54 protein-coding genes and 1 tRNA gene (2 of these 55 only partly in view) are annotated in these 57671 nt (G+C 60.0%); 22 read left to right on the plus strand and 33 right to left on the minus strand.

The features are described from left to right. On the plus strand, window positions 1–500 hold the 3' portion of the coding sequence (locus TG4357_RS03040; protein WP_058261396.1) for a DUF2239 family protein. Its footprint begins 91 nt before the window's first position; 500 of the gene's 591 nt are visible here — the last part of the coding sequence; its start codon lies off the left edge, out of view; the stop codon is at window positions 498–500. 66 nt (window positions 501–566) lie between these two features. On the opposite strand, the gene TG4357_RS03045 is transcribed toward TG4357_RS03040, so the two are convergent. Beyond that, window positions 567–1277 (minus strand): hypothetical protein, encoded by a 711-nt coding sequence (locus tag TG4357_RS03045; protein ID WP_058261397.1) that lies wholly within the window; start codon window positions 1275–1277, stop codon window positions 567–569. A 286-nt stretch (window positions 1278–1563) separates the two neighbouring features. Here TG4357_RS03045 and pnp point away from each other — a divergent pair, with 286 nt between their 5' ends. Continuing rightward, entirely contained in the window at window positions 1564–3699 is a 2136-nt protein-coding gene (gene pnp / locus TG4357_RS03050) for a polyribonucleotide nucleotidyltransferase (RefSeq protein ID WP_058261398.1), read from the plus strand. A 181-nt stretch (window positions 3700–3880) separates the two neighbouring features. Here pnp and TG4357_RS03055 read toward each other — a convergent pair whose 3' ends face one another. Beyond that, window positions 3881–4534, minus strand: a complete 654-nt coding sequence (locus TG4357_RS03055) for a peroxiredoxin (RefSeq protein ID WP_058261399.1) — start codon at window positions 4532–4534, stop codon at window positions 3881–3883. Window positions 4535–4806: 272 nt separating this feature from the next. Between TG4357_RS03055 and TG4357_RS03060 the strand changes: the two genes are divergently transcribed. Both TG4357_RS03060 and TG4357_RS03065 read left to right on the plus strand, forming a co-directional pair. Continuing rightward, window positions 4807–6261: an aldehyde dehydrogenase family protein gene (locus TG4357_RS03060; RefSeq protein WP_058261400.1), complete on the plus strand. Its 1455-nt coding sequence runs from the start codon at window positions 4807–4809 to the stop codon at window positions 6259–6261. A gap of 71 nt (window positions 6262–6332) precedes the next feature. Beyond that, window positions 6333–7367 carry a phosphotransferase gene (locus TG4357_RS03065; RefSeq protein WP_074646977.1) on the plus strand — a complete coding sequence of 345 codons (1035 nt, stop codon included), beginning with the start codon at window positions 6333–6335 and terminating at the stop codon, window positions 7365–7367. A 31-nt stretch (window positions 7368–7398) separates the two neighbouring features. Here TG4357_RS03065 and TG4357_RS03070 read toward each other — a convergent pair whose 3' ends face one another. After that, the gene (locus TG4357_RS03070) at window positions 7399–8052 is read right to left on the minus strand and encodes an RluA family pseudouridine synthase (RefSeq protein ID WP_058261402.1); all 654 of its coding nucleotides are present in this window, start codon (window positions 8050–8052) and stop codon (window positions 7399–7401) included. 101 nt (window positions 8053–8153) lie between these two features. Between TG4357_RS03070 and TG4357_RS03075 the strand changes: the two genes are divergently transcribed. After that, on the plus strand, window positions 8154–8564 hold the full coding sequence (locus TG4357_RS03075; RefSeq protein WP_058261403.1) for a nuclear transport factor 2 family protein: 411 nt from the start codon (window positions 8154–8156) through the stop codon (window positions 8562–8564). Between the two features lie 106 nt (window positions 8565–8670). On the opposite strand, the gene rarD is transcribed toward TG4357_RS03075, so the two are convergent. After that, complete coding sequence (gene rarD / locus TG4357_RS03080) at window positions 8671–9579, minus strand: EamA family transporter RarD (protein WP_058261537.1); 909 nt, start codon at window positions 9577–9579, stop codon at window positions 8671–8673. 424 nt (window positions 9580–10003) lie between these two features. Between rarD and TG4357_RS19635 the strand changes: the two genes are divergently transcribed. Continuing rightward, window positions 10004–10180: a hypothetical protein gene (locus TG4357_RS19635; RefSeq protein WP_058261404.1), complete on the plus strand. Its 177-nt coding sequence runs from the start codon at window positions 10004–10006 to the stop codon at window positions 10178–10180. A gap of 12 nt (window positions 10181–10192) precedes the next feature. On the opposite strand, the gene TG4357_RS03090 is transcribed toward TG4357_RS19635, so the two are convergent. Both TG4357_RS03090 and TG4357_RS03095 read right to left on the minus strand, forming a co-directional pair. Continuing rightward, window positions 10193–11233 (minus strand): alpha/beta hydrolase, encoded by a 1041-nt coding sequence (locus TG4357_RS03090; protein ID WP_058261405.1) that lies wholly within the window; start codon window positions 11231–11233, stop codon window positions 10193–10195. 111 nt (window positions 11234–11344) lie between these two features. Next, window positions 11345–12517, minus strand: coding sequence for a thiolase family protein (locus TG4357_RS03095; RefSeq protein ID WP_058261406.1), 1173 nt, complete (start codon window positions 12515–12517; stop codon window positions 11345–11347). Between the two features lie 92 nt (window positions 12518–12609). On the opposite strand from TG4357_RS03095, the gene TG4357_RS03100 reads away from it, so the two are divergent. From TG4357_RS03100 to TG4357_RS03110, 3 genes are all read left to right on the plus strand, one after another. After that, complete coding sequence (locus TG4357_RS03100; RefSeq protein ID WP_058261407.1) at window positions 12610–12948, plus strand: STAS domain-containing protein; 339 nt, start codon at window positions 12610–12612, stop codon at window positions 12946–12948. A gap of 29 nt (window positions 12949–12977) precedes the next feature. Next, on the plus strand, window positions 12978–13439 hold the full coding sequence (locus TG4357_RS03105; protein WP_058261408.1) for an ATP-binding protein: 462 nt from the start codon (window positions 12978–12980) through the stop codon (window positions 13437–13439). A gap of 225 nt (window positions 13440–13664) precedes the next feature. Beyond that, complete coding sequence (locus tag TG4357_RS03110) at window positions 13665–15242, plus strand: gamma-glutamyltransferase family protein (RefSeq protein ID WP_058261409.1); 1578 nt, start codon at window positions 13665–13667, stop codon at window positions 15240–15242. Window positions 15243–15306: 64 nt separating this feature from the next. On the opposite strand, the gene hspQ is transcribed toward TG4357_RS03110, so the two are convergent. Then, complete coding sequence (hspQ, locus tag TG4357_RS03115; protein WP_058261538.1) at window positions 15307–15633, minus strand: heat shock protein HspQ; 327 nt, start codon at window positions 15631–15633, stop codon at window positions 15307–15309. Between the two features lie 85 nt (window positions 15634–15718). Between hspQ and TG4357_RS03120 the strand changes: the two genes are divergently transcribed. Then, window positions 15719–16600: an AEC family transporter gene (locus TG4357_RS03120; protein WP_058261410.1), complete on the plus strand. Its 882-nt coding sequence runs from the start codon at window positions 15719–15721 to the stop codon at window positions 16598–16600. Between the two features lie 134 nt (window positions 16601–16734). Then, window positions 16735–17325 (plus strand): transglycosylase SLT domain-containing protein, encoded by a 591-nt coding sequence (locus TG4357_RS03125; RefSeq protein ID WP_058261411.1) that lies wholly within the window; start codon window positions 16735–16737, stop codon window positions 17323–17325. Here TG4357_RS03125 and TG4357_RS03130 read toward each other — a convergent pair whose 3' ends face one another. From TG4357_RS03130 to TG4357_RS03145, 4 genes are all read right to left on the minus strand, one after another. Then, window positions 17326–17934 (minus strand): LolA family protein, encoded by a 609-nt coding sequence (locus TG4357_RS03130; protein ID WP_058261412.1) that lies wholly within the window; start codon window positions 17932–17934, stop codon window positions 17326–17328. A 72-nt stretch (window positions 17935–18006) separates the two neighbouring features. Continuing rightward, the gene (locus TG4357_RS03135) at window positions 18007–20997 is read right to left on the minus strand and encodes a DNA translocase FtsK (RefSeq protein WP_058261413.1); all 2991 of its coding nucleotides are present in this window, start codon (window positions 20995–20997) and stop codon (window positions 18007–18009) included. Window positions 20998–21013: 16 nt separating this feature from the next. Next, window positions 21014–22192 (minus strand): aminotransferase class I/II-fold pyridoxal phosphate-dependent enzyme, encoded by a 1179-nt coding sequence (locus TG4357_RS03140; RefSeq protein WP_058261414.1) that lies wholly within the window; start codon window positions 22190–22192, stop codon window positions 21014–21016. 144 nt (window positions 22193–22336) lie between these two features. Beyond that, entirely contained in the window at window positions 22337–23671 is a 1335-nt protein-coding gene (locus tag TG4357_RS03145; RefSeq protein WP_058261415.1) for an amidase, read from the minus strand. Between the two features lie 44 nt (window positions 23672–23715). Between TG4357_RS03145 and TG4357_RS03150 the strand changes: the two genes are divergently transcribed. Then, window positions 23716–24969, plus strand: coding sequence for an FAD-dependent monooxygenase (locus TG4357_RS03150; protein ID WP_074646967.1), 1254 nt, complete (start codon window positions 23716–23718; stop codon window positions 24967–24969). A gap of 162 nt (window positions 24970–25131) precedes the next feature. Here the strand turns inward: TG4357_RS03150 and TG4357_RS03155 are convergent, their stop codons facing one another. From TG4357_RS03155 to petA, 3 genes are read right to left on the minus strand one after another with little or no spacing between them, the layout of a single operon-like run. Further along, window positions 25132–25923 carry a cytochrome c1 gene (locus tag TG4357_RS03155; RefSeq protein WP_058261416.1) on the minus strand — a complete coding sequence of 264 codons (792 nt, stop codon included), beginning with the start codon at window positions 25921–25923 and terminating at the stop codon, window positions 25132–25134. A gap of 15 nt (window positions 25924–25938) precedes the next feature. Next, window positions 25939–27252 carry a cytochrome b gene (petB, locus tag TG4357_RS03160; RefSeq protein ID WP_058261417.1) on the minus strand — a complete coding sequence of 438 codons (1314 nt, stop codon included), beginning with the start codon at window positions 27250–27252 and terminating at the stop codon, window positions 25939–25941. A gap of 12 nt (window positions 27253–27264) precedes the next feature. Continuing rightward, window positions 27265–27825, minus strand: a complete 561-nt coding sequence (petA, locus tag TG4357_RS03165) for a ubiquinol-cytochrome c reductase iron-sulfur subunit (RefSeq protein ID WP_058261418.1) — start codon at window positions 27823–27825, stop codon at window positions 27265–27267. Window positions 27826–28062: 237 nt separating this feature from the next. On the opposite strand from petA, the gene TG4357_RS03170 reads away from it, so the two are divergent. After that, window positions 28063–28722 (plus strand): outer membrane protein, encoded by a 660-nt coding sequence (locus TG4357_RS03170; RefSeq protein WP_058261419.1) that lies wholly within the window; start codon window positions 28063–28065, stop codon window positions 28720–28722. A gap of 62 nt (window positions 28723–28784) precedes the next feature. On the opposite strand, the gene TG4357_RS03175 is transcribed toward TG4357_RS03170, so the two are convergent. The 13 genes from TG4357_RS03175 to TG4357_RS03235 form a co-directional block, all read right to left on the minus strand. After that, window positions 28785–29522: an ABC transporter permease gene (locus TG4357_RS03175; protein WP_058261420.1), complete on the minus strand. Its 738-nt coding sequence runs from the start codon at window positions 29520–29522 to the stop codon at window positions 28785–28787. Then, the gene (locus TG4357_RS03180) at window positions 29519–30454 is read right to left on the minus strand and encodes an ABC transporter ATP-binding protein (protein WP_058261421.1); all 936 of its coding nucleotides are present in this window, start codon (window positions 30452–30454) and stop codon (window positions 29519–29521) included. Before TG4357_RS03180 ends, TG4357_RS03175 begins: the two co-directional genes overlap by 4 nt. Next, window positions 30451–31617 carry an ABC transporter permease gene (locus TG4357_RS03185; RefSeq protein WP_233487418.1) on the minus strand — a complete coding sequence of 389 codons (1167 nt, stop codon included), beginning with the start codon at window positions 31615–31617 and terminating at the stop codon, window positions 30451–30453. The genes TG4357_RS03180 and TG4357_RS03185 overlap by 4 nt, the downstream gene beginning before the upstream one ends. A gap of 17 nt (window positions 31618–31634) precedes the next feature. Beyond that, window positions 31635–32543, minus strand: a complete 909-nt coding sequence (gene osmF, locus TG4357_RS03190; protein ID WP_058261423.1) for a glycine betaine ABC transporter substrate-binding protein OsmF — start codon at window positions 32541–32543, stop codon at window positions 31635–31637. Between the two features lie 93 nt (window positions 32544–32636). Then, the gene (locus TG4357_RS03195) at window positions 32637–33020 is read right to left on the minus strand and encodes a nuclear transport factor 2 family protein (protein WP_058261424.1); all 384 of its coding nucleotides are present in this window, start codon (window positions 33018–33020) and stop codon (window positions 32637–32639) included. An 84-nt stretch (window positions 33021–33104) separates the two neighbouring features. Continuing rightward, a complete protein-coding gene (locus TG4357_RS03200) occupies window positions 33105–34550 on the minus strand; it encodes an aldehyde dehydrogenase (protein ID WP_058261425.1) in 1446 nt (481 codons plus the stop codon). Window positions 34551–34563: 13 nt separating this feature from the next. Further along, window positions 34564–35349, minus strand: a complete 786-nt coding sequence (locus tag TG4357_RS03205; RefSeq protein ID WP_058261426.1) for a coniferyl-alcohol dehydrogenase — start codon at window positions 35347–35349, stop codon at window positions 34564–34566. A gap of 22 nt (window positions 35350–35371) precedes the next feature. Next, window positions 35372–36367 (minus strand): branched-chain amino acid ABC transporter permease, encoded by a 996-nt coding sequence (locus tag TG4357_RS03210; protein WP_058261427.1) that lies wholly within the window; start codon window positions 36365–36367, stop codon window positions 35372–35374. Then, window positions 36364–37248 carry a branched-chain amino acid ABC transporter permease gene (locus TG4357_RS03215; protein ID WP_058261428.1) on the minus strand — a complete coding sequence of 295 codons (885 nt, stop codon included), beginning with the start codon at window positions 37246–37248 and terminating at the stop codon, window positions 36364–36366. Before TG4357_RS03215 ends, TG4357_RS03210 begins: the two co-directional genes overlap by 4 nt. Continuing rightward, window positions 37245–37961 carry an ABC transporter ATP-binding protein gene (locus TG4357_RS03220; protein WP_058261429.1) on the minus strand — a complete coding sequence of 239 codons (717 nt, stop codon included), beginning with the start codon at window positions 37959–37961 and terminating at the stop codon, window positions 37245–37247. The genes TG4357_RS03215 and TG4357_RS03220 overlap by 4 nt, the downstream gene beginning before the upstream one ends. Then, window positions 37958–38689 carry an ABC transporter ATP-binding protein gene (locus TG4357_RS03225; RefSeq protein WP_058261430.1) on the minus strand — a complete coding sequence of 244 codons (732 nt, stop codon included), beginning with the start codon at window positions 38687–38689 and terminating at the stop codon, window positions 37958–37960. Before TG4357_RS03225 ends, TG4357_RS03220 begins: the two co-directional genes overlap by 4 nt. A 9-nt stretch (window positions 38690–38698) precedes the next feature. Next, a complete protein-coding gene (locus tag TG4357_RS03230; RefSeq protein ID WP_058261431.1) occupies window positions 38699–39985 on the minus strand; it encodes an ABC transporter substrate-binding protein in 1287 nt (428 codons plus the stop codon). 27 nt (window positions 39986–40012) lie between these two features. After that, entirely contained in the window at window positions 40013–41434 is a 1422-nt protein-coding gene (locus tag TG4357_RS03235) for an aldehyde dehydrogenase family protein (protein WP_074646968.1), read from the minus strand. A 109-nt stretch (window positions 41435–41543) separates the two neighbouring features. On the opposite strand from TG4357_RS03235, the gene TG4357_RS03240 reads away from it, so the two are divergent. Continuing rightward, window positions 41544–42407, plus strand: coding sequence for an AraC family transcriptional regulator (locus tag TG4357_RS03240; RefSeq protein ID WP_058261432.1), 864 nt, complete (start codon window positions 41544–41546; stop codon window positions 42405–42407). Window positions 42408–42637: 230 nt separating this feature from the next. On the opposite strand, the gene TG4357_RS03245 is transcribed toward TG4357_RS03240, so the two are convergent. Genes TG4357_RS03245 through dapF form a run of 4 tightly spaced genes read right to left on the minus strand, consistent with a single transcriptional unit; the run spans window position 42638 to window position 46080 of the window. Further along, window positions 42638–43243 (minus strand): glutathione S-transferase, encoded by a 606-nt coding sequence (locus TG4357_RS03245; protein WP_058261433.1) that lies wholly within the window; start codon window positions 43241–43243, stop codon window positions 42638–42640. 55 nt (window positions 43244–43298) lie between these two features. Next, window positions 43299–43922: an FMN-binding negative transcriptional regulator gene (locus tag TG4357_RS03250; protein ID WP_058261434.1), complete on the minus strand. Its 624-nt coding sequence runs from the start codon at window positions 43920–43922 to the stop codon at window positions 43299–43301. A gap of 56 nt (window positions 43923–43978) precedes the next feature. Next, the gene (mtaB, locus tag TG4357_RS03255) at window positions 43979–45241 is read right to left on the minus strand and encodes a tRNA (N(6)-L-threonylcarbamoyladenosine(37)-C(2))-methylthiotransferase MtaB (RefSeq protein WP_058261435.1); all 1263 of its coding nucleotides are present in this window, start codon (window positions 45239–45241) and stop codon (window positions 43979–43981) included. Further along, window positions 45238–46080 carry a diaminopimelate epimerase gene (gene dapF, locus TG4357_RS03260; protein ID WP_425329294.1) on the minus strand — a complete coding sequence of 281 codons (843 nt, stop codon included), beginning with the start codon at window positions 46078–46080 and terminating at the stop codon, window positions 45238–45240. The genes mtaB and dapF overlap by 4 nt, the downstream gene beginning before the upstream one ends. Window positions 46081–46424: 344 nt before the next feature. On the opposite strand from dapF, the gene TG4357_RS03265 reads away from it, so the two are divergent. The 6 genes from TG4357_RS03265 to TG4357_RS03295 all read left to right on the plus strand — a co-directional run bounded on the left by TG4357_RS03265 (window position 46425) and on the right by TG4357_RS03295 (window position 51570). Next, a tRNA-Lys gene (locus tag TG4357_RS03265) sits at window positions 46425–46500 on the plus strand. A gap of 381 nt (window positions 46501–46881) precedes the next feature. Further along, complete coding sequence (locus TG4357_RS03275; RefSeq protein ID WP_199484619.1) at window positions 46882–47781, plus strand: MurR/RpiR family transcriptional regulator; 900 nt, start codon at window positions 46882–46884, stop codon at window positions 47779–47781. Window positions 47782–47967: 186 nt separating this feature from the next. After that, complete coding sequence (locus tag TG4357_RS03280; protein WP_058261437.1) at window positions 47968–48993, plus strand: TRAP transporter substrate-binding protein; 1026 nt, start codon at window positions 47968–47970, stop codon at window positions 48991–48993. 21 nt (window positions 48994–49014) lie between these two features. Next, a complete protein-coding gene (locus TG4357_RS03285) occupies window positions 49015–49572 on the plus strand; it encodes a TRAP transporter small permease subunit (protein WP_058261438.1) in 558 nt (185 codons plus the stop codon). Next, window positions 49569–50870 carry a TRAP transporter large permease gene (locus TG4357_RS03290; RefSeq protein WP_058261439.1) on the plus strand — a complete coding sequence of 434 codons (1302 nt, stop codon included), beginning with the start codon at window positions 49569–49571 and terminating at the stop codon, window positions 50868–50870. Before TG4357_RS03285 ends, TG4357_RS03290 begins: the two co-directional genes overlap by 4 nt. Before the next feature lies 1 nt (window position 50871). Further along, window positions 50872–51570, plus strand: a complete 699-nt coding sequence (locus TG4357_RS03295; protein WP_074646979.1) for an aspartate/glutamate racemase family protein — start codon at window positions 50872–50874, stop codon at window positions 51568–51570. Between the two features lie 180 nt (window positions 51571–51750). Here TG4357_RS03295 and TG4357_RS03300 read toward each other — a convergent pair whose 3' ends face one another. Beyond that, window positions 51751–52941, minus strand: coding sequence for a TIGR03862 family flavoprotein (locus TG4357_RS03300; protein ID WP_058261441.1), 1191 nt, complete (start codon window positions 52939–52941; stop codon window positions 51751–51753). Window positions 52942–52947: 6 nt separating this feature from the next. Then, the gene (locus TG4357_RS03305) at window positions 52948–54285 is read right to left on the minus strand and encodes a mechanosensitive ion channel family protein (protein WP_058261442.1); all 1338 of its coding nucleotides are present in this window, start codon (window positions 54283–54285) and stop codon (window positions 52948–52950) included. A gap of 265 nt (window positions 54286–54550) precedes the next feature. On the opposite strand from TG4357_RS03305, the gene TG4357_RS03310 reads away from it, so the two are divergent. Both TG4357_RS03310 and TG4357_RS03315 read left to right on the plus strand, forming a co-directional pair. Then, window positions 54551–54913, plus strand: coding sequence for a VOC family protein (locus tag TG4357_RS03310; protein WP_058261443.1), 363 nt, complete (start codon window positions 54551–54553; stop codon window positions 54911–54913). 264 nt (window positions 54914–55177) lie between these two features. Further along, a protein-coding gene (locus TG4357_RS03315) for a nidogen-like domain-containing protein (protein WP_058261444.1) crosses the window boundary here: on the plus strand, window positions 55178–57671 show its 5' portion. The gene runs 1310 nt beyond the window's last position; the window shows 2494 of its 3804 coding nt (coding positions 1–2494); its start codon is at window positions 55178–55180; the stop codon falls past the right edge of the window.

Raw genomic sequence — 57671 nt, forward strand, 5'->3', positions numbered from 1 at the left:
CCGACCCCACCACAGCGCAACCGCTGGTGTTCGACGATCATTGCGGCCGGGTGGTCGATCTGGATCTGCGCGGGACGGATGCCGAAGTCATCGCCCGCTATCAACCCGTTGCCGATCCGGTCCCGGCGCGCAAACGTGGCCGCCCGAAACTGGGTGTTGTTGCGCGCGAAGTGACCTTGTTACCGCGACATTGGGATTGGTTGTCCCGGCAACCCGGCGGCGCATCCCGGGCTTTGCGGCGGTTGGTGGATGACGCCCGCCGCGCCGATGCCGGGACCACCGACACCAGACAGGCACAGGAAGCGGCGTATCGTTTCATGTCGGCACTGGCGGGCAATCTGCCCGGCTTCGAAGAAGCGAGCCGCGCGCTATTCTCCGACAACCTGCCCGCATTCGAGGCGCGGATCGCCAATTGGCCAAAAGATGTCAAAACATATGCCCTGCGATTTATGACACGGACGGGACAACCCGATAGTAAGTTTTCGCAATCCCGCGCCTAGCGCGGCGCGGGCACCATCGGTGTTTCCATCGCTCCTGCACGCCCTTTCCGTTTCCAACGCGTTGAATCAGCCGAATTTCACAAACAGAAGCGAATAGGGTTTCTTCACCTTGCCCACCGCAGCTTTGACCGCGTCAGGATCGCCCGATCGGACGGCATCAAGCAGCGCACTGACCGAAATATCGAAATCTGCTACCAGCTTAGCATATGCGTCGTTTCCCGTGGCGTCCGCTGGCGGCGTCGCGATCACTTCAGCAGCAAGATACGACATCACCGCCGCGCGTTCATGGACTTTGGTCATCATCTTGGCATCCAACGTTGCCATGTCGAGCGCCAATAGATGCTCCATCTCTGCATGATAGGCGTTCATCCGGTCCGAAAATGTCTGAATCCCGTTGCGGATATGTAGGGCGCTGAAAGCCTCGCGCACTGCTTCCAGCACCTCATGCGCTTCGGCCAGTTCTCCTGCATCAATCAGCGCCTTTGTCGCGGCGGCCAGTTGTGTCACCTCTGCCATGGTGTCGTCCCAGTGAGGATCATCCTCGTAGTGCGGTGGCGGTGCGGCACCATAGGTGGCGGACAAAGCATCAAGCTGGCTGGTAAAGCTGGTCATTGCTTCGGTTGATGCGCCGACATCGCCCAAGTTTGTCTTGAACAGCACGATCCGGTACGCCCCGTACATTTGCCGATAAACATCTTCGAAATCGGATACCGGCCCGGCCGTCGCGGAACCAAAGGTGGCCAGCGCGAACACCCCGGCAAGAAGAAGTCGTTTCATAGGAATTCCTCAGAATTTGATCTTGGCTCTGTCTAAGGTCCCGGCAGGGAGTCGCAATGATCTACGTCAACAGTGGGTTTCCTGTCCCGCGACCTGCTCGGCTTGCCTGCTCTTCTACCTTTCCTGTTCCAAAATGGCCAAAACTCATGTATGGCCGCACCATCTGAGACGTTGCGCCCTGACCCCGGCGCTCGAAGGAATGATATTGGGGTCGGCGGCAATGGGGCCGCCATGACAACGGAAGACCCGGGATACGCCTGGGAGTGCTTCCAATTAGGATACGCAAATGTTTGACGTAACGACGAAATCAATTCAGTGGGGCGATGAAACCCTCACTTTGGAAACGGGCAAGGTTGCCCGTCAGGCCGATGGCTCTGTCATCGCCACCTTGGGTGAAACTTCGGTCATGGCCAACGTGACTTTCGCCAAGGAACCCAAGCCCGGGCAGGATTTCTTTCCGCTGACCGTGCATTATCAGGAAAAATACTATGCTGCCGGTAAAATCCCCGGAGGTTTCTTCAAGCGCGAAGCGCGCCCGACTGAAAAAGAAACGCTGACCGCGCGTCTGATCGACCGTCCGATCCGCCCGCTGTTCGTGCCCGGCTTCAAGCACGAAGTTCTGGTCATGTGCACCGTGCTGAGCCACGACTTGGTCAACGACCCCGATGTTGTGGCGATGATCGCCGCCTCGGCAGCGCTGACCATTTCCGGCGCGCCGTTCCGTGGCCCGATTGCCTGTGCTCGTGTTGGCTTCTCCGAAGGTGAATACGTCCTGAACCCGTCCGTGGACGATATGCAGGACCTGCGCAACAACCCCGAACAGCGTCTGGATCTTGTGGTTGCCGGGACCAAAGACGCCGTGATGATGGTTGAATCGGAAGCCTACGAGCTGTCTGAAGAAGAAATGCTGGGTGCGGTGAACTTCGCCCACGAACAAATCCAGCCGGTCATCGACCTGATCATTTCGCTGGCCGAAGACGCCGCGAAGGAACCGTTCAACTTCACCCCGCCGGATTATTCCGACCTGTTTGAAGCGGTGAAAGCCGCCGGTGAAGACAAGATGCATGCCGCTTATGCCATCACCGACAAGCAAGAACGCGTTGCCGCTGTTGCTGCGGCAAAAGATGCGATCAAGGCCACTCTGAACGAAGAACAGCTGGAAGACGCCAACCTTGGCGCCGCCCTGAAAAAGCTGGAATCGAGCGTTCTGCGCGGCACTGTGGTGAAAGAAGGCAAGCGAATTGACGGTCGTGCGCTGGATCAGGTACGCCCGATCGTGGCCGAAACCGGCCTGCTGCCGCGGACCCACGGGTCGGCCCTGTTCACCCGCGGAGAAACCCAAGGCTTGGTCGTGACCACGCTGGGCACCGGTGATGATGAGCAATTCATCGACGCGCTGCATGGCAACTTCAAATCGAACTTCCTGCTGCATTATAACTTCCCACCCTACTCAGTCGGTGAAGTTGGTCGTGTGGGTGGCCCGGGCCGTCGTGAAATCGGTCACGGCAAACTGGCATGGCGCGCACTTCAGGCGGTTCTGCCGGCGGCAACTGATTTCCCCTACACCCTGCGTCTGGTGTCGGAAATCACCGAATCGAACGGGTCGTCTTCGATGGCGTCTGTTTGTGGTGGGTCTCTGTCGATGATGGATGCCGGTGTGCCGCTGAAGGCCGCCGTGGCCGGTGTGGCCATGGGTCTGGTTCTGGAAGACGATGGATCCTACGCCGTTCTGACCGACATCCTGGGTGACGAAGATCACTTGGGCGATATGGACTTCAAAGTGGCAGGGACCGAAAACGGCATCACCTCGCTCCAGATGGATATCAAGGTCGCGGGCATCACCCCGGAAATCATGCAAAAAGCCCTGGCTCAGGCCAAGGACGGCCGGATGCATATCCTCGGCGAGATGAACAAGGCGCTTTCGGGTGTTGGTGAATTCTCGGCCCACGCGCCGCGTATTGAGACCATGCAGATCCCGACTGACAAGATCCGTGAAGTGATCGGTTCGGGCGGCAAGGTGATCCGCGAAATCGTTGAAGTGTCGGGCGCAAAGGTCGACATCAACGACGACGGCATCATTAAGATCGCCAGCCCGAACGGTGAAGCGATCCAGAAAGCCTATGACATGATCCATTCGATCGTGGCAGAGCCGGAAGAAGGCCATATCTACAAAGGTAAGGTCGTGAAGATTGTCGATTTCGGTGCCTTCGTGAACTTCTTCGGCAAACGCGACGGGCTGGTCCATGTCAGCCAGATCGAAAACCGCCGCCTGAACCATCCTTCGGACGTTCTGAAGGAAGGTCAGGAAGTTTGGGTCAAGCTGTTGGGCTTCGACGACCGCGGCAAGGTGCGCCTTGCTATGAAGATGGTCGATCAGGAAACCGGCGAAGAGCTGGCGAAAGAGGAAAAAGCCGAGGATTGATCCTCAGCTTTCCTTTCTGAAAATCACGCCCCGGCCACCAAGGCCGGGGCGTTTTTTATGGGACACTGACGTGTTCCCTCGACAGCTCCGCGTATTTTGCGCTGCGAACAACCGGATAGAACACAAAGAAAAACCCCCGCAGAAAACTGCGGAGGTTTCGATAGGGTCTGATCGCTTGGGATCAGGCTTTGTACTTGGTGGTCCGCAGATAGGGCAGCTTGACATCGATTTCGCCAAACTTTTCCTTCGCCTGCTCGTCAGTCAGCGACAAAGCAACGATCACGTCCTGACCCAAGGTCCAGTTGGCCGGGGTGGCAATCGGGGTATTATAGGTTGCCTGCAACCCGTCCAGCGCGCGCAGGACTTCGGCGAAGTTACGGCCCACCGACATCGGGTAGGTCATGATCAGCTGAACTTTCTTATTCGGCGCGACGATGAAAACCGATCGGACCGAAGCGCTGTCAGCGGCAGTGCGGCCATCGGGCAGATAGGCTTCGGCCGGCAGCATGTCGAAAAGTTTCGACACTTCCAGTGCTTCATCCGCGATGATCGGGAAACCAGCCGGTGCGCCGGAATAGCTTTCGATATCGCTTTTCCACTTCTCATGCTCTTCAACGGCGTCAACGCTCAGGCCAATCACCTTGGTGTTGCGCTTGGTCCATTCATCGGCCAGTTGCGCCACAGCGCCGAATTCGGTTGTGCAGACCGGCGTGAAATCTTTCGGATGTGAAAACAAAATTGCCCAGCTATCGCCGATCCAATCGTGGAACGTGATGGTTCCCTGATCGGTTTCCGCAGTAAAATTCGGGACGATATCGTTGATGCGCAAGCCCATATTTCTTTCCTTACCTATTTGGAAAACTAATTTCGTAGACTTAGATACGTTCTAATTTCAGTTTTTCTAGCCCCCTTCGACGTGAAATTCAGAACTGGACATAGTGTCGCAACATTTGACAATCGGTATAATTTGATCAAATTATTCGACAGGGGGGAAGAAGCCGACTTGAAGCTCGCCAGAACCCCTGTCACATTGCGCGAGAATCTGCGGATAAATTTCTGCCTAGCGGAAAATTGTACCGGAATGGCATTTACTCACAGGAGAGAGTGATGATCGAACAACGTCAATTCTATATCAATGGGGAATGGGTCAACCCGGTCGAAGCCAAAGACCATCAGGTGATCGATCCTTCTACGGAAGAACCTTGTGCCGTCATTTCGCTGGGTGGTCAGGCCGATGTGGACAAGGCTGTTGCCGCCGCCAAGGCTGCGTTTCCCGGCTGGATGAACACCCCGAAGGATCAGCGTATCGCATTGGTCGAAAAGTTGCTTGAGGTTTACAAGCGCCGGGGTGCCGAGATGGGCGAGGCGATCTCGGTCGAAATGGGGGCGCCGATTGACATGGCGTCAACTCAGCAGGTCGGGGCAGGCACTTGGCACATCTCGAACTTCCTGAAAGCAGCCAAGGAGTTCGACTTCGTCCGTCCACTGGGCGACCACGCGCCGAACGACCGAATCATCTATGAACCGGTGGGGGTCGCCGCTCTGATCACGCCGTGGAACTGGCCGATGAACCAGGTCACGCTGAAAGTGGTTGCCGCAGCCATCGCTGGCTGCACCATGGTTTTGAAACCGTCCGAGGAAAGCCCGCTTGACTCGATGCTGTTCGCTGAATTCATGGACGAAGCCGGGTTCCCCAAGGGCGTGTTCAACCTCGTCAATGGGGACGGTGTTGGCGTAGGCACCGCGCTGACTGGTCACAAGGATGTGGATATGGTCAGCTTCACCGGGTCCACCCGCGCCGGTATCGCGATTTCCAAGAACGCCGCCGACACCGTCAAGCGCGTGCATCTGGAACTGGGAGGCAAAGGTGCGAATATCGTCTTCGCCGATGCCGATGACAAGGCGGTCAAGCGTGGGGTTCTGCACATGATGAACAACACCGGCCAAAGCTGTAACGCCCCCAGCCGGATGTTGGTCCAGAAAGGTGCCTATGATCAGGCGGTGGAAACCGCTGCTGAAGTGGCCAGTAAGGTCACCGTGGGGAATGCGCATGAATCCGGCCGCCATATCGGCCCGGTGGTGAACGAAGCCCAGTGGAACAAGATCCAAGGGTTGATCCAGAAAGGCATCGACGAAGGGGCTCGCTTGGTCGCCGGTGGTCTGGGCCGTCCCGACGGGCTGAACAAAGGCTTCTATGTCCGTCCAACGGTATTTGCCGATGTGAGCAACGACATGACCATCGCACGCGAAGAAATCTTCGGCCCGGTGCTGACGATGATTCCGTTCGACGACGAAGAAGACGCAATCGCGATTGCCAATGACACCGATTACGGGCTGACCAACTATATTCAGACCCAAGACGGTTCCAAGGCCAACCGCGTGGCCCGACAGTTGCGTTCGGGCATGGTGGAAATCAACGGCCAAAGCCGTGGCGCCGGTGCGCCCTTTGGTGGCATGAAGCAATCGGGCAACGGACGCGAAGGCGGCGTCTGGGGCATCGAGGATTTCCTCGAGGTCAAGTCGGTCGCTGGCTGGACCAACGATGCAGAACCGGCGGAATAACTCCGCTCGCCATTGCAGAAAACGGGCATCCGGGGCTATGACGGCCCCGGATGCTTTTTTATGGGGGCCCGATGGCCAAAACCAAACCTAAGTCGCAGGCGGATTTTGTGCCGGAAACGGTGCTGAAACGCGATATCTTTTCCGAAACGATTTCGGGCCATCTGGCGTCGGATCCGTCGGTCAAGGTTGCGCTGCGAAAATTGGATGGTGTGCCGTGGTACGCCCGGCCCCTGTCACAGTTTCTGGCCCGCAAGGAAGTGCGCGGGTTGCGGGCGGTTCAGGGGATCGAAGGGGTTCCAGTGCTGCTGGCCGCTGACAAGGCCGGCATTCTGCGGATCTGGTCAAAGGGCACGCCGCTGCACCTAGCGAAACCGTCCGATCCCTTGTGGTTTCACGATGCCAAACGCCTGCTGCGCGACATGAAGCGGCGCGGCGTCTGCCATAACGACATTGCCAAGCCGCAAAACTGGTTGATGACACCGGACGGACGCGCCGCCGTCATCGATTTCCAGCTCGCCAGCGTGCATAAACGCCGGGGCAAACTGTTCCGTATCGCCGCGCGCGAAGACCTGCGACACATGCTGAAACAGAAACGCGCCTTTGCCCCACACCTGCTGACACCGACCGAAAAGAAAATGTTGGCGCGAAAATCCCTGCCGTCGCGGATTTGGATGGCGACCGGGAAAAAGCTGTATAATTTCATCACACGTCGGCTGATGCATTGGTCCGACGGCGAAGGATCGGAGAACCGGATCGAACAGGACGGCCCCGCAATCCGCAAAGCGCTGCTGGCCGCAGGGGCAACGGACGTGGCTTTCGCCACTTTCGCGATGTCTGCCGGTGGCGTTGGGATCTATGCCTTTGTCGAGGGCGATCTGGCACCCGGCAGCTTGCCGCAATCCGGGCCGATGGCGGACCTGACCCAGATTGTTACGGACCTGCCACGGGATTCGGATGGCACCATACGGACCGACCTTCTGGAATTGATTGCCACCAATCGGCTGGAAGAGCTGGATCAGCTTTTGAATGGCGATGCCGCTTTGCATTCTGTTTTGCAGCCGATCACCATCGGGCGGCTGAACCTGACCGATCGTCGCTTGCGCTAGGCAAAATCTGACGCGGAATAGGCCAGCCTGATCAGAACGGGGCCTTGGCCCGGAACCCCATACCCTTGCCACTGTCGGGATGTTTGAGTCGCAATTCTTCGGAATGCAGCATCAGGCGCGGATATTCCCCGGCTTCGCCTTCGGCATAAAGCGGATCACCCAGAATCGGATGCCCCAAAGCCAGCATATGCACCCGCAATTGATGACTGCGGCCAGTTTTCGGGCTAAGCCGGACACGGGTTTCATTCGCCCCATATTTCAGCACCCGCCAATCGGTAATCGCCGATTTCCCGTTTTCATGATCGACCATCTGACGCGGTCGATTGGGCCAGTCGACGATCAGGGGCAAATCCACGGTGCCGGTCTTGGGGTCCAGATGCCCCCAGACCCGTGCGACATAGGTTTTCCGGGTTGTCCGTTTTTCGAACTGCATCGACAGGTTGCGCTGCGCGTGCGGTGTCAAAGCGAAGACCATTACTCCCGACGTGTCCCGGTCCAGCCGATGCACCAGCAAGGCTTGGGGAAATACCGCCTGCACCCGGGTTAATAGGCAATCGGACAGGTGTTCGCCCCGCCCGGGCACCGATAGCAATCCCGAAGGTTTATCGACGACCACGATTTCATGGTCCTCGTGCAGGATCACCAGCGGATCGGACGGGGGGGTGTATGCTGTGCTCCAAACCATGGTGGTTGGATACGCGCGGAGGGGCAAAGGCGCAACCCGACGTCAGGCTTGCCAGTGGCGGAATGCCCCGTCACCCTGCTGTCAATAGGGGAGGAACAGAAATGCATCCTACAATCGAACGCATGACCGAAATCATCGCCGCCGGTGACGACAGAAAAATCGTGGAAATTTTAGCCGAAGATGTGCTTTTCATGCCGCCAACCTATTGGAAAACATGGAAAGGCCGCGAACCGGTCGCCGCAGTGTTGGGCCATGTCGGGCAGGTATTTTCCGAATTTCGCTATCGCCGGATCATGGGCGACGGCAAAGATTGGGCACTGGAATTCCAATGCAAGATCGGTGATCGCGATGCGGTCGGCGTCGATCTTATCACGCTTGACGATGACGGGTTGATCGCAGAGTTCGAAGTCGTGATGCGGCCGCACAGTTCGGTTGGCGCACTGCGCGAGGCCATGAACAAACGGGTGATGACGGATGCCCGTTTTCTGAAATTCAAAGATGCCCTTGCCTGATGACCGCTTGAGAGCGCCCGGCATGTGCGGGGCGCTCTTAACCGGTTGCGCGGCGCGTGTGCGGGATTATTCGGAACGGGCCAGAAACACTTAATTCATACAATTGCTACATTTTCGAATGACGCAATTGCCGCCACATCGATACTGAATAAATCACCAAAGCCGCCCAAATCAGCGGAAAAGCGAACATGCGCGCCCGTCCGAAAGGTTCATCAAAAACCAGAACAGCAACCAGAAAAATCATCGTCGGCGCGATATATTGCAGAATTCCGATGGTCGACAGCCGCAACAATTTGGCACCGTTAGCATAGATCATCAACGGCACAGCAGTGACCGCCCCGGCCCCCATCAACAGGGCCGTATCAAACCCGGAGCCCGCAAAATGGCCTTGCCCGGTGGTACTTAGATAGAACTGGTAGGCCAAGGCGGGGGGCAGCAAAATCAACACCTCCAACAGGAAACCTTGATTTGGGCCGACGGGTAGAGATTTCTTGAAGAAGGCATAAAATCCCCAAGTCACGGTCAGACCGACCGCTGCCCAAGGCAGAGTTCCAGCATCCCACCACAAAATCGCAACCGCCAATGCTGCCAATCCGATGGCAGCAAATTGAGCCCGGCTCAGGCGTTCGCCAAGGAACAATCCCCCCAGCGTTATACTGAAAAGGGGATTTATATAGTAGCCGAGAGCCGCGTCCAACGCATGATCTGTGGCGATGGACCAGACATAGATCCCCCAATTGACCGATACCAGCGCCGCGGTCACACAGGCCATGATCAGGATGCGGGGGGACTTCAGGGCTTCTACCAGGTCTTGTGTTCGGCGTAGCACGATCAGCACCACCGCCGCGATGGGGACGGACCATATCACCCGGTGCGCCACCACTTCGGCGGGGGGAATATGCGCCAGCATCTTCATGTAAAGCGGCATAACCCCCCACATCAAATACGCGGCCAACGCAAAGGCAAGCCCTTGTGGTGTATCGATATTTTTCGGTTTTACGGGAGCGTCTGTCATGCGGGTCATCCTTGTTACCCTTTGCCTTTAGCGCAGATGTCAGCCCGGCAAAAGACCGCAAGACCGCAGGCTTGTTTTCTGCGTACGACCATCGCCGGAACCGTGACGGAGACGTACCGTTTTTCATAGACATATGTGCAATTTGCAGTGCGTTTCGGTACATATTGCCCAGCCCCCCACACGCCACGGGACTGCCGCTGAGCAAACTTGGCCGCAGCTGCCGTCCAAGGATCACCCAATCCGAAGATCCAGAGATCATCCGCCCAAAAAACATCAAAGACAGCCCAACAAGGGCCGCAATACGGCCCTGACTGCTGAAATACGCAAACTCGCGCTATGTTGAAAACCGGGGCCGCGTTAAAATCCAGTTGGCAGGAATGCAGGAGGACAGTCCGGTCGCTGATACAGCAAAGGAGATCTGCTTATGTGCCTGACACCCGAAGCCCTGGCTTTATTCCTGAACCTGCTTAACCCGGACATCATCGAGGCCGAAAGCGGTCAGATCACCATCCACGCTACAGCGAACAAGGCTGTATGGGTTTTGACCGGTGATCATTGGTGTACCGATGCGCCAGATCAGGACAAAGCCGCCCGGTTGTAATCGCACCGCCGATCAACCCGCGAGGACCCGGCGCAGCCAATCCGCGACTTTGCCTTCGGCATCGACGCCTTGCGGAATGACCTTGCGCAGGGACAGGAAGGCGTGAACCTGTCCGGGATATTCCAACAGTTTCACCGTCACGCCCGTCGCCTGTAGGGCTTTGGCATAGTTCTGCCCGTCGCTCCACAGCGCATCATGCCCACCCGCGATGATCAACGCGGGCGGCTGACCAGTCAGTCGGTTCGAATAAAGCGGTGAAATTCGCGGGTCGAGCCGATCCTGCCCGTCGGGGATATAGAGATCCATGAACCAATCAATGCGGGTACGTGGCAATAGCGGCTGATCGCGCAAATCACGCATCGAAGCCGTATCCAACGCGGCATCCACCGCCGGATAGATCAGCAGTTGCGCCGCTGGCATCGGGTCGCCGGACACGGCTAGATCATGCATCAGGGCCGCCGTCAGGTTGGCCCCGGCGCTGTCGCCGCCGACCACCAATTGCGATGCGTCCAGCGCAACCGGACCAGTGCCCAGCGTCAGCGCGCGATATCCGGCCAGCACATCGTTAACCGCAGCGGGGAATTTGTGTTCCGGTGCCAGCCGGTAATCGAGGGAAATCACCCGTATGCCTGCATCCTTGGCCAGTTGACCGCACAGCCCGTCATGGGTCTTGATACTACCCTGAATCCAGCCACCGCCATGCAGATACAGCAGGGTCGGCTGCGCCCCAAAGGGATCGGTTCCTTGCGACGCATAGATGCGCACGATGCGGGGACCTTCGGCCCCGGGCAGGGTGATATCGGTCTTGGCGACGTCAGCGGGACAGGGCAGATCGAACTTGGTTGCCAGTGTCGCCAATTGGGCGCGGCTTTCTTCGACCGACGGCATGCCGCTGTCGCCACGAATATGTTGAACCAGACGGCTGACAGCGTGGGCTTTCGGGTCAATACGGCGGCCATCCACCACCGGAAGTCGTCCCCCGTACAGTAGACGCACGATCCATTCGGGCATGAAAACAAGCAGCAGCCCGAATAAAATAGTAATTTTTCGCATTTCCGATCCCTTCGCTTGCCCGATCTTTTCGGGTTGAGGGTGTAAAGTCAACGAAACTGAGTACTACTTTAAGGGGTTTTGCCGAGGCCCTGACGGCCCCGGCATATGGGATCAAACCCGTTCGATGGCAATCGCGGTACCTTCACCGCCGCCGATGCAGATCGCGGCAATGCCGCGTTTCAGACCGCGGGTTTCCAGCGCGTTGAGCAGCGTCACCATGATCCGTGCGCCCGATGCGCCAATCGGATGGCCCAGCGCGCAGGCACCGCCGTTTACATTGACGATATCGCGGTGCAGGCCCAATTCGCGCATGAAAGCCATCGGCACCACCGCAAAGGCTTCGTTCACTTCCCACAGATCGACATCTTCGATGCTCCAGCCCAGACGATCAAGCAGGTTGCGTGCGGCGGGCACCGGGGCGGTGGGGAATTGCGACGGGGCCTGTGCGTGGCTGGCATGGCCCATGATCCGCGCCCGGACATTCAGCCCCTGCGCCTGCGCCGCGTCTTCGGACGCCAGAACCAATGCCGCCGCGCCATCCGAGATCGACGACGAATTGGCCGCCGTCACCGTGCCGTCCTTGCGGAAGGCCGGTTTCAGCTGCGGGATCTTTTCGGGCCGTGCCTTGGCCGGTTGTTCGTCGGTGGAAATCAGGTGTTCGCCATTTTTGTGATGCAGGGTGATCGGGGTGATTTCCCCCTTGAAGGCCCCGCTACGTTCGGCATCGAGCGCGTTGGACAGGGACGCCAGCGCATATTGGTCCTGTTCTTCGCGGGTGAATTGGAACGCTTCGGCGCAGTCTTCGGCGAAGGTGCCCATCAGGCGGCCCTTGTCATAGGCATCTTCGAGCCCGTCGAGGAACATGTGATCCTTGACGTCCTGATGGCCGATCCGCGCCCCGCCGCGCATCTTGGGCAGCAGGTAAGGCGCGTTCGACATGCTTTCCATACCGCCCGCGATCATGGTGTCGGCATGGCCCAGCGCGATCTGGTCAAAGGCCACCATCGCCGCTTTCATGCCCGACCCGCACATTTTGTTCAGCGTGGTGGCGGGGACTTCTTCACCCAGGCCACCGGCGAACCCGGCTTGACGGGCGGGGGCCTGACCCTGACCCGCGGGCAGGACGCAGCCCATCAGCACTTCGTCCACCGTGCCGGCGCCGGCATCGGCCAGCGCCGCCCGAATGGCGGCCCCGCCGAGAACCGACGCTTCGACCCCGTCAAAAACCCCCTGGAACCCACCCATCGGGGTTCGTGCTGCACCTGCGATGACGACCGGTTTCATGATACTTCCTCCTGTGTTCGCCCCCTGCATACCGAATGGTAAGGATTGCCGTCTAGCCTTGACTGAAATGGTTTCTCAGGAACGGAGGGAACATGGAGATGTCCAGCAGTCGCTATGACAACACCCAAGTGGTCACGATCGACGAAAACCGGATCGACGCAGCAATCGCCATCGCGTTCAAGGACAGGATGCGCGACTTGACTGAAAACGGTCCGGCGCATGTGATTTTGAACCTTGATGGGGTGGAATTCATCGATTCCAGCGGATTGGGTGCAATCGTGGCGGCGATGAAACAGATGGGGCAGAACCGGACGCTGCAATTGGCCGGGTTGATGCCCAATGTGGAAAAAGTGTTCCGCCTGACCCGCATGGATACGGTGTTTCGGATACACGAATCGGTCGATGCGGCGCTAAGCGCCAATGCAGGATGACCGGGTCGAAGATTGAGCGCTGAGCCGCGATGGAATCGGATCAAACGATCACGTTCTGCTTTGACGGCAGCGAAATCGGGGTCAGGCAGGCCCTGGCCCGGCTGATGCGGGATTTGCAGGCGCGTTCGGTTCGCAAGGTGGACCGGGAAAACGTGCAGCTGGTGCTGGCCGAAGCGTTGAACAATATCGTTGAGCACGGCTATCCGGGGGACCAAAAGGGCCGGATCGAGTTGTGCTGCACCCTTGGGTCAAAGGGGATCGACATCGTGGTGATCGATTGCGGTGCCGAAGTGCCCGATGTGGTTCTGTTGCCGTACGACACCCCCGATCCCAAGACCCGGTTGCACGACCTGCCCGAAGGCGGCTGGGGTTGGGCGCTGATTCACATATTGACCGCCAGGTTGGTTTACAGCCGCAGCAACGGGCGCAACCGGTTGGAATTGCATCTGCCGTTTTCGCCACAGGATAGCAGCGATCACGACACCGGCTGAGACGGTGCCGTCATTTCGCCGGGAAAACGGGGAAAGCCGCAGATTCGCCATATTGCCCCCTCATTGCCGCCCGAATGGCGGGTCATAACGGGACCTGTAGCTGCTCAAAGCTTCCCTCGGCGTCATGCAAATATAGCCCCCACCCAGAGCATGACGCCGAGGCCTATCCCCCCTTTGATATCCCTGAAAAGCACTCTACTCTGCCGCAAAATTGCGGAGAACAAGATGAGAGACTTTCAACTGCCCGGACGGTCGCCTGTATTCGCGGCAAACGGTGTTTGCGCCACCTCGCACCCGCTGGCTGCAAAAACCGCCATCGACATTCTGGAACGCGGCGGCAACGCGGTGGACGCGGCGATTGCCGGGGCCGTTCTGTTGGGGATCTGCGAACCGCAGATGACCGGGATCGGCGGCGATTGTTTTATATTGATGTCGCCACCGGGCAGCGACGAAATACTGGCGCTGAACGGATCGGGCCGCGCGGCATCGGCGGCGAATGCGGCGGATTTGCGCGATCGTGGATTGGTGGCGGTGCCGGTGCATGGCCCCGACGCGGTGACGATTCCCGGCGCGGTGGATGCGTTTTGCCGGTTGTCGGACGATCACGGCAAGATCGGGTTGGACGCGATCCTTGCCCCGGCGATCCGCTATGCCGAGGAAGGGGTGCCGGTCGCGCCCCGCGTCGCCTTTGACTGGCCGACAAGCGCCAAGGCTTTGCAGGGTCACGGATTGACCCATTTCCTGCCGGACGGCACCGCCCCGAAAGTCGGCGATTTGTTCCGGGCCCCGGCACAGGCCGAGGTGCTGCGCCGGATTGCCAAGGACGGGCGCAAGGCGTTTTACGAGGGCGAAGTCGCCGAGGATATGGTGCGGTGCCTGCAAGCGGCCGGCGGTGTTCACACGCTGGAAGATTTCGCTGCCACCGCCTGCGATTACACCACCCCGATCAGCGGCAGCTATGCGGGGGCCGAATTGGTCGAGCATCCGCCAAACGGTCAAGGGGCGACCGCGATCCTGCTGTTGAACATCCTGAGCCATTTCGACATTGCCGCGATGGACCCGTTCGGCAGCCAGCGCGCCCATATCGAAGCGGAAGCGGCCAAATTGGCCTATGACGCGCGCAACCGGTTCATTACCGATCCCGAAAACTGTGCCCGGCTGGATTACATGCTGGCGCCGGAAACGGCGGCCAAGTTGGCGGCGCTGATCAATCCGGGCAAGGCGATGCAGGCCGCCGCGCCGCTGACCGAAGCGGTACACAAAGACACGATCTATATCACCGTGGTGGACCGGGATCGGATGGCGGTATCGCTGATCTATTCGATTTTCCACGGTTTCGGGTCGGGACTCGCGTCGGAAAAATTCGGCGTCCTGCTGCAAAACCGCGGATCGGGGTTCACCCTGCAACAGGGCCATCCGAACGAAATGGCGGGCGGCAAGCGGCCAATGCACACGATCATCCCCGGCATGTTGCGCGAAAACGGCAAGGTGCGGATGCCGTTCGGGGTGATGGGCGGACAATATCAATCCAACGGCCACGCCCGGTTGGTGTCGAATATCCGCGATTTCGGGATGTCGCCGCAGGACGGTATCGACGCGCCGCGCTGTTTCAGCTTCGACGGGGTGATGAAAGTCGAGCGGGGCTATTCCGACGCGGTGCGGCAGGACTTGTCCGATCTGGGGCACCGGGTGGAAATCCCCGAAGGCCCGATCGGCGGCGCCCAGGCCATCGTGATCCGCGACGACGGCGTTTTGGAAGGCGGGTCGGACCCGCGCAAGGATGGCTGTGCCTTGGGGTATTGAGCCCTTAGCAATCAAGGAAATCAAGGGGCCACAAAGGCCCCTTGCGACGCCGATGGCGGCCCGATCAGTTCAGTTGGAAATGCAGCGGGTAATGGCCGTCTTCGAACGGGCCGAACAGGTCGGGGATATCGGGATGATCCACCGGTTCGCCGGAATAATCGGCCACCAAATTCTGTTCCGACACGTAAGCGACATAGTAGCTTTGATCGTTTTCGGCCAAAAGATGGTAAAAAGGCTGCTCTCTCGATGGCCGACTTTCCTCGGGAATCGAGTGATACCATTCTTCGGTATTGCTGAATTCCGGGTCGACATCGAACACCACACCCCGGAACGGGTGTTTCTTATGGCGGACGACCTGGCCCAGATGATATTTGGCACGCGTTCTTAACATGGTCTTGCAGCCCCCATGGCCCAGAGATAGACGGTTTTCATGGTATTTGTCCATGTTTGACGCCGGAATTTAAGGGAAACAGTTTGTGAACCTTGCCTTTACAGTGCTGGAAATCACTGCGCCAGTGTTCATGCTCGCTGCCATTGGATTTGCATGGGTCAAAGCCGGTTTCGATTATCCGGTGCGATTCGTTACCCAACTGGCGATGTCGCTTTCGGTGCCCTGCCTGATCTTTACCGCGCTGATGAAAACCGAAATCGACCCGCAAGCGTTAACCACGCTGTCGTTAGCGTCGGTCGCGGCTTATGCGGCGGTTTCGATTGCGGCCTTTGTCATGGTGCGGATCGGGCGGTTGGACCTGCGCACCTATTTGGCACCGATCATTTTCAGCAATACCGGCAATGTCGGCCTGCCTTTGGCGTTGTTCGCCTTTGGCGATACCGGGTTGGGATATGCGGTTGTCGTTTTCGCGATCATGGCGATCTGGTCGTTTACCTTTGGCGTCTGGTTGGTTGCCGGCGGCGGATCGTTGATCAAGGTGGTCAAGGAACCGTTGGTCGGGGCCACGGTTCTGGGCGGGATATTCCTGTGGCAGGGGTGGCATACGCCGACATTCGTGACCAACGCATTGGATCTGGTCGGGCAGATGGCGATCCCGATGATGCTGATCACGCTGGGGGTGGCGGTGGCGCGGATGCATCCCGGCCATATCCGCAAGGCAACGTGGATTTCGTTGATCAAGCTGGCATTGTGTTTCGCGATTTCCTGGGCGGTGGGGCGATGGTTCCAGTTGGATGATATCGCCTTTGCCGTGTTGGTGATCCAGATTTCGACACCGGTGGCGGTGACGTCTTACCTGTTGGCGGAAAAATACGGGGCCGACGCGGAATCTGTGGCCGGATTGGTCGTGGTATCGACATTGATGTCGGTGATCGCGATCCCGCTGATGCTGAGCGTGCTGCTGTAGCGGCGCGGGGGGCCGCGCCTTGGAAAAGGCGTCCATTTCCGCCCCGCTTGACCTAATTGTGACCGCATCCCCCTATTTGCAGCAGCCTTCATTTCCGCTAGAGTGTGGCAAAAAACAATGAAAGCGAGAGGCAAATGAGCAGAGCTCTTCGCGCAATGGTCTTGTTGATGGTGCTGGCATCCTGCGGCGGCGGTAATTTCACTGCGCCGCGGAATTTGGATGACGCCTGTTCGATCCTCAGCCAGCGCCCGAAATACGGTCGCGCCTTCAAGGCCACCGAACGCCGTTGGGGCGTGCCGGTGCATGTGCAGATGGCCACCATTCATCAGGAAAGCAAATTCATCGGCAATGCGCGCACACCGTACCGGTTCGCGCTGGGCGTGATCCCGATGGGGCGGCAAAGTTCGGCCTATGGCTATGCCCAGGCGATCGATTCAACATGGGATCAGTATCGTCAGGAAACCCGGTCCCCCCGGGCGAAACGCGACAATATCCGCGACGCGACGGATTTCATGGGCTGGTACATGAACAAGACCCGTGAAAAGAATGGCGTGTCCCTGAACGATACCCGCAATCAATACCTGGCCTATCACGAAGGCCATACCGGATACGCGCGCGCCAGCTACAAGCGCAAAAGCTGGCTGATGCGGATTTCCGGAGAAGTCGACGCACGGTCGCGGATGTATCAGGCGCAGTTGAACAGTTGCAATCGGCGGCTGCGCTGATCAGCGATTGTCGCGCAGATCGGGCTGGGTGATGGTGAAAAGCCGGTTGTTCAACGCAACACCGGTTTTCATTGCGCCCAGCACCACGGTGGTGCTGGACCCGGCATCGTCATTGATCACCCATTGGCGCAATTGCACCGGGTCACCGGTGAACACCAGCTGAAGATTGCCGTATTCGGGATGATCGGGATCCTGCGCGGTGATGGTGGTGGCGGTGCCGTCATAGTCGTGCCCCACCACCATGTTGGCGCGCGCCAGATCGACCCGTTCATTCAGGATGATCGACAGCGGCGTTTGGTTCAGCGGATAGGTTTCCGGGCCGTTATCGGGGGTTTTCGGATCATAGATCGCCACCGCGCCGGAACTGGCCAGAACCAGGGTGTTATCGGGGCTGGCATATTCGAACCGCATCCGACCGGGCCGTTTCAGCATCAGTTTGCCGGTGGAAATCGTGCCGTCATCGTTGATCTGGGTGAAATCCGCCTGGGCGGTTTTCAACCGGTTCAGATAGGCCGACAGGTCGTCCAGTGAAATTTGATCCGCCGAAACCGGCAGGGTCAGGACCAGAAATGCGGCAGCGGCGGCAAATGGGGTGCGTCGTTTGATCATGTCACCAATCTAGGGATTTCGCGTCCGATTGCAGCCGGCCCCTTGTCACGTTTGCGCGAGGGGCCGGGCCGCTTATTGTTGTTCCGGCACAAGGATTTCGCGCTTGCCGACATGGTTGGCAGCGCTGACGACGCGTTCGTCTTCCATCTGTTCGACCAATCGGGCGGCCTTGTTATAGCCGATCGCCAGTTTGCGTTGAATGTAGGAGGTCGAACATTTGCGGTCCTTGATCACGATGGCGACCGCTTGATCGTAAAGCGCGTCTTCGCCGGTGGTGTTGCCGCCAAGGCCGAGCACCGCGTCGATATCGCTTTCCTTGTCTTCGTCGGGGCCTTCGACCACGCCGCCGATATAATCGGGGGGACCGTAGGCCTTGAGGTGGTTGACGATTTCTTCGACTTCTTCGTCGGATACGAAGGGACCGTGGCAACGGGTGATCTTGGCCCCGCCCGCCATGTAAAGCATGTCACCCATGCCCAGCAGTTGTTCGGCACCCATTTCGCCAAGGATGGTGCGGCTATCGATCTTGGACGTGACCTGAAACGAAATCCGGGTCGGGAAGTTGGCCTTGATCGTGCCGGTGATCACGTCGACCGAAGGCCGCTGTGTCGCCATGATCAGGTGAATACCGGACGCCCGCGCCATTTGTGCCAAGCGTTGAATGCAGGCTTCGATTTCCTTGCCCGCGACCATCATCAGGTCGGCCATTTCATCGACGATGACGACGATATAGGGCATTTTGAGCGGGGTGATTTCTTCGGTTTCGAACACCGGTTCGCCGGTATCGTCGTCAAACCCGGTCTGTACCGTGCGCGAGAAGGTTTCGCCCTTGGCCAGCGCGTCGGCCACGCGGCTGTTATAGCCGTCGATGTTGCGCACGCCCATCTTGGACATTTTGCGATAGCGGTCTTCCATTTCGCCGACGACCCATTTCAGTGCCACCACGGCTTTTTTCGGGTCGGTGACGACGGGTGACAGCAGGTGCGGGATGCCGTCATAGACCGACAATTCCAGCATTTTCGGGTCGATCATGATCAGCCGGCAGTCTTCCGGCGTCAGCCGGTAAAGCAGCGACAGGATCATCGTGTTGATCGCCACGGATTTCCCCGACCCGGTGGTCCCTGCAATCAGCAGGTGGGGCATCTTGGCCAGATTGGCGACGATCGGATCCCCGCCGATATCCTTGCCCAGCGCCAGCGGCAGTTTCATGTTGCTGTCGCCGAAATCGCGGGCGGCGAGGATTTCACGCAGCACCACTTTTTCGCGGTTTTCATTGGGCAGTTCGATCCCGATCACGCTGCGCCCCGGCACAGTCGACACCCGTGCCGAAAGGGCCGACATCGAACGGGCGATATCGTCGGACAGCCCGATCACGCGGGAGGCTTTCAAACCCGGAGCGGGTTCGAGTTCGTACATGGTGACGACGGGGCCGGGACGGACCGAAACGATTTCGCCTTTGACGCCGTAATCATCCAATACGTTTTCCAGCATCCGGGCGTTTTCTTCCAACGCGTCATCGCTGAGATGATGGCGTTGGATGCTGGTCGGGCTGGTCAGCAGGTTCAGCGGCGGCAGGTCGTAAACGGGGCGGTTTTTTTCTTCGAATTGCAGCGAAGGCTGCGCTTCGGCCCGGGCGCGGGTCGAGGGCTGCACCGGTTTGCGGTTGAGATGCTGCACCACCTTGCGCGGTTCGGGCGTCGGAATGTTGAGCGGGGCCGCCGGGACGGGGTCGGTCGGTTGATAGGCCATCGGGACTTCGACCGCCTGCGGGAAGTGAGCGATCGGCACCTCTTCTTGCGGAACGTCTTCGGCGAAGGGGGAATATTCGGCGTCGAAACCCGTTTCGGGCAGCGTTTCATAGTGCGGTTCGGGCACAGGTTCGGCCTGCTGCGGCTGAACCACCCGGCGCGGTGTGACCAGAGGCGCCGCGACAGGCTGCGTCCGCGTGGTGACACCCGACGTCAGCGGCGGTTCGGGCGGTAGCGCGGCGTTGGGATGCGGGTTGAGCACCAGAGGATCGGGACCACGGCCACGGCCCTTGGTCAGCGGCGTTTCGATTTCGGGTTGCACGACGGGGGTTTCGCGCACCCGGTTGCGGATCACATCGGCGATCTTGGCCTTGATCCGGGCATCTTCGGGGGCCGCGATATCGGCCATGCTGTGCCGTTCGACCAGTTCGGGTTCCGGCATCTGGTCCGGCATCGGTTCCGGGCGGCGGATAAGCGCGGGCATCCGGGCCAACAGGCCGGGTTTGGCCGGTTCCGGGGCTTCGATTTCTTCGATCAGGTCTTCGGGCACCTCTGCCCAAGCATTTTGCGCCTGCCATTCGGCCTGTTGCTGGGTCAGCCTGTCGCGGGTTTCCCGCCGGGCGGCGTTTCGCGCCTGCATCGTCTGTGCGGCGCTGACCGCGCCGGTCGCCCCCCTGCCCAGCGCCGTCATCAGCGCGGCATAGGCCATGATGATCCCAACCAGCAGGAAGCGGGCGACAAGTTGCAATTCCGGTACGGTAAAGCCCAGCACGAAGGCCGCCAGCGCGATCATCGCCAGCGCCAGCAGCACCGAGGCGAGTTTCAAACCGAAGCTCATCCCGACCGGCATGAAATTCAAGAACGCGCCCAGAATGGTATCGCCAAAGCGCCCGCCTAGGCCGAACCCGTGGGTCCATTCGGTGCCCGGCACCAGCGTGGCAGCATAGACGGACGTGACCGCGATCAGGATCGGCAGGAAGATCAGCCGGCCAAAGGCGCGGTCCGACCCGTGATGCAGCGCCAGACGCAGGCCCCATGCAATAAGCGCCAGCGACAGAATCCAGCTGCCATTGCCGACCACCACGAACAAGAAGGCCGCGATCGACGCGCCGGGGCGGCCCATCCAGTTGCGCACCGGCGCATCGGTGGCCGACATGAAGGACGGGTCTTCGGGGTGGTAGGAAAACACCATTGCCGCCACCGCAAGCCCCAGCAGCGCCAGCACGATGCCCAGAAGTTCCTTGCCGCGCTTTTCGATTGCGGCTTGCATGTTGCTGTCAAACAGCGGATCGCGTCCTCGAGTCTGATATGCCATTCCTGCCCTCGTTCTTTTAGTCATAGATGCAATCGCGCAGCTGGATCAGCCCGCGTCGCATGTCTTGTTTTGGGGCCACCATGGCGACCCGGATATAGTTTTTGCCGGGATTGAACCCGGCCACGTCGCGCGCCAGATAGGCACCGGGCAACACCCGGACCCCGGTTTCGGTCCACAGTTTCAGCGCCGCCTGTTCGCCATCTTCGACCGGCAACCACAGGAAAAACCCAGCCTGCGGGCTGTGATAGCCGGGCAGGCCCGCAAATATTTCGTCGGCGATATCGTATTTTTCCCGGTAGAGACGGCGATTTTCGATGACGTGATCTTCATCCGCCCAGACCGCTTCGGCCACCCGTTGCAGCGGCAGCGGCAGCGGTGCCCCGGCATAGGCGCGCAATTGTTTGATCCGGCGCAGGCATTCTGCCCCCCCGGCAACGAAGCCCGAGCGCAGACCCGGCAGGTTCGACCGTTTCGACAGCGAATGGAATATCAGCACCCGTTCGGGATCGGTGCCCAGTTCCTGTGCCACCTGCAACGCGCCGACCGGTGGGTCATCGCGGTAAATTTCGGAATAGCATTCATCGGCAAAGATGCGGAAATCGTGTTTTTCCGCCAGCCGGATCAGATCGGTCCAATAGGCGCGGTCGGCCACTGCGCCCTGCGGGTTGGCAGGCGAACAGACATAGGCGACGGCGGTGCGGTTCAGCACATCGTCCGGCAGAGAGGTGAAATCCGGCAGATGGCCGGTATCCAGCGTCGCCGGTACGAAAACCGGTTTGGCACCGACCGAAATCGCACCGATCATGTAGACTTGGTAAAACGGGTTCGGCATCAAAACAACGGGCGTCTGGCCGTTTTTCTGTTCCGGGACCAGCGCCATCGCGGCGTTGTACAGCCCTTCGCGGGTGCCGTTCAGCGCCATCACCTGCGTCGCGGGATCGACCGCAACGGTGTAACGGTGCCTGATCCAGTCCGCGATCGCGGCCTGCAATTCGGGTGTTCCGTCATTCGGCGGATAGTTTCCGAACCCGTCGATATTCTTGGCCAGAATACCCGCCACCCAATCGGGAAAAGCGTGTTTCGGTTCGCCAATGGTCATATGCACGACCTCGCCGCCCGGTTCATGCACGTCCAACAGGGCGCGCAGACGCGGAAAAGCATAAGCCGGTAGGTTCGAAAACCGCTCGGGAAACATCTGGTACTGCCTCAGGTTACGGGATCGTTATCGCCCCGCTTTTTGTCAGAGTACCCAATGACATGGCTTTCGTCCAGAATATTGCAGTGCGGGCGCGGGCAGCTGTGACCTTTTTGACGTAGCACCCGCGCCGCAGGTCGGGGATCAGGTGGCGGTCAAAACCGACTCGGCCGCAGCCGCGATGCGCAGCAGACGTTCTTCCTGAAACGGCAATCCGTTGAACAGGATACCGCAACTGGGCACGCCGGTCGGTAACGTCACGCCGCAATTTCCCATCAGGTTGCCGACCCGCGTGTTGTTCAGCGTCAGCAGGTTTTCGGTGACGTAATAATCGCTGTCGGACATCAACCGGTCATGCTGCGGCGGCAGGTTCGGCGCGGCCGGGCACAGCACCGCATCATATCCGGCGACACGGGCGTACCAGCGATTGCGATAGCCTTCCAATTCCTGCCAAGCGGCGACGTAATCGGCCCCCAGATGATGCGCCCCGCTGCGGAACCGGTCCAAAATGCGGTCGAACATCAGGTCGGGATTGGCTTCGATCACTTCGCGCCATGTGCCATAGGCTTCGGTGGTGAACAGGATGCCGGCCAGATCCATCGCCTGCGCCACTTCGGGCGCGTCGATTCGGGTGATTTCTGCCCCGGCCTCGGCCAGTTTCGCCACCGCGTCGTCGAAGGCCTGTAACGGCTCTTTGCGGCAGGGCTCCATCACGGCGGTTTGCAACACCGCGAAGCGTTTACCTTTGACCTCCACGCCGCGCAGGTCTGCCGGTTTGCCGCCTTCCAGCAATGCCAGCATCAGCGCGGCATCTTCGACCGTGCGGCAGAGCGGCCCGACGGTGTCGAATTTTTCGCACAGCGGCACCACGCCGCGCAGCGAAATCCGCCCCGATGTGGTTTTCAGCCCGACCAGATCGTTCCACGCCGAGGGAATGCGCACCGATCCGCCGGTATCCGACCCAATGCCACAGGCCGCCAGCCCGAAAGCGACCGAGGTCGCAGCCCCCGAGGACGACCCGCCCGATACCGCGTCATGGTCGTTGACGCAGGGCGGCGTTGCAGTCACCGGGTTCAAGCCCAGCCCGGAAAAGGCCAGTTCGCTCATATGGGTCTTGCCCAGGCAGACCAGCCCGTTCGCGGTGGCATTGAGCAGCACTGGCGCGTCCCGATCCGGCACCCGGTCCTTCAGCAACGCCGACCCGGCTTCGGTCGCCACCCCGGCGGTGTCAAACAGGTCTTTCCAACTGATCGGCACCCCGTCGAGCGGCGACAGGCGCGCCCCGGATTTGGCCCGTGCGGCGGCGGCTTCGGCTTCGGCCAGCGCCCGGTCGGCGGTGACACGGGCATAGATCCGGTCGCGGAACGGGTGCGCGTCGATCGCATCGAGATAGGTTTGTGTCAGCGCCACCGGATCGATCGATCCGTCCGCGATCCCCCGGCCCAGTTCCGCCGCGCTTTGTCCCAACCAGTCCTGCATCGTCATCTCCTGCATTTTTCCGAACGGTAGCGGCAGCGCGGCGCATGGACAATCCCGATCAGGGCTGCATATTGCATCTCATGGAACATGACAGCGATATCCTGATCGTCGGCGGCGGGTTGAATGGCCCGGCCCTGGCGCTGGCGCTTGCCGATAGCGGCTTTGGCGTCACGGTGATCGACGCCCTGCCCCGCAGCGCCCAAAGTCAGGACGATTTCGATGGCCGCGCCTATGCTTTGGCGCTGGCCTCAAAGCGGCTTCTGGCCAATATCGGGCTTTGGTCCGTGCTGGAAGATCACAGCCAGCCGATGCTGGAAATCAAGGTCAGCGACGGGCGCGCCGGCGAAGGGCCGCTATCGCCCTTCTTCCTGCATTTCGACCATGCCGAAATCGAAGAAGGCCCGATGGGGTATATGCTGGAAGACCGGTTTTTGCGCCGCGCCCTGTTCGATGCGATGGCGGCAAACGACCGGATCACCGTGCTCGACGGCGAAACCGTCACTGCGCAGGCTGCCGATGCAACCGGGATCAGCGTGACGCTGGCCTCGGGCAAAATCCTGCGCGGCAAACTGCTGATCGGCTGTGACGGGCGCCAATCGGGCACGGCCGACCGGGCCGGGATCAAACGCAGCGGTTGGGATTACGGCCAGACCGCGCTGGTCTGTGCCATCGAACACGACTTGCCGCATAAGGGTATCGCGCATCAGTTCTTCATGCCGCCCGGACCGTTGGCGATCCTGCCATTGCCGGGCAACATGTCATCGATCGTGTGGTCGGAAAGCCATGAAAACGCCGCCCTGTTTCAAGCGCTGTCGGATGACGATTACATGCAGGTGCTACGGCCGCGCTTTGGCGATTTTCTGGGCGATATCCGGCTGGCCGGGAAACGCTTCACCTATCCGCTCAACCTGACCGTGGCCAACAGTTTTGTCGGCGACCGGCTGGCGCTGATCGGCGATGCGGCCCATGGTATGCACCCGATTGCCGGTCAGGGGCTGAATGCCGGGCTGCGCGATGTCGGTGCCTTGGCGCAGGTGCTGACCGAAGCGCGGCGCCGCGGCGAAGACATTGCATCATCGCTGGTGCTGGACCGCTATCAGGAATGGCGCCGGTTCGACACCGCCACATTGGCGCTGACCACCGATCTGACCAACCGGTTGTTTTCCAACGATAACCCGTTGCTGCGCGCCACCCGCGATATCGGCATGGGGGTGATCAACGCATTGCCGCCGCTGCGCCGCAATTTCATCCGCGAAGCCGCCGGGTTGACCGGCGATTTGCCCGAGTTGATGCGCTAAGCCTTCTTCTGTTCCAAAATATCCCGGGGGAGGTGTTGAAAATCCAAAGATTTTCAACGGCGGGGGCAGCGCCCCCAATGCCCCCAACCACTACACCCGTTACGCAAAGAAAAAGCCCCGCCAGAAGCGGGGCTTTTTTAAATTCAGATGCGCATACGAAGCTTACGCTTCTTTCGCCTTTTTCTTGATCGGTGCCCAAAGACGTTTGTTGGTCAGGTACATAAGCACCGACAACACGCTAAGGAACAACACGGCGACGAAACCGGCATGCTGACGCGCCATCATCTTGGGTTCGGCGGTCCACATCAGGAAGGCGGCGACGTCTTCGGCTTCGTGATGCAGATCGCTTGAATGACCATCGGCATATTCCACGTCTTCGCCATACAGCGGCGGCGGCATGGAAATCCAGCCACCCGGGAAGGCGGTGTTTTCATAGAAGGTGGTGCCTGCCGATTCCTTTTCTTCGCCGGTATAGCCGGTCAGGATCGCGGTGATGTATTCCGGGCCGCCGATGCCTTTGAAGAATTGGTTGATCCCCGATCCCTGCGGACCGTGGAAACCCGCGCGTGCCTTCGCCATCAGCGACAGGTCGGGCGCGTTCGGGTCGCCGGAAAACGGGAAGTGATCTGCCGGTGTACGCGGCCGGTCGTCTTCGAGTTCCGGATCATAGATATCCATCTGCGCGGCATAGGCGCGGACCTGATCTTCGGGCAGCGCCGGGCCGCCTTCGTCGGCCAGCGTCCGGATCGGCACGAATTTCAGACCGTGGCAGGCCGAACAGACTTCGGTATAGACCTGCAGGCCGCGTTGCAGCTGCATCTGGTCGAATTTGCCGAACGGTCCTTCGAAGGAGAAGTCCACATCATGGATGTGGCCTTCGCTGCCCGCAGCAATGGCGCCACCTGCCGAAAGGGTCAGGGCGGCAACTGCGGAAATCGCAAGTTTCTTAAGCATTATCCCGTTTCCTTCTTATTCGGCCGGTTTGCCATAATGGGCGTTGAAGTCTTCCTCGATCGAGGCCGGGGCCGCGGTCGGTTTTTCGATCACACCCAGAAGCGGCAGGATCACCAGGAAGTAGGCGAACCAGTAGGTCGCACCGATCAGCGAAATCGTGGAATAGGGCGGTTCGGCAGGCATTGCACCGGCCCACATCAGAACCACGAAGTCGACGATCAGCAGGTAGAACCACCACTTGAACTGCGGCCGGAACCGGCCAGACCGCACCCGGCTGGTATCCAGCCACGGCACCAGCACCATCACGATGATCGCGCCGAACATCGCCAGCACACCGAAGAACTTCGCATCAATGATACCGCCGGTGATCCAGCTTGCGAACATCACCACCCACACGTCGCTCGTGAAGGCACGCAGGATCGCGTAGAACGGCAGGAAGTACCATTCCGGAACGATATGCGCAGGCGTCGCCAGCGGGTTGGCTTCGATGTAGTTGTCGGGGTGGCCCAGGAAGTTGGGCATGAAGCCGACAATGGCAAAGAACACCACCAGGATGACCGCCAGCGCGAACACGTCCTTGATCACGAAATAGGGCCAGAACGGCAGGGTGTCTTTTTCGGCTTCTTCCTTCGACCCCTTACGGACATCAACGCCGGTCGGGTTGTTGTTGCCGGTGGTGTGGAACGCCCAGATATGGACGATGACCATCGCGGCGATCACGAAGGGCAGCAGGTAATGCAGCGAGAAGAAGCGGTTCAGCGTGGCATTGTCCACCGCCGGTCCACCCAAGAGCCAGGTCTGGATCGATTCACCGATGAACGGGATCGCGCCAAACAGGCCGGTGATCACGGTTGCGCCCCAGAACGACATCTGACCCCAAGGCAAAACATAGCCCATGAAGCCGGTGGCCATCATCAGCAGGAAGATGATCATGCCAACGATCCAAGTGATTTCGCGCGGGGCCTTGTAGGACCCGTAGAACAGACCGCGGAAGATGTGGATATAGACCGCCAGGAAGAACAGCGAGGCGCCATTGGCATGCAGATAGCGCAGCATGAAGCCGCCGTTGACGTCGCGCATGATGTGTTCGACGCTGGCAAACGCCATGTCGACATGCGGCGTGTAATGCATCACCAGAACGATGCCGGTGACGATTTGCATCACCAGGCAGAAGGCCAGGACGATACCCCAGATCCACCACCAGTTCAGGTTCTTGGGGGTGGGAATCATCAAGGTGTCATAGAGCAGCCCAACAATGGGCAGGCGGCGGTGAAGCCATTTTTCGGGACCCGATTTGGGTTCGTAATGATCGTGCGGAATTCCGGACATTTGCGCGCTCCCTTAACCCAGCTTGATCATGTTGGCATCTTCAAACGCGGCCAGGGGCACGTCCAGATTCCGCGGAGCGGGGCCTTTGCGAATGCGACCGGACGCATCGTAATGCGATCCGTGGCAGGGGCAGAACCAACCGCCGAAATCACCTGCGCCATCACCGATCGGCACGCAGCCGAGATGGGTACAAACGCCGATCATCACCAACCATTCGCCGGCTTCGTCCAGCGTGCGGTTCGCGTCCGACGCGTCGGTGTCGGGTTTGTTGGCGTTTTCCGATTTCGTGTCGATCAGATCGTTCAAGTCCACTGCGCGGGCCATTTCGATTTCTTCTGGCGTGCGGCGACGAATGAAGACCGGCTTGCCCAACCATTTCACGGTCAGCTGGGTACCCGGTTCAATGCCCGAGATATCGACGCGAATCGAGGCCAAGGCCTTGACGTCGGCGGAGGGGTTCATCTGATTGACAAGCGGCCAAACGGCGGCACCTGTGGCTACGGCACCGGCGCCTGCGGTGGCGTAATACAGGAAGTCCCTGCGGGTGCCTTCGTGATCTTCTGCGTGGGACACGAGGTTCTCTCCATTTTTCGGCCGCATCCGGCCTATAGCGGTTGGGGCCGCAGATTACGCAGCCTTTCCGTGGCGCTATTTAGCGGGGGATTCCCGCCCAGTCCAGCAGACAATCACGCTTTGGGGTTGCGCGAAAGCAACAGGTGCGGAAGTGTCGCGGTTGAACAGGCCCGGTTTCGGGCCTATTCCGCGCACTGAAAATCCTATACAATCGGTTTCATTCAGAAAGGGAACCAGATGTCGCGCCTGTTGCTTGCCTCCACCGCACTTACCGTTTGTCTTGCCTCTGCCGCTGCTGCAGAGACCGAGCTTAGCCTTTATGGCGGCTGGCAGACATCGCCGCACAGCCGCCTGACCGGGACCCTGCCTGCGGGCGTGACCTATCCCGGCCCAGTCAGCCAGTCGATCGGCTGGGATGGCAAATCCTTTTCGATGCCGCCCTATTACGGTGCCCGCGTCACATTCTGGCAAAGCGGCAACTGGGGCTGGGGAATCGAACTGAGCCATGACAAGGCCTATGCCGGGTCCGACATGTCGCCGGAATTCACCCGGTTGGAATTCACCGATGGTCACAACATCCTGACGGTGAATTACATGAAGCGCTGGCCGGGCAAGTGGGACAAGTTCACCCCCTATGTCGGGGCCGGGATCGGGGTTGCGATTCCGCATGTGGACATCACCCCCACCGGCGGCGCGCATACTTATGAATATCAATATACCGGTCCGGCGGCGCGGCTGACGGCCGGTGCCAGTTACAAGTTGAATGACCGCTGGGCGCTGTTCGGCGAATATCAGTTCACCATTTCGGACAATGATGTGACCTTGACCGGAGGCGGCGATCTGCACACGCGGATCATCACCAACGCATTGAATGTCGGCGTGAGTTTTTCGTTCTGATCTGAAATTGCCACCCTGTGCGCGCCAATGGTGGGCGCAGGGTCAGCCCGCCGCGGCGCCCCTCAGACCGTACCAAGGCGCCGCGACAGACGGGTTTCGAGCTGCACCAGCGCGTCGTAGATCAGGACCGCGAACAGTCCCACGATCAGCCCCCCTTGCAGGACGTAGGCCGTATTGTTGGTCAGCAACCCGGCGATGATGACCTCTCCCAATGTCTTGGCGGCGACGGTGGACCCAATCGTGGCCGTGCCCAAAGCAATCACCACGGAAAGGCGAATACCGGTCAGGATCACCGGCATCGCAAGCGGCAGTTCCACCCGCAGCAGACGTTGCCAGCGATTGAGACCAATGCCGCGCGCCGCTTCCATCGTTGCCGGAGGCAAGGTCGAAAGCCCGGTGATCGCGTTTTCGAAGATCGGCAGCAGGCCATAGAGGAAAAGCGCCACCAACGTCGGCCCGGCCCCAAACCCGAGCGCCGGCACCGCCAGCGCCAGAACCGCCACCGGCGGGAAGGTTTGGCCCACATTGGTGATCGTGCGCGACAGCGGGCGGAAAGCCGCGCCGGCCGGGCGCGTCACCAGAATGGCCAGCGTCACCGCCACCAGCGTTGCCGCGCCAGAGGCCAGCACCACCAGACCAAGATGGCTGAGCGAGAGCGAAAGCAGCGTTGTGCGTTCATATATGACCGGCCCGCCTTCCGGCGCGAAGGGGGCGAAGGCCCAGACGAACCAGCCCGGCCGAAGCACCAGCGCCCCCAAAAGCGCGACGAGCGCCGCGCGCAGCAGCATCCCCGCTCTCACCGCGGACCCTCTGCCCGGGCGCGGATTGCGTCAAGCGTTACTCGACCCAACGGCACGCCATCGCGCACCACCGGAAGCGCGTCTCGCCCGCTCCATAGACAGGTTGAAAGCGCATCTCTCAGGTTGGTATCGGCGTCGAGCGGTTCCCCTTCTGCGGGACCATCCACAACGATCTCTGACACCGGAACAAGCGACAAAAGCCGCAAGGGGCGATCCACCCCGCCCACCATTTCGGCCACGAATTCCGTCGCCGGTTGCCGGATGATTTCGGCCGGAGTGCCATGTTGCACCAGCCGGCCCTCATCCATCACGGCGACCCTGTCCCCAAGGTGAATTGCTTCTTCTATGTCATGCGTCACCAGCATGATGGTCGATCCGAGCGCCCGCTGGATACGCCGCAGATCTTGCTGCGCCCGTGCCCGGATGATCGGGTCCAGCGCGCCAAAAGGTTCGTCCATCAAAAGCAGATCGGGCCGCGAGGCCAGCGCCCGTGCCACGCCGACACGCTGTTGCTGGCCACCGGACAATTCACCCGGGAAGCGGTCGCGGAATTGCGCCGGTTCCATCGAGAAGAGATCAAGCAATTCATCCACCCGAGCGCGGATTTTTTCCGGCGGCCAGCGCAGCAGTTCCGGCACCGCGCCGATATTGCGCGCCACCGTGTGGTGCGGAAACAGTCCGTGGCCCTGAATCGCATAGCCGATGCGACGCCTCAGGACGTGTTTGGGCAGGGTTCCCGTTGGTTCGCCATTGATCCGCACTTCGCCCGAGCTCGGCTCTATCAACCGGTTGATCATGCGCAATAGCGTGGTCTTGCCCGACCCCGAGGTGCCCACGATCACGGTGATCGTCGCCGTTTCCACGATCATCGAGACGGCATCCACTGCGGCGACGCCGTCATACAGTTTGCTGATCTTGTCGATTTCGATCATGGTGTGCGCTCCGGTATCGGTCTGGTCAGTTCGACAAGGATGTCCATGACAATGGCCGCTGAAAGAGCCAGCGCCACGGTGGGAAGCGCACCGAGCAGGATCAGGTCGGTGGCGGTCTGGTTCAGGCCCTGAAAGACGAATGTGCCAAAACCGCCGCCACCGATCAGCCCCGCGATGACCGCAAGGCCGATATTCTGCACCAATACGATCCGCACCCCGGCAAGGATCACCGACAAGCCAAGCGGCAGTTCGACCCGAAACAGGCGCTGCCGGTCGGTCATTCCCATGCCGCGCGCCGCTTCGATCACCGCCGGTGGTGCGCTTTGCAGACCGGCCAGCATGTTCGCCACGACGGGCAGCAGCGAATACAGCACCAGCGCCAGAAACGCGGGCGCGAAGCCGATCCCGGCGATACCGACGGATTGCGCGCCGGGCACCGTGTCGGCAACCCATCCCAGCAGCGGGATCATGATGCCGAACATCGCCAGCGAAGGGATGGTTTGCAAAAAGCTGAGCACCGGCAGGAGCGCCCGGCGCAGGGTCTCGCGGCGATGACAGAGAACGCCGAGCGGCAAGCCGATTGCAGCCGCCACAGCCAAGGAACCGAAGGCGAGGCCAAGATGGCGCAGGCTTGCGTCCCCGAACGCATCCTGCCGGCTGGCATATTCCCGCATCACCGAAAGCTGCGACAGCGCCCCGGATTGCAACAGCAACGCCAGCGTTCCGACCACGGCGGCGAGCAGCAAGGCGCGCGCCAATGGTCCCGGCGAAAGTTGTGACAAGGCATCCGCCAGCAGCAGTGCCAAGATCACCAACAGGCACCAAAACCCTGCCCCGGGGGAAACCCGCGCGTATTGTCCTGCCCCGTCCAACAGCACGGTGGCCCCTTGCGATAACAGCCAGACAAGCCCGGCCAACCCCATTGCCGCACCGGCAATCCGCACGCGCGGCCAAGCGGTCAGCAGTCCAAGACCAAGCCCCGCCGCCAACGCCACGATCCCCGGCAGCGTCACCACCGGGTCGGCCACCCGCCAGACGGCGACGCCTTCGCCCGCGACGATCCGGTTGGCGGCGAGCGTCATGAACGGGGCCAGCAATGCGGCAAATCCGAGACCGGCAAACAGCAGTCCCGGTGCCAACAGCGCCGGGCCTGCATCGCGCATGCGCATCGTGGCGGAGATCAGTCCAGCACCCCAGTCGCGGTAAGGTAATCGCGCGCCACCGCTCCGGCCGGTTCACCGCCAACCTGAATGCGACCATTCAGGCTTTGCAGCGTTGCCATGTCCAGACCGGCAAAGATCGGGTTCAGCACCTCAGCGATGGCGGGGTATTCCGCCAGCACCGCGGCGCGGACAACCGGGGTGGGTTCATAGACCGGCTGCACGCCCAGATCATCGACCATCACCACAAGTCCGGTCGCGCCAACACCGCCATCCGTACCATAGGCCATGGCCGCATTCACGCCAGACGTGCCACGCGCCGCGGCCTGGATCGTCGCGGCCGTATCGCCGCCCGACAACACGATGGTCTGGTCGGGTGACAGTACGAAGCCATAGGCTTGCTGCATCGCCGGCAACACGGCGGGGGACGAAACGAACTCCGTGGATGCTGCAAGCTTCACCTCACCACCGCCGGTGACCCAGGCGCCAAAATCGGACATGGTGACCAGATTGTTTTCGGTGGCAATAGCCCCCGTCACGGCAATCGCCCACGTGTTGTTCGCCGGGGCGGATTGCAGCCAGGTCAGGTCGTTTTCTGCGGCATCCAGTTCCGCCGCCCGTGCGCGGGACGCTTCGGCGTCTTTCCAGATATTGCTATCCGCTTCATTGAAAAAAAACGCCGCGTTGCCGGTGTATTCGGGGTAAATGTCGATCTGTCCGGCCAGTAACGCTTCGCGCACGACCTGGGTGCCGCCCAGTTGCAGGCGACGCTCGACCGGCAGGCCGGCGTCTTCCAGCGCAAGGGCAATGATATTGCCCAACAGGCCGCCTTCGGTGTCGATCTTGGACGAGACCGTGATATCGGCTTGGGCGACGGTGGCGAGCGCACCAACAAGCGCCGCACATGCAAGAACGAGTTTGGGTTTCATGGTCGGAAGCTCCCTGAGGCCTGTTGTGCTGTGGCAGTGGATCGTCGATTCGGGTGTGAGTCTAGCGCCCTGATCGGAGTTGCCAAGGTCAGGTCAGAACATACCGTTGTCGTGGGCGCTGGTAACCGGCATCTGTTGAAGAACGTCCCAATGTTCCACGATCTTGCCCGCGCTATCGAGCCGGAAGATATCGATGCCCGCATATTCCAGACCCTCGGGCCAGATCTGGTGACAATGGAGGATGACAAAGTCGTCCTCTGCCAGGGCACGCTTCACGATCACATTCTTGCCGGGATATTCTGCGGCCATCTTTTCGAAATAGTCGATGAACCCCTGTTTTCCGCTGCGCACATGCGGGTTGTGCTGAATGTAGTCGCCGCCCGCATAGGCGGCGATAGCGCCCTTTGGATCGCAATCGTTGAACATCTGTTCGTAGAAGGCGACCACGTTACGCTTGTTCTGTTCAAGATCCAGCATTGCTTGCTCCGCGTATCAGGGTTTGGGAATGGCGAGGCCCACCAAGGGAGGCCGCGCCGATTATCGCTCTGGGTCAGGTTGAGATCAGAACGGATAATGTTGGCCGGGGTCTTCGATCGTGACCCAGCGGGTAGAGGTGAAGGCTTCCACGGCCGCTTTGCCGCCGAAGCGGCCATAGCCGCTGTTCTTCACGCCGCCAAAGGGCATTTGCGCCTCATCCCCGACGGTCGGGCCGTTGATGTGACAGATGCCGCTTTCGACCTGATCGGCCACCCGCAACGCGCGCTGAATGTCGGAGCTGTAGACCGACGCTGACAGGCCGTATTCGGTGTCGTTGGCGACGCGGATCGCCTCTTCGTCCGACGCGACGCGGATGATGCTTTTGACCGGGCCGAAGCTTTCTTCCTGATACAGCCGCATGTTGGACGTCACACCATCGATCAAGGTTGCCTGCATGATGGCACCGTCGCGCGCGCCACCCGCGATGACCGCACCGCCCTTGGCCGTTGCATCGGCGATCAACGCATCCATCTTTTCGGCAGCCGCCAGCGTCACCAGCGATCCCAGCACCACCTTGTCGCGCGGATTGCCTGCGGGCAGGGCGTTGGCCTTGGCGGCAAACGCTTCGACAAAGCGGTCGGCAATGCCTTCGTGAACGATGAAGCGTTCGGTGGACATGCAGATCTGGCCCTGGTTCATGAACGCGCCGAACGCGGCCCCGTTTACGGCCCCTTCGAGATCGGCATCGTCAAGAATGATCATCGGAGCCTTGCCGCCCAATTCCAACAGAACCGGTTTGAGATGGCGGGCCGCCTCCACCGCGATGATCCTGCCGACATTGGTGGACCCGGTGAAGTTGATGTGCCGCACCTCGGGGGCGCCGATCAGGGCATGGACCACGTCCGCCGCATCTTCGGGCGCGTTGGTGACGACGTTCATCACACCATCGGGGAAACCGGCCTCTCGGAACACATGCCCGATGGCGAGATGGGTGGCCGGACAAAGTTCCGATGCTTTCAGCACCACGGTGTTACCACAGGCGATTGCCATCGCCACCGCGCGCACACCCAGAATGATCGGCGCGTTCCAGGGCGCGATCCCAAGGCACACCCCAAGCGATTTGCGTTGCGCCATGGCCAGCGTGCCGGGTTTGTTGGCGGGAATGACTTCTCCGGTGATTTGCGTCGTCATCGACGCCGCTTCGCGCAGCATCCCGGTCGCCAGCATGCAGTTGAACCCCGCCCAAGGCCCGGTGGCACCGGTTTCCTTGATCATCAGGCCGATGATTTCTTCGGTGCGTGCCTCCAGCACGTCGGCGGCCTTCAACAGCAACCCGCGCCGCAGCGCAGGGCCGGTTTTCGACCATTCTGCATAGGCTGCGCCAGCCGCCTTGGCGGCTTTCAGAGCATCCTCGACCGAGGCTGCGGCAGCGGTGGTTGCGACGTCTCCGGTGACCGGATCGTGGCGGTCATAAGTTTTATCATTTGCGGCCTTGGCATCCTGGCCACCGATCAGCATTTGCATTGTCATTTACGTGACTCCCTCAAAAATCCATGACTTCGGCCAAGATCGACGCCTCGAGCCCACCATCGCAGGCGATGTTGGTACCGTTCACCCAGCGTGCGCCGTCCGAGGCGAGGAACAGGATCGACGGCGCGATATCATTCGCCGTGCCAGCCCGGCCCACCCGATCGATGTCGCTGTCGACCCGTTCGTCGCCCAGCACGTCGCGGAATTGTTTGAGGATCGGGGTTTCCACCGGGCCGGGGCTGACGGCGTTGACGCGGATGTTGCGATCCTTGAACACCGGGTTTTGAGCCGCCTGATAGGTCCACATCAAAAGAAATTCTTTCGATGTGGGATAGCTGATTTCGTCGGTCACGCCATGATCGGCACAGAATTTCGCGGGGTCTGGGAACCCTTCGACGGCCACAGCAGCCTTGGTTTTTTCTGCGTTGCCACGCCAGCCAAAGCCGGCGATGGAGGCGACGTTGATGACCGATCCGTATTGGTTCATCTTCGGTGCCAGACCCAGCGACAGCGCCCGCAGGCCAAGGAAATTGACCGCGATGGTCGGCACCGCCCCCGGCGTGCCCGACAGGCCCGCCACATTGGCCAGCGCGTCGATACCGTTTGGCAGTTGCGCAATCAGCGCCGCAACACCGTCCGCCGATCCCAGATCCGCCGCGATAAAATGGCCCACCGGGTTGTCCGGCGTGTTGCGGTCGACCGAGAACACGTTGGCCCCCATCGCCTGCGCTAATTCTGCCGTGCGTTTACCGATTCCAGACGCCGCTCCGGTGACGACGATGTTCTTGCCCATAAGCATGATGATCTCCTTCGTGTTTCGATCAAGTCTTTGATTTGTTGATGATATACCCGGTCGGGATTGCTTCTCCCGGTAGGCGCGGGCCAATCCAGCCCCACAATCCGTTGGGCAGCACGAGCGCGAAGAACACCGCGACCCCGCCCAGACCGACCAGATACCAGGCGCCGTAAGACGCGAAGAACGTCTCGATCACGAAAAACAGCACCGCGCCGATCAGCGCCCCCTCGATCCGGCCAAGGCCGCCGACCAGCACCATGAACAGCATATACGCGGTCCAATGGACGCCGAAGAACGCCCGCGGCTGGAAGTTCAAGTTGGAGGCAAGCCACAAGGCCCCCGCCGCCGCCGTCCCGGTCGCAGCCAGAACGAAAACGATGCGTTTGGTGCGGATCACATTGACCCCGATGGATCGTGCGCCCAATTCGTCATCGCGGACGGCGGTGATCGCCGCCCCTGTCGGGCTGCGCAACAAGGCAAACAGCGCCGCCAACACAGCCAGAGTCAGCACCAGCGCCAGCCACAGAGTGATGCTTGACCGGGTTTCGATCGCATAGCCATTCAAGGATATCAGCGAGGTGCCGGTTTCGCCTTGGATCAATGGATCGAGGTTGACGCAAAGATGTGCCAGCGAAGACAAGACCCACATGCCAATGGCGAATTCCCCGTCCTTCAGCGACAGCATGAACAGGGAGGTCACATAGCCCAGTACCGCACCGATCGCGACCGATGCCAGAATGGCCAGATAGGGATCAAGGCCGGCGTTTGAAAGGCGGATGGTGGTATACGCGGCGACCCCGAAAAACAGCGTCTGGCCGATGGAGACAAGGCCCGCGAATCCCGCCAGCGCGTTCCACATCACCGCCAGAAGGACATAGACCAGAAGCGCCACCGCCCGGCCCGAACCGCCCACACCGAAGAACCACGGTGTGGCCGCCAGCACGATCACCGCAAAGGCCAGCAAGGCCAGCGTGATCCGGGACGTTGTGCCACCGCGGGTGACAACCAATTGCGCGCTCATGTTCGGACCTCCCGACCCAGTAACCGGTTCAGGCTGAACGCACCGCCCCGGAGCCGCCAAAACACCGCCAGAAGGAATGCCAGATGCCCGCCGATCAGAAACCCTTGCGGGTGGATCATTGCCGCCAGCGATTGCGCCAAGGCGAGGATCATCGCGCCCCAAAGCACCCGCCACAGGCTGCCCATGCCGCCAATCACCACCGCCTCGAACGCGAACAGAAGCTGCGCCGATCCGGCATAAGGCCCCCAGGCCGTGCGCAGCCCCAACGCGGTGGCCGCGATCACGCCGGTGGCCAGTGCGAGGCCGGTGGCAATCGCCGCCGTGCGCGCGGTGTCGATGCCCAGTAGGCGCGCCGTGGCACGATCCTGCGAGGTGGCTTGAATACGGTGCCCAAGGGTCGTGCGTCGCAACAGCCATTCCAGCCCCGCGATCACTGCGACCGCTGCAATCAGGGTATAGACGCTTAGCTTGCCGACAAAGATGAACCCCGGCAATTCGAAGGAGGCCCAGGACAGATCCCCCACCAGCGGCGCAAGCGACAGGCTGTCGGCACCAAAGACCTGAAACATCAGGTTGTCGAGGATTATGGAGAGGCCGAAGGTGGCGAGAAGCGGCAGCAACTCTCCGCCTTTTGAGGCCCGCGCCAGGATCAGTGCGTGCAGCGCCAGACCGACGACAAACATCACGATGATCATGATCGGGATTGCGATGGGGAGCCCCATCATCCCGCCCAGCACATAAAGCCCATAAGCCGACAGCACGATCAGTGCGCCATGGGCCAGATTGATGATGTTCATCACCGAAAACATGAATGCGAGCCCAGTCGCCAGGACGGCATAGTAGCCCCCCAGAAGAACCGCACCGATAAGTTGCGAAATCACGCCGTTTCTCCCTCGTCATGCCCGAACGACGCCGCGGCCAGCGCGTTAAGGCTGGTCCGGGCCGGGGTTGCGTGCAGGGTCACATGGCCTTCGCACATCACCATCAAATCGTCGGCGGTGTGCAGCGCACGGTTCAGGTCCTGTTCAACGACCAGAAGCGCGATGCCCATGTCACGCACCCGTTTCAGGGCGTCATAGGCGAAATCCACCGCTGCGGGGGACAGGCCCAGCGAAACTTCGTCCAGTATGATCGCCACCGGGTCCCCCATCAGCGCACGCCCGATGGCAACCGCCTGCTGTTCCCCGCCCGAAAGTTTGCCCGCCGGCGCGTGATCGAGTTTGGCAAGGTTCGGGAACGCTTCGTAGATCGCTTCGATCGTCCAAGGCCCTTCGCGCGAGGTAGAGCGCCCAAGCGCAAGGTTTTCGCGCACGGTCATGTTCGGAAACAGCCGCCGCCCCTCTGGCACCAGCGCCAGACCCGAACGCGCCCGGTGATGCGCCGCCAGTCCGGTAATATCGACACCTGACAGGCGCACGCTGCCCGCCTCGGCCCGGTGATCACCCGCAATGGATCGCAAAAGCGTTGTCTTGCCGGCCCCATTGGCACCAAGGACAAACAGCATTTCGCCGGGCTTCACGCTTAGCGACACGCCATGCACGGCGCGCAACTGGCCGTGAGAGGCTTGCAGATCCCGAATGTCCAGCGTGCTCATGCTGCGGCTCCGAAATAGGCGACTTGGACGGCTTCGGATTCGACAACGTCTTTCGGCTCTCCATCGGCCAGAACCCGGCCTTCGGCCATGCAGATCAGGCGGGTGCAGGTCTGCATCAGCAGACGCATGATATGTTCGATCCAGATGATGGTGACGCCGCGATCATGGATTTTCAGGATCAGCGCGACCAGCGCGTCGCCCTCCACATCGGTCAAGCCGCCACCGATTTCATCGAGCAGAAGCACTTTCGGATCGGTCGCCAATGCGCGGCTCAACTCCAGCCGCTTGCGATCCAGCAGGCCCAGAGTTTCGCCGCGCCGGTTGGCGACCTCGGCCAGCCCGGTTTGGTCCAGCACGTCCCACGCGGTCGCGATGGGATCAGCCGCCGGAACGTCTCGGCCCTGGGTGACGGCGACCAGCACGTTTTCGAACACGGTCATGCCCAGAAACGGCCTGGGCACCTGATGGGTGCGCCCAAGGCCAAGGTGACAGCGCCCTGCCGTGTCCAGTCTGGTGACATCGCGCCCCAGCAGTTCCACCCGCCCCGCCGTCGGGGCAAGCGCACCTGTCAGCAGGTTCATAAAGGTTGTCTTGCCGGCCCCGTTGGGCCCAAGCACACCGACGATTTCACCGGTTCCAACGGAAACGGAGATGTCGCTGAGGACGTTAAAGGACCCGAACGACATCGAAATGCCGTCCGAGCGCAACACCGGGTTCGGGGCGGACATCACCGCGCCTTACGCGTTGTAGGGCACAAGGGTGCCGACAACGGGAACGTTGGGATCGGTGGCATTTTCAGTCACGACATAGTCGAACTGATGCGGCCCCTTTTCCGACGGTTGCCATTGAGTGCCGATGATCGGGCCATGGGCCACGTTCGGCACCGGGCCTGTGGTGAAGTCCACGACCCCCGCGATACTGTCGGCCGTCAGACCCGCGATTGCGGCGGCCACGCCATCCTTGTCCTTGGGATCCGCCGCCGCAGCCAGCGCAGCCATGGCGACGTCGATTGCAGACAGGCTGGCGCCCAGCTGTTGCGTCCACTGACGCCCTGTTGCGGCTTCGTAGCCATCGCACAATGCGACCCCGTTCAACCCCGTAACGGGCGACGTATAGGGGAAATCGCGGTGCCAATACGCGGCGCTGGCGATGTTGTTGCCCAAGGTGCCCAGCGCTTCGATATCGCCGGGGAAGAGGCCGGTTTTGGCGGTTTGCACGATCTTGATTTGCCGATGCAGGCCCTGCTGCGCGGCCTGACGCCAGAACGCGGCGAAATCGGGCGGGATCGGGAAAGTGTTGAAGATTTCGATCCCGGCTTCGCGGAAGATGCGGATTTGCTGGGAATAATCCTGAGTGCCGGTTTCATACGCGCCGGGATCAATCACTTCGTAGCCCGCTTCGACCAGACGCGGCGCCAACACGGCGCGCACGGCGTTGCCATCGGCATCGTTGGGATACATGACGCCGACCTTGCGGTTGGTTTCGATCAGGTCCCATTGCGAGATATAGGCGCGGTAGAATTCATCGACGCCAAAGCCGAAGTGGAAGCCATAGGTGAACGGCGATGGTTCGCCCGGTTTTGCGCCGCGACCGAAATACCATGCTTCCCACGGCATGACGGTCGAAATGCATGGCACGCCAGCGGCTTCGCAGGCATCGGAGACCGGGTTGATGGTTTCCGGTGTGGACACGGCGATCATGATGTCGACGCCATCACTGTTGATCAGCTCGCGCGCCAATTGGCCGGCGCGCGACGGGTCGGATTGCGTGTCGCGATCCAGCAATTCGACCGAATAGCCGGTGCCGTTCATGGTGACGCCGCCTGCCAGGGCCTCGCGGGCGCGGTCTAGGATGTAACCATCGGTTTCACCGAAACCAGCCAGCGGGCCGGATACCGGGCTGATGAAGCCGATCTTCAATGGTACGGTCGCTTGCGCCAAGGCCTGGCTTCGGCCCAGAACGAACGTGCCCAAGGCGGCACCAGCCCCCAACAGGACCGAGCGGCGTGTAAAATCAAAAGTCATGGTCTTTCCTCCCTATACCCCGTGCTTTCAGGGGCTGTCAGCGCGTGTTATCCAGCGCAATTCCGTGAATTCGTCGAGCGCCCAGCGGCCGCCGAAGCGGCCATAGCCGCTGCCCTTCACGCCGCCGAACGGGGCGTGCGGGTTGTCGTCGATGGTGGGGCGATTGATGTGGCAGATCCCGCTTTGGATCTGGCGCGCCATTGCATCTGCACGGTCCAGATCCCTTGAATAAACCGAGGCCGCCAGACCATAGGCGCTGTCATTTGCGACCGTGATCGCTTCGACATCACTGGCAATGCGCGTCACCCCGAGGATCGGGCCGAATATTTCTTCATGGTAGAGCCGCATATCCGGTTCCACACCATCGATCAGGGTCGGTTCGAAGAACGCGTCCCGCATCGCGCCGCCGCCGATCAGCCGCGCGCCTTTGCCGATCGCATCACTGACCAGACCGGAAAGCCGTTCTGCGGCAGCGATATTAATGACCGGGCCGACATCGGTTGTCGGATCGCTGGGATCACCGAGGATCAGCGCGCTGCGGCGCGTTTCCAGTTGTTCGATCAACGCATCGGCGACGCTGTCGGCCACGATCAGCCGTTCGGTCGACATGCAGATCTGTCCCTGGTTGCGGAAGGCCCCGCGTACCGCAGCCGCAGCGGCGAGATCGAGGTCCGCATCTTCCAGAACCAGCATCGGTGCCTGTCCACCCAGTTCCAGCAAGGGCCGCTTGAGGTGTTTTGCGCAAATCTGTGCGACCCGCCGGCCGACACGGGTGGACCCGGTGAAATTCACCCGCCGCACCACCGGCGATTCGATCAACGCATCGACGATTTCCTCGCTGCCTGCGGCTGGACAAATCAACACCTTCGCCACGTCATCGGGAAACCCGGCCTCGGAGATTGCTTCGCCCAACAGGCGGAACGTGCGGGGGGCGACCTCATTGCCTTTCAGCAGAACCGTGTTGCCGCAGAGCAGCGGCGCAGCCAAGGCGCGCACGCCCAGCAGAAGCGGCGCATTCCAGGGCGCGATGCCGAGGCACACCCCACATGGCGCACGTTCCACACGGCTTTGAAGTCCGTTCTCGTGCTGCATCATCTCGGGTTGATCCAGCTGATCGGCATAGGTCGTGGCTTCGCGCAGCAGGCTGGCAGCAAAGCTCACGTTATGAGCCGCCCAAGCCATCGGCGTTCCGACTTCTTCGATCATCGCGGTGCAGAAGGTTTCGGCGCGGCGTTCGATCACATCGGCCAGCGCCAGCAAATAGGTAGACCGTTCGGCTGCCGTCAGCGACGACCACCGGGGAAACGCCGCCGCCGCACGCACCGCATGTTGCAGACAGGTTTCAAGATCATACGCGAGTTCCCGGCTGACGACCTTCCCCGTCGCCGGATTTTCCCGATAGATCAGATGCCCCTCCAAAGCCTGGGGCTGGTTCTCCCGTGCAGTCATATTTTGCGCCCGGACAAGCCGGCCTCCCTTGTCATAGAGTAGCTTGCTTCTATACTCGCATGAAATGTGAAAATCTGGATATTTGTTGTTCAAAAATGGCTAATGCGACATGATTGAAGGCTACGCTTTGATCCACGACGAACGCGAAGCGCTACACCAGCGGACGCTGCGCGTGCGATTCCCCGAAGGGTTTGCGACCTTGCTGTTCTTGCAGCATGGCGTTCTGCGCCATGGATCGGATGGCAGTATCGTCACCGGCCCCGCCCTGTGCTTCTGGCCGGGGTCCGAACGTCCCACCCTGACCCTGGATGCCGGGTCCGCCACGCGGCTTTTGGGTCTTAGCGACACGATCATCCTCGACGCCATCGGTGCGCGGTCGGAATCCGTGCATCTGCGGATGCTGGTCGAGCGTCCGTTCACGGCGGCGCTGGAAGAACAGCCGAAGATCCCGCAAGTGGAAATGATGTTCAGCTGGTTCGGCTACGAATTGAACTCTGCCCATCTGCAATCACCGATGACCCTGTCTGCCTATCTGCGCCTTCTGCTGATCACTGCGCTGCGGGTTCACAATCCCGAGCCGATCGAAAAGGGCGGCGAGCAGACCAACATCCTGCGCCGTTTCCGGCATCTGGTCGAGCTTCACTACCGCGACCATTGGCAGGTTTCGGCCTATGCCAGCGAATTGGGTGTCGAATATGAACGGCTGCACCGGATCTGCAAACGCGAAACCGGGCGCGCGCCGGCGGAACTGGTTCACGAACGCCTGATCGCGGAAGCCAAGGCGCGGCTGGAAAATTCGGGGCATCCGCTCAAGAAGATCGGGGCCGATCTGGGTTTTGCGGACGGATCGCGCTTCAGTCACTTCTTCAAGCGCCGCACCGGCATGTCGCCCGGTGCCTATCGCGCCATTGTGTCCCGCCCGGCAGGGGAAGACCTGAGCGAGCTGCGGCGCAACTTTTCGGATTGGCCGTAAGGATCAAGCCGGGGATCTTGGTTCTTGGTCGATTTCGTGCGTCAGAATTTCAGCCCGACCGCAGAATGCCGCTGAATCAGTTTGAAGTGGGCCGGGAAAATCTGACAGTCAACCAAGCCGCTTTCTCAAGTGATCCTTGCTTGATCTTTCAAGAGAAGCGAGTCGATTAAGACCGTCAGATACGCAAAACACCGCATTCATCCCGCGGTATTTTGACCAAGAAGAAACGCTTAGTCGCTGGGGCGGGTGGCGGTCATGCTGTCGCGTTGGGAAAACACCGCGAACCAGTCATCGAGCGCATCATTGCCCTTGCGCCAGTTGCGCCCGTCATGGCGAAAATCGAGATAGCCCAGCGCACAGGCGATGGCGATCTGACCGATATTGAGCGGCCCGGTCAGGTGGGCCATCCAACGGTCATTGACGGTTTTCACCGCACGCGAGGCTTTGTCCCACTGCGCTTCGACCCAGTCGTCATAAACCATATGGGCGGGCCGTACGCGGGTTTCGTAAACCATCAGCACGGCGGCATCGAGAATGCCGTCGGCGGTGGCTTCGAGCGTCATCACTTCCCAGCGCGCAGTGTCGGGATAGAGCCCGCCGCCAGCGCGGTCGTTGAGGAATTGGCAGATCACCCGGCTGTCATAGATCGCCGGGCCGTCACCGCGGACCAGCGCCGGGATCTTGCCGACCGGGTTGGCCGATAGCACTTCGGGCGGGGTGGATACGGGGGTGGTTTTCACCGGCAACAGGTCGACATCGTCGATTTGGCCGGTTTCATGCAGCACCACCGCGACCTTGCGGACGAAGGGCGATGCGGGGGAATAAACGAGTTTCATATGGTTGGCTTCCTCTCTCCGGCGTTGAGATTAGCACCGGATGCGGCGCTGTCCATCATTGATCGGGAGGCAGGTCGCGCATCAGGGCCGCCAGACCGGCCAGACCGGTACCGATCCCAGAGGTTTCGACCCCGTCGGCGGCGCCAAGGCGGGCGGCTTCGGGTTTGTTCTGAGCCAGTTTCCAAGTGCCCGAGACGTCTTCGATCCGCATCCGGGCGGGTACGATCATCCGCATCATCCGGGTCAACGCCTGATCCGGCATCTTGTCGCTTGTCCACACCGGTTTCGGGGCCAGCGCCGTTTCGAACCGGTCCGACAGCCGGTCGAGCACGTCGCGCAGGCGGTCATCGGGCAGCAGATCGGCGGTGCCGGTCAGATGCACCGCGACATAGTTCCAGGTCGGCACCTGATCGTCGATCCCGTACCAATCGGGCGACACATAGCCATGCGGGCCGCTGATGGCGAAACGGGCCGGGCGGGGTTGTTTCAACCGCGCGGCAATCGGGTTGGCACGCACCAGATGGAACAGCACCTCGTCGCCATCGATCAAGAAGGGGATATGCGACATGAGCGGCAAGCCGGCGTCATCGGACAGCGCCAGAATGCCAAAGCCGGTGTCACGGGCGAAATCCAGATTGGTCTGTCGCGGGGTTTGGCGGTAGCTGGGGTTGGGGTGCATGGCAGGACCTTGGGTTTTGTGCCGAAGCTCTGGCAAGCCCGGTCTTGATGCAAGGTTTAAACGACCAGACGGGTGCCCGACACACCGGAAATGCGCGCCGAAACGATGGTGCCTTCGGTTTGCGGTGTGGCAAAGCCGACTTCGGTGAATTGTTCGGTGCGGCCCATATGCGGGTTTTCCATCAGGATGCGATGGGATTTGCCGACCTGCGCAGCCAGATGCCTGGCGACCTGAGCATCGCCTGCCGCGCGCAGCCGGGCAGCGCGGGACTTGATGATGTTTCCATTGATCTGGTTCGGGATTTTCGCCGCCGGGGTGCCTTCGCGTTTCGAATAGGGGAAGACATGCAGCCAGGTCAGGTCGCAATCGGTGACCAGTTTCAGCGAATTTTCGAAATGCGCTTCGGTTTCGGTGGGGAAACCGGCGATGATATCGGCCCCGAAGGTCATGTCGGGGCGCAGTTTCTTTGCCTCTTGGGCAAAGCGGATCGCATCGTCGCGCAAATGACGGCGCTTCATCCGTTTCAGGATCAGGTCGTCGCCATGTTGCAGGCTGAGATGCAGATGCGGCATCAGGCGCGGTTCGGTGGCGATCGCCTGCATCAGGTTTTCATCCACCTCGATCGAATCGATCGAGCTGATCCGCAGCCGCGGCAGGTCCGGCACCAGTTTCAGAATGCGCATCACCAGATCGCCCAGTTTCGGCCCCGCAGGCAAGTCAGCACCCCAAGACGTCAGATCGACCCCGGTCAGCACCACTTCGTTATAGCCCTTATCGACCAATCGCTTGATCTGATCGACCACGACACCGGCGGGGACGCTGCGCGAATTGCCCCGGCCATAGGGGATGATGCAGAAGGTACAGCGGTGATCGCAGCCGTTTTGCACCTGCACATAGGCGCGCGACCGGGTGCCGAAGCCGTCGATCAGGTGTCCGGCGGTTTCGGTCACGGACATGATGTCGTCGACCTGCACCTTTTCGGTCTGGCCGACAAAATCGGGACCCATATTGGCCCAGGTTTGCGGCTGCATTTTCTCGGCATTGCCGATGACCAGATCGACTTCGGTCATATTGGCGAAAGTGTCCGGTTCGGTCTGGGCAGCGCAGCCGGTGACGATCAGGCGGGCACCGGGGTTTTCGCGCCGCAGTTTGCGGATTTCCTGCCGTGCCTTGCGCACCGCTTCGGCGGTGACGGCGCAGGTATTGACCACCACGGCGCCTTCGACACCGGCCTGTTGGGCGAGGTCCTTCATCGCTTCGGTTTCATAGGCGTTGAGCCGACAGCCGAGCGTGGCAAAGATCGGGGGTTTTGCGGTCATCCGACCGAATCCAAAAATTCCGGTGTCAGTTGCGCGGTAAAGACATGCATGGTTTGCCCGGTCATCCAGACGCCATCGTCGCGCCAATCGACCTGCAACGATCCACCATCAAGATCGATCCGCACTTTGCGCCCGGTCAGGCCGCGACGTGCCGCCGCCACGGCGGTGGCGCAGGAGGACGAACCAGAGGCCAGCGTGACCCCGACACCGCGTTCCCAGACCCGCATGCGCAGGTGATCCGGCCCTACGACGCTGGCGAATTGCACATTGGTGCGTTGCGGATAAAGCGGGTGATGTTCAATTTCGGCACCACGGGTTTGCAGATCGACCGCTTCGGCATCGTCGACGAAGAAGGTGCAATGCGGGTTGCCCATGCCGGTGGCGGTGGGCTTGCCGTCCATCGGCAGTTCCAACGTGTCCATTTCATGCGCCAGCGGGATTTCATCCCAAGCCAACTGCGGTTGGCCCATATTGACCGAGGTCAGGCCGTTGCCGGCGTCGACCGCATAAAGATCGCCGCGATCGGTGGTCAGGTGCAAATCGTGCTTGCCGGTTTCATCCATTAGGTAGCGCGCGATGCAGCGGGTGGCGTTGCCGCAGGCAGCCGAGGTCGATCCATCCGAATTGTAGAACACCAGATGGGCATCGCCTGCGCCCGGTTCAATCACGGCCAATTGGTCATACCCGACCCCTTTGTGCCGGTCGGCGATAGCGATCACCAGTTCGGGCGGCAGCGGATGCGCGCGCAGGCGGGCATCGACAACGACAAAGTCGTTGCCCAGCCCGTGCATTTTCATGAACGGCAAGGGGGTATGTTCGCGGGCGACCATGAGCGGCATATACGTCTAAGGCCCACAGGTTTCCAGCCCGCAGGTGTCCGGACCCATCTGACCGCCGGGTCGGGTTGATGCCTCCCTATGATAATCGAAGGTTTTACATGGCAAATTCGGCTGCTGGCAGCCGACTGCGCAGCGATGAGCACCGCATATCTGACAATGCCCCTCCGGCCGAACTGTCGCCGTGACCTTGGAAACCGGCAGATTTCGATTCGCAGCGGAAGATTCCCCGCCGCTTTTCACATCGGTCACGATCTGCTGACGGGAGGCTTGGAAAGAAAAGTAGACGCTTCTGGGTTTTTGGGGTTGACCCCCAAGGGCGCAGTTTCTAGAAGCGCCTCCACAGTGGGCCGTTAGCTCAGTTGGTAGAGCAACTGACTTTTAATCAGTGGGTCGCAGGTTCGAATCCTGCACGGCTCACCACTTTATCCTGATATACCAATGGATTACGCGCCGCGCCTTCGGGCGCGGTCCGCGCGTTCCGGATTGCCGGAAGCAATACGGAAGCAGTGTGACAGGTAAATGCGGGGCGCCTTGGTGATGTACCTGCCCTTTGCCTCGCTCAACTTGTTAGCAACCCGCTCAGGATCGGCCTGAACGGCGTCGGACAACCGTTCGCCTACCGTCGTCATGTGATCCGCAAGTTCGCCCTTCTGCGGGCCTTCGAGTGCCGCGAGGGTGGTGGCGTTGCCGATGACTGTAGCGAGGATTAGGCGGATATGGTTTTCCCGGCGAACGCGGCAGACCGTCTTTTCCGAGATTCACGTTCCAGATATCCCAACCGAGAAGACCAAAACACACCGAATGAACCATGTGGAAATCTTCAGGCTCCTCTTCTATTGTGAAATTCAGTTTTCACGAATGGATCCCATGGCTGACATCCCTTTCTTGACCCGCGTCCGACGTATCTTGCCTGAACTTCACCCAGCAGAGCGCAAGCTGGGCGAGCTTGTTTGCAATTTTCCCGGAGAACTCGCGAGCTATTCTGCATCGGAACTGGCGGATTTGGCGGATGTGTCCAATGCGACCGTCAGCCGGTTCGTAAGGCGTATAGGTTACAACTCTTATGAGGAAGCCCGGCGTCATGTGCGTCTTGAACAAGCCAGCGGATCGCGCCTGTATCGCGGAGCGGTCAAAGACAGCGCACCGCGTGCGCTGGGGTCCTATGAAGAGTCAGATATCCGCAATATCCAAGACACGCTTCAGGCTTTGGATACGGCAGAGATCGAAGACCTGGCGCAAGCCCTCCTCAAAGCAAGGAAAGTATGGGTTTTCGGTTTCCGTGCCGGCGCACCGCTGGCCAATTATCTGCAATGGCAACTGCTTCAAGTTATTGACAATATCGTTGCCTTGCCCGGAAACGGTCAGACGATGGGGGAGCACCTTGCCAGTATAAGGTCAACAGATGTGGTGCTCCTGTTTGGACTGCGGCGCAGGGTTGCTGTTTTGCCGGACCTGATGTCGGGCATTCTTGAGCAAGGCGCACAATTCGCCCTGATCTCGGACGAAGGCATGCCGCCGCAGTCCGAGGCTTCGTGGCATTTTCGGTGCGTGACCGAGTCACCGGGACCGCTGTTCAGCCATACGGGCGTTATGGCCCTGCTGAATCTGATTGCCAACCGCACGATCGAGGCGGCAGCCGCCGAGGGACGCACGCGCCTCGCGGCCATAGAAGCCGCAAATGATCGCCTGAACGAGCTTTAGTGCGGCCATCTTTCACGCATATTCGTGAAAAAACGCTTTCTTTTTGAGCGCATTTACACATGGTGATAAGAAAAAATCATTTCACGTAAAAAAATAAATAATGATTCTTGTGAAAAAATGTTTTCTTGTAAGAGCAACAACAAATCCATCACCGGCCTGCACCGGTGCAACAGAGAGGACAACACCATGCGTACGTTTATTGCCGTCACAGCCATTTGTATCGCCGGAGCTGCCAGCGCCGACACACCCAATTTCCGCGTCCTTGGGCAGCCCGTCGGGTCCGGCCTTATCCAGCAGAAAAAGGAACAACCATTCTTTGAAAATTTGACGGAAACCTCAGGCATCAATGCGACATTTGAATATCTGCCCGTAGATGTCGCCGGCATTCCGGACAATGACGGGATGCGGGTTGTGCGCACCGGACTGTTTGACATTGTCTCCTTCCGTGGACCGCAGGTCAGCCGCGACGAACCGACAATGCTGGGTCTCGATCTGGTCGGTCTCAACCCGACTTACGAAAAGGGCAAAACCCACTCCGCAGCTTTCCTGCCGACTGTTGATGCCGCTGTTCAAAAGCGGTTCAACGCGAAAGTTCTCGGCGTGTGGCCGGCTGGCCCGCAGGTCATTTTCTGCAAGCCCGAAATCTCTGGACTGGCCGATCTGGAAGGTCTGAAAGTGCGGGTCGGTGACCAATCTGCATCGGCATTCGTGGCGCAATTCGGTGCAACCGGTGTGCCAATGCCATTTGGCGAAGTTCAACAATCGCTGTCCCGTGGCGTGGTCGATTGTGCCATCACCGGGCCATCTTCGGCCAATTCGGCTGGCTGGCCCGAGGTGACAACAACCGTCCTGCCGATTGCACTGCAACTTGCCATGAACGGCTATGTCATGAACCTCGACAGCTGGAACGCGTTGGATGCAGAGCAGCAAGAAAAGCTGCAAACCGCGATGACTGAACTGGAAAGCGACATCTGGGATTACTCCGAAGAGCTGTATCAAGACGCGTTGAACTGCAACACCGGCCAAGAGCCCTGTGTGACAGGCACTTCCTACAACTTGACGGCGGCTCCCGTGTCAGACGCAGATCTGGAGGCCGTGTCCAAGGCGCTGGTTGGAAGTTCTCTGCCGACTTGGACCAAACAATGCAATGCCGTCAATGAAACCTGTGAGGCTGAATGGATGGCATCTATCGGTGCCGCGCTTGGTCTGTGATCCGATAGAAGGGTTTATGCAATGAAGACCTATATGCGCCTGTGCGCCGTGGTTTTCGGTCTGATGATGACGGCGCTCTGCGTCGTCATCTCGATCGAGACAATCCTTCGTAAAGTTTTCAATTATTCTCTTGAAGGCGTCGATGAACTGTCTGGCTATGCCATCGCGATTGGCGCGCCTTTGTGTTTTGCCATTGCTGCCATTGAACAAAGTCATATTCGTATCAACCTGCTCTACATGCGCCTTCCGCGCGGGATACAGGCGACGTTGAATGTCGCCGCCGCAAGTCTTCTGGCCGTTTTGTCCCTTTATCTTTTGTTTTTCACATTTCGCACGGTGGGCGAGACACGGTTGTTCGGGTCCGTCGCTCAAACGCCTTGGATGACCCCCTTGATTTGGCCGCAAACGGTTTGGCTGATCGGGATGCTGGTCTTTGCTGTGCCGGCGGTCTGGTTGGCGGTGCGGGTCGTTCTTTTCGCCATTCGGGGCGACACCGACGCGATCCTGACATCGTTCGGTCCCGACGAGGTCGAAGACGAACTGGCTGCTGAAGTGTCTGATCTGGAGGCCCGCACATGAGCATTTATGTTATTTGCATCGGCTTTGTCGCGATGCTTGTTCTGATGTTCCTGTCGATGCCGGTCGCTGTGGCGATCCTGACAGTCGGTGGCATCGGCGGATATCTGGCCTATGGCATGCCGTTGGTCGAAACCATGGGCGGTGTCGTCTGGGGGACGCTGAACAATCCCGTGATGACTGCGATCCCGCTGTTCATGCTGTTGGGTGAATTGCTGTTGCGTGGCGGCATTGCGGACAAGATGTTCGATGCCTTGGCCGTGTGGCTGGGCAAATTGCCGGGGGGCTTGCTGCATACCAATATCGGCACCTGTGCGTTGTTTTCCGCAACCTCGGGATCATCCGTTGCCACAGCTGCAACGGTTGGAACAATCGCACTCCCTGCATTGGGGGAACGCAACTATCCGGTGCGCCCCTCGCTGGGAACTTTGGCGGCTGGTGGAACATTGGGCATCCTCATTCCTCCGTCGGTGAACCTTCTGGTCTATGGCTCGCTTGCCAATGTCTCGGTCGGGCAGCTGTTTATCGCAGGGGTCTTGCCTGGGCTTATTCTGACCTTGCTCTTTATGGCCTATGTCGCTGCGCGTTATCCCGATGCGGGGCGTGACGCAGAGGCAATCGCGATCCCTGCCGCAGAAAAGCGGCGTCTGCTACGCCATCTCATCCCTCCTGCGGTCATTTTCGGTATTGTCATGGGCTCGATCTATGGAGGGCTTGCCACGCCGACCGAAAGTGCGGCTTTGGGTGTCATGGCGGCCTTCTTTTTCGTCTGGAAAAACGGGCGTTTGAAATGGAGCATGCTGGAAACCTGTTTCATTCAATCGGCGCGGACATCCGGCATGGTGATCTTGGTGATCGTTTGCGCGCTTTTGCTGAATGTGACCTTGTCGATGACCGGCGGCACCCAGGCAATCACGCGCTGGGTGACTGAGTTGGGCTTGAGCAAGACCACCCTACTGCTCTTGTTTGTTTTGTTCTATGTGGTGTTGGGCATGTTCATGGACGCGATGTCGATGTTGGTCCTGACCGTGCCGATTGCCGTCCCCATGATCGCAGCGATCGGGATTGATCCCGTTTGGTTCGGTGTGTTCGTGGTCGTCATGTGCGAAATCGGCCTGATCACGCCGCCGGTGGGTATGAACCTGTTTGTCGTGCAAGGCGTGCGCAAAGGTGGTGGCAATTTCAATGATGTGATTTGGGGTTCGGTTCCATTTGTTATCATCATGATTGTGTTTGCCGCGCTTTTGATCGCGTTCCCTGATATCGCGCTGTTCCTCCCCAATGCTGTGGCAGGACGCTGAGATGATCATGGAAAACAAGTCTTCCGGTTCGCGACGTATCCTCGTCGTGAACCCCAATACCAACGCGGAGATCACAGCCGGGATCAGCAAGATCGCCTCTCGCATTCTTGATCGCGATTGCCAGTCCCTCGTCATTAACCCCGCTACGGGGCCTCGTGCGATCGAGTGCAAAAAAGACCGTGAGATTGCGGAGCCTTTGGTGATTGATCTCGTTCGTCAACATTCAGACTATGATGCGTATGTGATGGCATGTTTTGATGACATCGGCGTTGCAGGAGCGCGAAACCTGGTCAATGCGCCCGTCATCGACGCAGTCGAAGCCTCGGTGAGTGTGGCGCGCAGCTATGGATCACGCTATGCAATTTTGACCACGGTACAAGACATGGTTCCTGGCATTTTGACGTGTCTTGAACGACTTGGAGCGCTAGAAGAATGCACGGTCAAAGCTGCTGGCGTCGGCGTGTCCTCAGCCGCTGCGGCGGATATGGGCACGCTCGCGCGCCTAGATGCAACGATGGCGGAACTCTGTGCGGATACCGATGTGGCCGCTGTGATTCTGGGATCAGGGGGGTTGGCAGGACAGGCCAAACGGTTAAGTGAAAAATATTCGATTCCCGTCATAGACTGCATCGAGGCTGCTATAAAGCTGGCCAACACGCGCTCGCGCAAGCCGTATCTGGAATATGAATCTCCAGAATAAAAGCAGGGAAAAACATGATGGGTGTACGCTTTTGGCAGTTTAAGCCACACATTTCGCACTCAACGGGCCCGGCGTTTTGAATGAGATCGCGTTCGTGGCTGATCTGTTCCTGAATGCCGCTTGAGAAAGCACCTCAGTCGCCCAAATTCGGCCAAATCAAATTAATGCAACAGACCCCATCTACCGGGGTGTCGAGGCTGATCGCTGTTGCAGGTATTCCGCTGCGGCGCGGCCGGCCCAGCGGCCGGTCGCAAGGCAGCCGGTCAGCAGATAACCGCCTGTCGGGGCCTCCCAATCGAGCATTTCACCAGCGGCGAAGGTGCCGGGATGCGTTTTCAGCATCAAGCCCGCGTCCAGCGCGTCGAACCGCAACCCGCCAGCGGTTGAAATCGCTTCGTCGATCGGGCGCGGGCCGACCAGCGGCACCGGCAGATGTTTCAGCACCGGGGCGATATCGGCGGGCAAGGGTCGGGCGCATTCCATGATCAGGGCCAGCTTCGCCGGGTCCAGTTTCAGCGCCTTGCGCAGACGGTTTTTCACGCTTTGTTTCGGGTCGGTGCGGGTCAGCCGGGTGCGAATATCTTCGACCGTCAGGTCGGGCAGCAGATCAAGATACAGCGCCGCGCCGTTGCGCAGGTCGCGCGATACCGCATAAATGCCGCCCCCTTCCAGCCCGCGTTTTGAAATCACGCATTCGGCCCGGACCGCGCGGTCGCCCGCGTGCAGGGCAATGTTTTTCAGCGGCTGGCCGAAATGCGGTCGCATGTGATCCGACCAATCGACGATGAAACCCATGTTTGCGGGCCGAAACGGCGACAGGTCACCGGGGCCGAACAGACCGGCCCAAGCGCCGTCCGATCCCAGCCGTGCCCAGCTGGCGCCGCCACAGGCCAGCACGCAGATATCGGGGTGCAGATCCCGCCGCCCATCCGGTGTGTCGAAGCCAAAGGTGCCGTTCCATCCGACCCAGCGCCAGCGCGGCCTGATTTCGACCCCCAACCGCGCCAGATCGCCCAGCCAGGCGCGCAGCAAGGGCGAGGCTTTCATCGCTTTGGGAAACACCCGGCCCGACGATCCGGTGAACAGATCCTGGCCCAGCGCTTTGGCCCAATCCTGAACCTGATCGGGGCCGAATTGCCGCAACATGGGCCGCAGGACCGGCGCGGCATCGCCATAGGCGTGCAGGAAGTCATCGAAGCCTTCGTCCTTGGTCAGGTTCAGCCCCGATTTGCCCGCCATCAGCAATTTGCGCGCCACAGACGGCTTGGCATCTGTCACGACGACGGAGACGCCTGCCCGGCCCAGTTCCTGCGCGGCCATCAACCCGGCAGGGCCCGCCCCGATCACCAGCGCCGAAAGCCGTTCCACCATGACCAATCAGCCCTGATCGGGGGTCAGGGTCGCGCCCTTCAGTTCGACCACACGGTGCGGGTAAGGAATTTCGATGTCGTGTTCTTTCAGCGCGTTCCAGATCGCAAACAGCACATGCGAGGTGTATTTGTTATGGCCGTCATCGATGCCTTCGACCCAGAATTCCACCGCGAAATCGACGCCGCTATCGCCGAAACCGCGCAATTCGCAATCGGAGGTATCAGGTTCGCTGAGCACGAAAGGCAGTTTATTCACCGCCGCTTCGATGATCCCCGGCACCAGATTGATATCGGTGTCATAGCTGACCGAAAACGCCGCTTCATAGCGGTTGGCCGATCCGCTATCGGAATAATTCACCACCCGGGTGATGATGAAATCTTCGTTCGGCACCACGATCCAGCGGCCATCAAAAGTTTCCAGAATCGCCGCCCGCGCGGTCATCTTGACGATGGTGCCCGCTTCACCACCATCGAGTTCGACATAATCGCCGACAGTGGCCTGACCTTCGAGCAGCAGGATCACCCCAGATATGAAGTTCGAGGCGATTTTCTGCAACCCGAAGCCCAAGCCGACACCGATCGCCCCGGTCAGCACCGCAAGCGAGGTCAGCGGGATGCCCATGATGTTCATGAAGACCAGAAAGGCGACACCGAAAATGGCGATTTCAGCGGCTTTTTCGGCCAGCTGCCGGGCCGCCGGGCGCATGTCGTCCTGTTTGCGGATCAGGCTGGCAGATTGATCGTTCGACCAGCGGCCAAGCCAGAAAACAATCCCGCCGATCATGATGAACCGGGCCAGATCGAGCAGGGAAAAGGACAGGTTGCCAAGCGGCACCACGGCTTGATCCAGCTTTTGTGCCGCCGGTGCCAACAGCCCCAGCGTATATAGCCCGGCAATCGGCAGCAGGATATATTTGCCCAGCAGTTTGAAAAACGAATCCCCGATGATGTCGCGCACCAATGCCCGCGCCGCGATGAACAGGAAGATCCGTTTTCCGAACGCGATCACTGCGCCGGAATCGAAGATCGAACGCACCACGCTTTCGCCGATCCCGGTCAGGACATAGGCCAGCACGGGCAGCAACAGCGGCAGGAATTGGCGGACAAACAGCCGGGTCTTGGCAAACAGGCCTTCATTGCCCGGTTCCGGTGTCAGCAGGTTTTGCAACAGCGGCCGGATTTTTTTTGTGGCAAAGAACGCGATGAACCAAGCCAGCAGCAACAGCGCGAATTGCGACCAGGCTTCGGGGCTTTGCGCCCAGGATTGGACCAGATCCCAGCCCTGCAAGGCATATCCGGCCACCTGCTGCACGATGTCCGGCTGGTTTTGCAGATCAAATTTCATAGCCGTCCCCTTGAAAAGCCCGCTAACCGGAATCCAGTCACTGTCTTGCCGCGCCTTTGGAACAAGAACAAGCCCCTAGGCCGGCGAACACCCGATCTATCGGGAACATCCCCGCCAAAGCCGTGTTTTTGTGGATCAGATCAAGCCGACCAGGAAACCGAAGGGGGGTCTCCTCAGCGTTTTGGTGGGTTTTGCCGACACAAGCTGCCAATCCGAGGGCATGGATGCTAGGGTCGTATTACCCCCCCGTGTTTGAGGCCCCGAAATGACCCCATCCTTAGGACGCGTGATCATCTACACCAAGAAGATCGAAGCAATGGTCGACTTCTATTGTCGCTATTTCGGGTATGAAGCCGTCCGGCGTGAAGGTGATCGTATCGTCGAACTGAGACCGAAAAATTCGGGTATCCCTTTGCTTTTGCATCTCGCGTCGAAGGGTCAGAAAGAGGGGCAGTCGCTGGTGAAGCTTGTTTTCGACGTTTCGGACGTAGAAGCCTTCTGTGATCTTGCCAAAGATCGCGGTCTTGAATTCGGAAAGATCCATCAGGCAGATGGATACTGTTTCGCCAACGCAAAAGACCCTTCCAAGAATTCCGTTTCGGTCTCAAACCGTGCGTTTCGGCCATAGCCAATAAAAACACCGGCCCGGCCAAAGTCATGCGGTGTTGATCAGGTTTCCGACCACCGCCCGTGATGGGGGGAGGGGTTGGACGCTAAATAATTTTCGCGCCCGATGCGGAAAAGTTTGCTAACATGATCGCATACTATGTTTAGCGAACCCTATCGCGAACCCTTTTTGAATTTAGATAGTGAACCGTCAGACGGGTCATTTTTTCATCTTACCGTGAACCGTCTCACGGATTTTTAAATCTCATAATTTTGGAGCACTAAAATGGCCGATCCAACCCTTTATACATCCGTTACCGACAACACCCTTTTGCCCTATGGGCAAACCGTGATTGACCAAGGCGGTGAAAGCACCTTGATCGCTCAGGGTGACGACAATTCCGAACGGTTTGAAATTTCCGCCATCTTCGAAGACGGATTTTCGTTTGGGAACAGGGTATTCAACGAACTGTTCCTAAGCACGAATGGCGGCGTTTCCTTCATCAACCAAACGATCAATTTTGCCGGGACGTTCGAAAACACCGATTACATCATCGCACCGTTCTATGACGATCTGGACAATCGCACCCTGCCGCCGGGGGCAACGCCGGGGATCTATTTCAACATCAACGAGGAACGCGATTCCATCGTTGCGACCTGGGATGGGGTCGGCATTTACAGCAATGATGTCACGGCCCCGAACACATTCCAGCTTGAGATCATGGATCTTGGCAATGGGGATGCGGAAATCATCTATCGATTCTCCGATATGGGGAATTCGCGGCTCGACAGTTTCCAACTGGGCGCTGTCGCCGATGGTGGGCCACGGGTGTTCCTGCGCGGCGGGACGGTTGCGGACGAACTGGGGCTTGCCGCTGACATGGAAACGCTGGAAGGCAATACCGGCGTTGCGGGGGTCTGGCAGTTCCGGGTGATCGATGGGCAGCTACAGATCGACGACCTTGAAGGCGATGTTCTGACCGGCAACGCCAATCCGAACACGATCAACGGCACCGCACGCAATGATGTCATTTCGGGCGGCGGCGGCAATGATACGATTTTCGGCCTGATGGGCATTGACCGCCTGAACGGCGACGAAGGCGAAGACGAAATCCACGGCGAAAAAGACGACGATATCCTGCATGGCGGCGCGGATAACGACACGCTGTTTGGCGATGCTGGCGACGATTCGCTGTTTGGCGATGAAGGCGATGACCGGCTTGAAGGCCATAGCGGTATCAATGAACTGGACGGTGGCGCAGGGGCGGACGCCTTGATTGGCACCGGCGGCACGTCTTATGCGTCCTACCGAAGCTCGGCTTCGGGATTGATCGTTAATCTGGGGTCCACCGGTGAAAACACCGGCGACGCGGTTGGCGACACTTACACGTCAATTCTGAACGTGATCGGGTCCAATTTCGCGGATGAGATTGCCGGCAACAACAGCGCCAATATCTTGAACGGCTATGGCGGTAACGACAATCTGGACGGCGACGATGGCAACGACACCCTGTTCGGCGAAGCCGGGGATGACACCCTTGTGGGGGGCGATGGCAACGACGAACTTTCCGGCGGTGAAGGGGCCGATGATCTGATCGGTGGTGCCGGGAGCGATGCGGCCAGCTATCGCGATGCGGTGACAAACGTCGTTGCAGACCTTGCAGACGCTTCCAGCAACAGCGGAGCCGCCGCAGGCGACAGCTATTCCAGCATCGAAAACCTGATCGGAGGCAGCGAAGACGATCTGTTGAGCGGAACCTCTACAGCGAACGAGATCTCCGGGTTCGATGGCAATGACACCCTGATCGGGCGGGATGGCGACGACACCTTGCGCGGTGAAAACGAAGACGACATTTTGAACGGCGGTCTGGGTGCTGACCGGCTTGAAGGCGGGTTGGCCACTGACGCGGCAAGCTATGCCGATGCCACCACCGGTGTCCGGGCAGACCTGTCGAATTCGGCCACCAATACCGGCGAAGCCGCCGGCGACACCTATAGCAGCATCGAAGGGCTGATCGGGTCGGACTTTAACGACACATTGGTCGGCGATGGGGGCGACAACCTGCTGCAAGCGGGAGGCGGGAACAACACCCTGATCGGCAATACCGGCGATGACACGCTGCGCAGCGGCGCCGGTGAAGACAACATGTCCGGCGGGTCCGGATCCGACACGGCCGATTATTCGATCGCGGCGGCGGGTGTGGCGGCAAGCCTGACCGACAGTTCGAGCAATTCGGGTGAAGCGCGCGGGGATACGTATTCCAGCATCGAAAACCTGATGGGGTCCGCGTTCAATGATACTCTTACCGGTAACAGTTCGGACAACATGATCATGGGTCTTGCCGGGGACGACATGATCAGCCCTCTGGGCGGTGCGGATACGGTCGATGGCGGTGATGGGAATGATACCGTTTCCTACGAAACCGGTTCTTTCGTGACGATCGATCTGGAAGACGCGACCCAGAATTCCGGGGCGGCAACCGGGGCGACCTTTACCGCGGTTGAGAACCTGGTCGGGTCGGCGCAATCGGATGTTCTGCTGGGTGACAGCGCAGATAACATGCTGGCAGGTGGCGACAACGTCGACACCCTGAACGGTCGGGATGGCGATGATACCCTGCAAGGGGGTGCCGGAAACGACCAACTGACCGGCGGCTCCGGAGCCGATACCATCATCATCGAAAACGGTATGGGCAACGACACGGTTACCGACTTTGACGGGACCGAAGACACGCTGGATTTCTCAAATCTCAGCGCGACGGATCAGGCTGCTGTGACCT

It is taken from the genome of Thalassovita gelatinovora, from assembly GCF_001458355.1.
In the GTDB taxonomy this organism is placed as follows: domain Bacteria; phylum Pseudomonadota; class Alphaproteobacteria; order Rhodobacterales; family Rhodobacteraceae; genus Thalassobius; species Thalassobius gelatinovorus.

Coding starts and splice junctions, on each gene's coding strand:
- TG4357_RS03045 (WP_058261397.1), bottom strand. CDS start 1,277: ATGAAACGACTTCTTCTTGCCGGGGTGTTCGCGCTGGCCACCTTTGGT.
- pnp (WP_058261398.1), top strand. CDS start 1,564: ATGTTTGACGTAACGACGAAATCAATTCAGTGGGGCGATGAAACCCTC.
- TG4357_RS03055 (WP_058261399.1), bottom strand. CDS start 4,534: ATGGGCTTGCGCATCAACGATATCGTCCCGAATTTTACTGCGGAAACC.
- TG4357_RS03060 (WP_058261400.1), top strand. CDS start 4,807: ATGATCGAACAACGTCAATTCTATATCAATGGGGAATGGGTCAACCCG.
- TG4357_RS03065 (WP_074646977.1), top strand. CDS start 6,333: ATGGCCAAAACCAAACCTAAGTCGCAGGCGGATTTTGTGCCGGAAACG.
- TG4357_RS03070 (WP_058261402.1), bottom strand. CDS start 8,052: ATGGTTTGGAGCACAGCATACACCCCCCCGTCCGATCCGCTGGTGATC.
- TG4357_RS03075 (WP_058261403.1), top strand. CDS start 8,154: ATGCATCCTACAATCGAACGCATGACCGAAATCATCGCCGCCGGTGAC.
- rarD (WP_058261537.1), bottom strand. CDS start 9,579: ATGACAGACGCTCCCGTAAAACCGAAAAATATCGATACACCACAAGGG.
- TG4357_RS19635 (WP_058261404.1), top strand. CDS start 10,004: ATGTGCCTGACACCCGAAGCCCTGGCTTTATTCCTGAACCTGCTTAAC.
- TG4357_RS03090 (WP_058261405.1), bottom strand. CDS start 11,233: ATGCGAAAAATTACTATTTTATTCGGGCTGCTGCTTGTTTTCATGCCC.
- TG4357_RS03095 (WP_058261406.1), bottom strand. CDS start 12,517: ATGAAACCGGTCGTCATCGCAGGTGCAGCACGAACCCCGATGGGTGGG.
- TG4357_RS03100 (WP_058261407.1), top strand. CDS start 12,610: ATGGAGATGTCCAGCAGTCGCTATGACAACACCCAAGTGGTCACGATC.
- TG4357_RS03105 (WP_058261408.1), top strand. CDS start 12,978: ATGGAATCGGATCAAACGATCACGTTCTGCTTTGACGGCAGCGAAATC.
- TG4357_RS03110 (WP_058261409.1), top strand. CDS start 13,665: ATGAGAGACTTTCAACTGCCCGGACGGTCGCCTGTATTCGCGGCAAAC.
- hspQ (WP_058261538.1), bottom strand. CDS start 15,633: ATGTTAAGAACGCGTGCCAAATATCATCTGGGCCAGGTCGTCCGCCAT.
- TG4357_RS03125 (WP_058261411.1), top strand. CDS start 16,735: ATGAGCAGAGCTCTTCGCGCAATGGTCTTGTTGATGGTGCTGGCATCC.
- TG4357_RS03130 (WP_058261412.1), bottom strand. CDS start 17,934: ATGATCAAACGACGCACCCCATTTGCCGCCGCTGCCGCATTTCTGGTC.
- TG4357_RS03135 (WP_058261413.1), bottom strand. CDS start 20,997: ATGGCATATCAGACTCGAGGACGCGATCCGCTGTTTGACAGCAACATG.
- TG4357_RS03140 (WP_058261414.1), bottom strand. CDS start 22,192: ATGTTTCCCGAGCGGTTTTCGAACCTACCGGCTTATGCTTTTCCGCGT.
- TG4357_RS03145 (WP_058261415.1), bottom strand. CDS start 23,671: ATGCAGGACTGGTTGGGACAAAGCGCGGCGGAACTGGGCCGGGGGATC.
- TG4357_RS03150 (WP_074646967.1), top strand. CDS start 23,716: ATGGACAATCCCGATCAGGGCTGCATATTGCATCTCATGGAACATGAC.
- TG4357_RS03155 (WP_058261416.1), bottom strand. CDS start 25,923: ATGCTTAAGAAACTTGCGATTTCCGCAGTTGCCGCCCTGACCCTTTCG.
- petB (WP_058261417.1), bottom strand. CDS start 27,252: ATGTCCGGAATTCCGCACGATCATTACGAACCCAAATCGGGTCCCGAA.
- TG4357_RS03170 (WP_058261419.1), top strand. CDS start 28,063: ATGTCGCGCCTGTTGCTTGCCTCCACCGCACTTACCGTTTGTCTTGCC.
- TG4357_RS03180 (WP_058261421.1), bottom strand. CDS start 30,454: ATGATCGAAATCGACAAGATCAGCAAACTGTATGACGGCGTCGCCGCA.
- TG4357_RS03185 (WP_233487418.1), bottom strand. CDS start 31,617: ATGCGCGATGCAGGCCCGGCGCTGTTGGCACCGGGACTGCTGTTTGCC.
- osmF (WP_058261423.1), bottom strand. CDS start 32,543: ATGAAACCCAAACTCGTTCTTGCATGTGCGGCGCTTGTTGGTGCGCTC.
- TG4357_RS03195 (WP_058261424.1), bottom strand. CDS start 33,020: ATGCTGGATCTTGAACAGAACAAGCGTAACGTGGTCGCCTTCTACGAA.
- TG4357_RS03200 (WP_058261425.1), bottom strand. CDS start 34,550: ATGACAATGCAAATGCTGATCGGTGGCCAGGATGCCAAGGCCGCAAAT.
- TG4357_RS03205 (WP_058261426.1), bottom strand. CDS start 35,349: ATGCTTATGGGCAAGAACATCGTCGTCACCGGAGCGGCGTCTGGAATC.
- TG4357_RS03210 (WP_058261427.1), bottom strand. CDS start 36,367: ATGAGCGCGCAATTGGTTGTCACCCGCGGTGGCACAACGTCCCGGATC.
- TG4357_RS03220 (WP_058261429.1), bottom strand. CDS start 37,961: ATGAGCACGCTGGACATTCGGGATCTGCAAGCCTCTCACGGCCAGTTG.
- TG4357_RS03225 (WP_058261430.1), bottom strand. CDS start 38,689: ATGTCCGCCCCGAACCCGGTGTTGCGCTCGGACGGCATTTCGATGTCG.
- TG4357_RS03230 (WP_058261431.1), bottom strand. CDS start 39,985: ATGACTTTTGATTTTACACGCCGCTCGGTCCTGTTGGGGGCTGGTGCC.
- TG4357_RS03235 (WP_074646968.1), bottom strand. CDS start 41,434: ATGACTGCACGGGAGAACCAGCCCCAGGCTTTGGAGGGGCATCTGATC.
- TG4357_RS03240 (WP_058261432.1), top strand. CDS start 41,544: ATGATTGAAGGCTACGCTTTGATCCACGACGAACGCGAAGCGCTACAC.
- TG4357_RS03245 (WP_058261433.1), bottom strand. CDS start 43,243: ATGAAACTCGTTTATTCCCCCGCATCGCCCTTCGTCCGCAAGGTCGCG.
- TG4357_RS03250 (WP_058261434.1), bottom strand. CDS start 43,922: ATGCACCCCAACCCCAGCTACCGCCAAACCCCGCGACAGACCAATCTG.
- mtaB (WP_058261435.1), bottom strand. CDS start 45,241: ATGACCGCAAAACCCCCGATCTTTGCCACGCTCGGCTGTCGGCTCAAC.
- dapF (WP_425329294.1), bottom strand. CDS start 46,080: ATGCCGCTCATGGTCGCCCGCGAACATACCCCCTTGCCGTTCATGAAA.
- TG4357_RS03275 (WP_199484619.1), top strand. CDS start 46,882: ATGAACCATGTGGAAATCTTCAGGCTCCTCTTCTATTGTGAAATTCAG.
- TG4357_RS03280 (WP_058261437.1), top strand. CDS start 47,968: ATGCGTACGTTTATTGCCGTCACAGCCATTTGTATCGCCGGAGCTGCC.
- TG4357_RS03285 (WP_058261438.1), top strand. CDS start 49,015: ATGAAGACCTATATGCGCCTGTGCGCCGTGGTTTTCGGTCTGATGATG.
- TG4357_RS03290 (WP_058261439.1), top strand. CDS start 49,569: ATGAGCATTTATGTTATTTGCATCGGCTTTGTCGCGATGCTTGTTCTG.
- TG4357_RS03295 (WP_074646979.1), top strand. CDS start 50,872: ATGATCATGGAAAACAAGTCTTCCGGTTCGCGACGTATCCTCGTCGTG.
- TG4357_RS03300 (WP_058261441.1), bottom strand. CDS start 52,941: ATGGTGGAACGGCTTTCGGCGCTGGTGATCGGGGCGGGCCCTGCCGGG.
- TG4357_RS03305 (WP_058261442.1), bottom strand. CDS start 54,285: ATGAAATTTGATCTGCAAAACCAGCCGGACATCGTGCAGCAGGTGGCC.
- TG4357_RS03310 (WP_058261443.1), top strand. CDS start 54,551: ATGACCCCATCCTTAGGACGCGTGATCATCTACACCAAGAAGATCGAA.